54 protein-coding genes (2 of these 54 cut by a window edge) are annotated in these 57671 nt (G+C 64.9%); 32 read left to right on the top strand and 22 right to left on the bottom strand.

Features of this window, described 5'->3' with window-relative positions:
* Positions 1–137, top strand: the 3' portion of a protein-coding gene (locus VFA60_10625; protein ID HZQ92236.1) for a hypothetical protein. Its footprint begins 97 nt before the window's first position; the window shows 137 of its 234 coding nt (coding positions 98–234); its start codon lies off the left edge, out of view; it ends in the stop codon at positions 135–137.
* A 39-nt stretch (positions 138–176) separates the two neighbouring features.
* On the opposite strand, the gene VFA60_10620 is transcribed toward VFA60_10625, so the two are convergent.
* The 5 genes from VFA60_10620 to VFA60_10600 form a co-directional block, all read right to left on the bottom strand.
* Positions 177–1007, bottom strand: coding sequence for an SAM-dependent chlorinase/fluorinase (locus tag VFA60_10620; GenBank protein HZQ92235.1), 831 nt, complete (start codon positions 1005–1007; stop codon positions 177–179).
* Between the two features lie 249 nt (positions 1008–1256).
* On the bottom strand, positions 1257–1397 hold the full coding sequence (locus VFA60_10615) for a hypothetical protein (GenBank protein ID HZQ92234.1): 141 nt from the start codon (positions 1395–1397) through the stop codon (positions 1257–1259).
* Between the two features lie 187 nt (positions 1398–1584).
* Complete coding sequence (locus tag VFA60_10610; protein ID HZQ92233.1) at positions 1585–2562, bottom strand: DUF4097 family beta strand repeat-containing protein; 978 nt, start codon at positions 2560–2562, stop codon at positions 1585–1587.
* 193 nt (positions 2563–2755) lie between these two features.
* Positions 2756–3631: a hypothetical protein gene (locus VFA60_10605; protein ID HZQ92232.1), complete on the bottom strand. Its 876-nt coding sequence runs from the start codon at positions 3629–3631 to the stop codon at positions 2756–2758.
* A gap of 212 nt (positions 3632–3843) precedes the next feature.
* A complete protein-coding gene (locus VFA60_10600) occupies positions 3844–5052 on the bottom strand; it encodes an efflux RND transporter periplasmic adaptor subunit (protein HZQ92231.1) in 1209 nt (402 codons plus the stop codon).
* Positions 5053–5519: 467 nt separating this feature from the next.
* Here VFA60_10600 and VFA60_10595 point away from each other — a divergent pair, with 467 nt between their 5' ends.
* The 4 genes from VFA60_10595 to VFA60_10580 all read left to right on the top strand — a co-directional run bounded on the left by VFA60_10595 (position 5520) and on the right by VFA60_10580 (position 9991).
* Positions 5520–6893 (top strand): hemolysin family protein, encoded by a 1374-nt coding sequence (locus VFA60_10595; protein ID HZQ92230.1) that lies wholly within the window; start codon positions 5520–5522, stop codon positions 6891–6893.
* A gap of 183 nt (positions 6894–7076) precedes the next feature.
* Positions 7077–7994: a nickel ABC transporter permease gene (gene nikB / locus VFA60_10590; protein HZQ92229.1), complete on the top strand. Its 918-nt coding sequence runs from the start codon at positions 7077–7079 to the stop codon at positions 7992–7994.
* Between the two features lie 282 nt (positions 7995–8276).
* Positions 8277–9122: an ABC transporter permease gene (locus VFA60_10585; protein HZQ92228.1), complete on the top strand. Its 846-nt coding sequence runs from the start codon at positions 8277–8279 to the stop codon at positions 9120–9122.
* A gap of 2 nt (positions 9123–9124) precedes the next feature.
* The gene (locus tag VFA60_10580; protein HZQ92227.1) at positions 9125–9991 is read left to right on the top strand and encodes an ADP-polyphosphate phosphotransferase; all 867 of its coding nucleotides are present in this window, start codon (positions 9125–9127) and stop codon (positions 9989–9991) included.
* 77 nt (positions 9992–10068) lie between these two features.
* On the opposite strand, the gene VFA60_10575 is transcribed toward VFA60_10580, so the two are convergent.
* Both VFA60_10575 and VFA60_10570 read right to left on the bottom strand, forming a co-directional pair.
* Positions 10069–10566 carry an SRPBCC family protein gene (locus tag VFA60_10575; protein ID HZQ92226.1) on the bottom strand — a complete coding sequence of 166 codons (498 nt, stop codon included), beginning with the start codon at positions 10564–10566 and terminating at the stop codon, positions 10069–10071.
* Positions 10563–10967: a metalloregulator ArsR/SmtB family transcription factor gene (locus VFA60_10570; protein ID HZQ92225.1), complete on the bottom strand. Its 405-nt coding sequence runs from the start codon at positions 10965–10967 to the stop codon at positions 10563–10565. The genes VFA60_10575 and VFA60_10570 overlap by 4 nt, the downstream gene beginning before the upstream one ends.
* Positions 10968–11207: 240 nt before the next feature.
* Between VFA60_10570 and VFA60_10565 the strand changes: the two genes are divergently transcribed.
* From VFA60_10565 to VFA60_10520, 10 genes are all read left to right on the top strand, one after another.
* Positions 11208–11711: a helix-turn-helix transcriptional regulator gene (locus VFA60_10565; protein ID HZQ92224.1), complete on the top strand. Its 504-nt coding sequence runs from the start codon at positions 11208–11210 to the stop codon at positions 11709–11711.
* The gene (locus VFA60_10560; protein HZQ92223.1) at positions 11708–12370 is read left to right on the top strand and encodes a hypothetical protein; all 663 of its coding nucleotides are present in this window, start codon (positions 11708–11710) and stop codon (positions 12368–12370) included. Before VFA60_10565 ends, VFA60_10560 begins: the two co-directional genes overlap by 4 nt.
* Positions 12371–12568: 198 nt before the next feature.
* Positions 12569–14011: an SPFH domain-containing protein gene (locus VFA60_10555; GenBank protein ID HZQ92222.1), complete on the top strand. Its 1443-nt coding sequence runs from the start codon at positions 12569–12571 to the stop codon at positions 14009–14011.
* 189 nt (positions 14012–14200) lie between these two features.
* A complete protein-coding gene (locus VFA60_10550; protein ID HZQ92221.1) occupies positions 14201–14371 on the top strand; it encodes a hypothetical protein in 171 nt (56 codons plus the stop codon).
* The gene (locus tag VFA60_10545; GenBank protein HZQ92220.1) at positions 14368–15021 is read left to right on the top strand and encodes a DUF1648 domain-containing protein; all 654 of its coding nucleotides are present in this window, start codon (positions 14368–14370) and stop codon (positions 15019–15021) included. Before VFA60_10550 ends, VFA60_10545 begins: the two co-directional genes overlap by 4 nt.
* Positions 15022–15144: 123 nt before the next feature.
* Positions 15145–15804, top strand: coding sequence for a PspA/IM30 family protein (locus VFA60_10540; GenBank protein ID HZQ92219.1), 660 nt, complete (start codon positions 15145–15147; stop codon positions 15802–15804).
* 199 nt (positions 15805–16003) lie between these two features.
* A complete protein-coding gene (locus VFA60_10535; GenBank protein ID HZQ92218.1) occupies positions 16004–16840 on the top strand; it encodes a CAP domain-containing protein in 837 nt (278 codons plus the stop codon).
* A gap of 69 nt (positions 16841–16909) precedes the next feature.
* Entirely contained in the window at positions 16910–17833 is a 924-nt protein-coding gene (locus VFA60_10530) for a DUF72 domain-containing protein (GenBank protein HZQ92217.1), read from the top strand.
* A 262-nt stretch (positions 17834–18095) separates the two neighbouring features.
* Positions 18096–19091, top strand: coding sequence for an NAD-dependent epimerase/dehydratase family protein (locus tag VFA60_10525; GenBank protein ID HZQ92216.1), 996 nt, complete (start codon positions 18096–18098; stop codon positions 19089–19091).
* A gap of 125 nt (positions 19092–19216) precedes the next feature.
* On the top strand, positions 19217–19855 hold the full coding sequence (locus tag VFA60_10520) for a hypothetical protein (protein HZQ92215.1): 639 nt from the start codon (positions 19217–19219) through the stop codon (positions 19853–19855).
* 253 nt (positions 19856–20108) lie between these two features.
* Here the strand turns inward: VFA60_10520 and VFA60_10515 are convergent, their stop codons facing one another.
* A complete protein-coding gene (locus VFA60_10515) occupies positions 20109–20465 on the bottom strand; it encodes a hypothetical protein (GenBank protein ID HZQ92214.1) in 357 nt (118 codons plus the stop codon).
* A gap of 312 nt (positions 20466–20777) precedes the next feature.
* Here VFA60_10515 and VFA60_10510 point away from each other — a divergent pair, with 312 nt between their 5' ends.
* The 3 genes from VFA60_10510 to VFA60_10500 all read left to right on the top strand — a co-directional run bounded on the left by VFA60_10510 (position 20778) and on the right by VFA60_10500 (position 23494).
* Positions 20778–21656, top strand: coding sequence for a mechanosensitive ion channel family protein (locus VFA60_10510; protein ID HZQ92213.1), 879 nt, complete (start codon positions 20778–20780; stop codon positions 21654–21656).
* 239 nt (positions 21657–21895) lie between these two features.
* On the top strand, positions 21896–22684 hold the full coding sequence (locus VFA60_10505) for an SDR family oxidoreductase (protein ID HZQ92212.1): 789 nt from the start codon (positions 21896–21898) through the stop codon (positions 22682–22684).
* 135 nt (positions 22685–22819) lie between these two features.
* The gene (locus VFA60_10500; GenBank protein ID HZQ92211.1) at positions 22820–23494 is read left to right on the top strand and encodes a hypothetical protein; all 675 of its coding nucleotides are present in this window, start codon (positions 22820–22822) and stop codon (positions 23492–23494) included.
* A 93-nt stretch (positions 23495–23587) separates the two neighbouring features.
* Here VFA60_10500 and VFA60_10495 read toward each other — a convergent pair whose 3' ends face one another.
* The 5 genes from VFA60_10495 to VFA60_10475 form a co-directional block, all read right to left on the bottom strand.
* Entirely contained in the window at positions 23588–25849 is a 2262-nt protein-coding gene (locus tag VFA60_10495) for a sodium-translocating pyrophosphatase (protein ID HZQ92210.1), read from the bottom strand.
* Positions 25850–26901: 1052 nt separating this feature from the next.
* Positions 26902–27144, bottom strand: coding sequence for a hypothetical protein (locus tag VFA60_10490; protein HZQ92209.1), 243 nt, complete (start codon positions 27142–27144; stop codon positions 26902–26904).
* Between the two features lie 544 nt (positions 27145–27688).
* A complete protein-coding gene (locus tag VFA60_10485; protein ID HZQ92208.1) occupies positions 27689–30010 on the bottom strand; it encodes a hypothetical protein in 2322 nt (773 codons plus the stop codon).
* 201 nt (positions 30011–30211) lie between these two features.
* Entirely contained in the window at positions 30212–32350 is a 2139-nt protein-coding gene (locus VFA60_10480) for a prolyl oligopeptidase family serine peptidase (protein HZQ92207.1), read from the bottom strand.
* 24 nt (positions 32351–32374) lie between these two features.
* Positions 32375–33364 (bottom strand): polysaccharide biosynthesis/export family protein, encoded by a 990-nt coding sequence (locus tag VFA60_10475; GenBank protein ID HZQ92206.1) that lies wholly within the window; start codon positions 33362–33364, stop codon positions 32375–32377.
* A 150-nt stretch (positions 33365–33514) separates the two neighbouring features.
* On the opposite strand from VFA60_10475, the gene VFA60_10470 reads away from it, so the two are divergent.
* The 3 genes from VFA60_10470 to VFA60_10460 are packed head-to-tail and all read left to right on the top strand — an operon-like array spanning position 33515 to position 35786.
* Complete coding sequence (locus VFA60_10470; GenBank protein HZQ92205.1) at positions 33515–34174, top strand: sigma-70 family RNA polymerase sigma factor; 660 nt, start codon at positions 33515–33517, stop codon at positions 34172–34174.
* A gap of 45 nt (positions 34175–34219) precedes the next feature.
* A complete protein-coding gene (locus tag VFA60_10465; protein HZQ92204.1) occupies positions 34220–35008 on the top strand; it encodes an anti-sigma factor in 789 nt (262 codons plus the stop codon).
* Between the two features lie 25 nt (positions 35009–35033).
* On the top strand, positions 35034–35786 hold the full coding sequence (locus VFA60_10460; protein ID HZQ92203.1) for an HAD family hydrolase: 753 nt from the start codon (positions 35034–35036) through the stop codon (positions 35784–35786).
* 163 nt (positions 35787–35949) lie between these two features.
* Here VFA60_10460 and VFA60_10455 read toward each other — a convergent pair whose 3' ends face one another.
* On the bottom strand, positions 35950–36501 hold the full coding sequence (locus VFA60_10455; GenBank protein ID HZQ92202.1) for a YbhB/YbcL family Raf kinase inhibitor-like protein: 552 nt from the start codon (positions 36499–36501) through the stop codon (positions 35950–35952).
* Between the two features lie 120 nt (positions 36502–36621).
* Between VFA60_10455 and VFA60_10450 the strand changes: the two genes are divergently transcribed.
* Entirely contained in the window at positions 36622–37722 is a 1101-nt protein-coding gene (locus VFA60_10450) for an aromatic ring-hydroxylating dioxygenase subunit alpha (GenBank protein ID HZQ92201.1), read from the top strand.
* A 155-nt stretch (positions 37723–37877) separates the two neighbouring features.
* Here VFA60_10450 and VFA60_10445 read toward each other — a convergent pair whose 3' ends face one another.
* A complete protein-coding gene (locus tag VFA60_10445; protein HZQ92200.1) occupies positions 37878–39071 on the bottom strand; it encodes a radical SAM protein in 1194 nt (397 codons plus the stop codon).
* A gap of 22 nt (positions 39072–39093) precedes the next feature.
* On the opposite strand from VFA60_10445, the gene VFA60_10440 reads away from it, so the two are divergent.
* The 3 genes from VFA60_10440 to VFA60_10430 all read left to right on the top strand — a co-directional run bounded on the left by VFA60_10440 (position 39094) and on the right by VFA60_10430 (position 41560).
* On the top strand, positions 39094–40002 hold the full coding sequence (locus VFA60_10440) for an IS1595 family transposase (protein ID HZQ92199.1): 909 nt from the start codon (positions 39094–39096) through the stop codon (positions 40000–40002).
* A 120-nt stretch (positions 40003–40122) separates the two neighbouring features.
* Positions 40123–40920 carry a hypothetical protein gene (locus VFA60_10435; GenBank protein ID HZQ92198.1) on the top strand — a complete coding sequence of 266 codons (798 nt, stop codon included), beginning with the start codon at positions 40123–40125 and terminating at the stop codon, positions 40918–40920.
* The gene (locus VFA60_10430; protein ID HZQ92197.1) at positions 40913–41560 is read left to right on the top strand and encodes a PIN domain-containing protein; all 648 of its coding nucleotides are present in this window, start codon (positions 40913–40915) and stop codon (positions 41558–41560) included. The genes VFA60_10435 and VFA60_10430 overlap by 8 nt, the downstream gene beginning before the upstream one ends.
* 238 nt (positions 41561–41798) lie before the next feature.
* Here VFA60_10430 and VFA60_10425 read toward each other — a convergent pair whose 3' ends face one another.
* The 5 genes from VFA60_10425 to VFA60_10405 all read right to left on the bottom strand — a co-directional run bounded on the left by VFA60_10425 (position 41799) and on the right by VFA60_10405 (position 47864).
* Positions 41799–44042, bottom strand: a complete 2244-nt coding sequence (locus tag VFA60_10425; GenBank protein ID HZQ92196.1) for an insulinase family protein — start codon at positions 44040–44042, stop codon at positions 41799–41801.
* Positions 44042–45574 carry a pitrilysin family protein gene (locus VFA60_10420; protein HZQ92195.1) on the bottom strand — a complete coding sequence of 511 codons (1533 nt, stop codon included), beginning with the start codon at positions 45572–45574 and terminating at the stop codon, positions 44042–44044. Before VFA60_10420 ends, VFA60_10425 begins: the two co-directional genes overlap by 1 nt.
* A 273-nt stretch (positions 45575–45847) precedes the next feature.
* Positions 45848–46252: a hypothetical protein gene (locus VFA60_10415; GenBank protein HZQ92194.1), complete on the bottom strand. Its 405-nt coding sequence runs from the start codon at positions 46250–46252 to the stop codon at positions 45848–45850.
* A gap of 66 nt (positions 46253–46318) precedes the next feature.
* The gene (locus VFA60_10410) at positions 46319–47026 is read right to left on the bottom strand and encodes a metallophosphoesterase (GenBank protein ID HZQ92193.1); all 708 of its coding nucleotides are present in this window, start codon (positions 47024–47026) and stop codon (positions 46319–46321) included.
* A 4-nt stretch (positions 47027–47030) separates the two neighbouring features.
* Positions 47031–47864, bottom strand: coding sequence for a nucleotidyltransferase (locus tag VFA60_10405; protein HZQ92192.1), 834 nt, complete (start codon positions 47862–47864; stop codon positions 47031–47033).
* 291 nt (positions 47865–48155) lie between these two features.
* Between VFA60_10405 and ligD the strand changes: the two genes are divergently transcribed.
* On the top strand, positions 48156–49205 hold the full coding sequence (gene ligD / locus VFA60_10400) for a non-homologous end-joining DNA ligase (protein ID HZQ92191.1): 1050 nt from the start codon (positions 48156–48158) through the stop codon (positions 49203–49205).
* 9 nt (positions 49206–49214) lie between these two features.
* On the opposite strand, the gene VFA60_10395 is transcribed toward ligD, so the two are convergent.
* Positions 49215–49589: a VOC family protein gene (locus tag VFA60_10395; GenBank protein ID HZQ92190.1), complete on the bottom strand. Its 375-nt coding sequence runs from the start codon at positions 49587–49589 to the stop codon at positions 49215–49217.
* Positions 49590–49815: 226 nt separating this feature from the next.
* Between VFA60_10395 and VFA60_10390 the strand changes: the two genes are divergently transcribed.
* The 4 genes from VFA60_10390 (at position 49816) to VFA60_10375 (ending at position 53420) form a co-directional block, all read left to right on the top strand.
* A complete protein-coding gene (locus tag VFA60_10390; GenBank protein ID HZQ92189.1) occupies positions 49816–50523 on the top strand; it encodes a DUF72 domain-containing protein in 708 nt (235 codons plus the stop codon).
* 41 nt (positions 50524–50564) lie between these two features.
* The gene (locus VFA60_10385) at positions 50565–51413 is read left to right on the top strand and encodes a phytanoyl-CoA dioxygenase family protein (GenBank protein HZQ92188.1); all 849 of its coding nucleotides are present in this window, start codon (positions 50565–50567) and stop codon (positions 51411–51413) included.
* Positions 51414–51473: 60 nt separating this feature from the next.
* Entirely contained in the window at positions 51474–52418 is a 945-nt protein-coding gene (locus tag VFA60_10380; protein ID HZQ92187.1) for a site-specific tyrosine recombinase, read from the top strand.
* Positions 52419–52511: 93 nt separating this feature from the next.
* Entirely contained in the window at positions 52512–53420 is a 909-nt protein-coding gene (locus VFA60_10375; GenBank protein ID HZQ92186.1) for a tyrosine recombinase XerC, read from the top strand.
* A 195-nt stretch (positions 53421–53615) separates the two neighbouring features.
* Here VFA60_10375 and VFA60_10370 read toward each other — a convergent pair whose 3' ends face one another.
* Positions 53616–56498 carry an AMP-binding protein gene (locus VFA60_10370; protein ID HZQ92185.1) on the bottom strand — a complete coding sequence of 961 codons (2883 nt, stop codon included), beginning with the start codon at positions 56496–56498 and terminating at the stop codon, positions 53616–53618.
* Positions 56499–56680: 182 nt separating this feature from the next.
* On the opposite strand from VFA60_10370, the gene VFA60_10365 reads away from it, so the two are divergent.
* Positions 56681–57238: a DUF892 family protein gene (locus tag VFA60_10365; protein HZQ92184.1), complete on the top strand. Its 558-nt coding sequence runs from the start codon at positions 56681–56683 to the stop codon at positions 57236–57238.
* 290 nt (positions 57239–57528) lie between these two features.
* Positions 57529–57671: the beginning of a site-specific DNA-methyltransferase gene (locus tag VFA60_10360; GenBank protein ID HZQ92183.1), read on the top strand. The gene runs 628 nt beyond the window's last position; 143 of the gene's 771 nt are visible here — the first part of the coding sequence; it begins with the start codon at positions 57529–57531; its stop codon lies off the right edge, out of view.

Raw genomic sequence — 57671 nt, 5'->3', positions numbered from 1 at the left:
GCGGCCTCAAGATGGACAAAATCGGTTTCCTGGAATTTTGGGGGTTCATGTGGCGCGAGCGCCGCGAACTGGCCCGCTTCCTGAAGTGGACCGCCGAAATGGACCGCTATGCGCGCCCGAAGCCGCGCAACCCGTAACGGCCTTCGGGGCGCGGAACGCGAAACGTGAAACTGGTTTTACGAAGCCGCGGGAGTGGCCACCGCATCTTCCCCAATCCAAATTCCGACTTCGCTGCCCTTGTCCGCCAGGATCGTGCGCGACGCCGACCCCCGGTTGGTCGCAATCTCCAAAAAACCCATGCTGCCCTGGATCGCGAAGACCTCGCCGGGCGTGCCCTGCGCGTAGGCCGTCTTCATCTTCGTGATCTCGCCCTTGCCGACGACAATCCGAAATGGCGGCGGCTCCGCCTGAAACAGCTGCGGCAAATCGTCAGGACGAATGTTCGTAATCAGGTTCCCGAACTTGTCCGTCTTGAGCACCAGTCCCTTCATGGCCTTGTCGCTCAGCGCCTTCGGCTTCGGCGCCGCGAAGCGGACGAAGTCGGTGATCTCGTCGCCGAACTTCGCCGCCTCAACCCCCTTGCTCATCCATCCCGCGACGGCGGCAAACACGTCGCGTCCGTGGAACGTCTGGCTCACCGGCTGGAGAAAATAGTGCTCGCTGGTGATGTGCCGCACCGACAGCCGCTCTTCGCGCTCGAAGACGAACGACAGCACGCCGTTGTCGGGCGCCAGGAACATGTGCCGCTCGGTCGTGACCAGCAGCGGCCGCCGCGACGACCCCACGCCGGGATCGACGATCACCACGTGAATCGTGCCCGCCGGGTAGTAGCTGTACGCCTGCGCGATGGTGATCGCGCCGTCCAGCACGTCGTAGGACTGCACCGAGTTGGAAATGTCCACCAGCTTCGCATCCGGATTGATGCTGTAGATCACGCCCTTCATCGCTCCGACGTAGTGGTCCGTCGTGCCGAAGTCGGTGGTGAAGGTCACCATGCGCTGCGCCAAAGGAATCTCCCGCCAGAACGGAATCAGAAAGTCGTCGGGACGTTATCGCGCGCGCCGCGCGCAAGTCAAGAATTCAGGGAAGAATGGCACGAGAAAGGCCCGAGGAGCACTGCTTCGGCGCGCGGCTTCAGCGCGCTGCGCGTCTTTTTTCGCGTTCGGCGCGATCGCGCGACTGCCAGTACTTTCCGACCAGGAACACCACGGCGAAAAATCCGAAGGTGGCGAGCCAGACACCATAGATGTCCATTGCTAATCCCTGCCTTCCATGATGATACCCCACCATAGCAGGATGCCGGCGAGTGTCTCGGCAAGAACGATCTCCCAAACACCAACATGGTGTCCAGGTTCGGTTACGTAGCGCTCCAGCGGCCACAAGACCGCGATCAGCACTGCCCCTTCTCGCAGCGCATCGCCAACCAGTTGTGTTCTCTCTCTGTGCTCAGCCAAGCCTCGCATGATGGCGCTGCGAACACCGCTTGCAAAGCGACAATAATCGTCAGCAGAACAAAAAACGGCCCGCGTCCCGCCGGAGCAGAGTCAGTCGGCGAAAGCGCGGGCCGTCGCGCTGGTGCGTGCCCTACCGCACCTCGATGTTGCCCGACGCGGTGTGCACGTTCAGCAGCGCGCCGCCGCCGCGCACCGAACCGCGAACTTCGTGCCGGTTGATCGTGCCTCGCACGGTCATCGGATGGTCCACCGTGATCCGTCCCGAGCTGCTGCGCGCGTAGACGTCGAACGCCGCTTGCTGCGGCACGTGTAGCTCCACGCTGCCCGAGCCCGTGTCCACTTTCCACTCGCTGGTCGGTTCGCCCTGCGCCTGGATGTCGCCGCTGCCCGTGCTGACCGTCAGCGCACCCTTCACGCCGCGCAGCCGGATGCTGCCCGATCCCGTGCTCACCCGGGCATTGCCGCCTGCAGTCTGCTCCGACTCAATCTCGCCCGATCCCGAGCTGGCGTCGAAGCTGCCCGCCACGCGCAGCGCGCTCACGCGCCCGCTGCCGGTTGACGCGCGCACCGCGCCGTTGATGTTCTCCAGCCCAATGTCGCCCGATCCCGAACTCGCGCGCACCTCGCTCCCGATATCGTTCGCGCGAAGGCGGCCTGATCCGGTTGCGATTTCCACCGGCCCGCGAAGTCCCGCCACCGTCTGATCGCCCGAGCCCGTCTTCGCCACCAGCCGCGTCTCCGCCGGCGTAACGATCTCATAGCTGATGCTCACGTTGCGCCGCAGCTCCGGATCGTCAACCCGCCCGATCTTGATCACGTTTCCGCTCTGTTCCACCGGCGGATTGCCCAGGATGCGCTGCAACTTCGCCTTGGCGTCGCTAGTGCCCATCCAGCTGTCGCTCACCCGGACTGTGCCTTTGATCGTCACCGCCCCCGCCGCCCCGCTGTGCACCATGATCTGCCCCGAGCCGGTCGCAACTTCCATCTCTACCGGGCCCGTCACCTTGAGCGCGCGATCAAACGTGCCCTCTTCCGCCGCGAACGCGGCCGTGGCAAACGCCAGCATCACCGCCAGAATCGCGATCCCCCGCCATCTTTGATTTTTCATCTTGTTCCTCCATCGGGAGCAGCAACCGCCGCCACCCGCCCGAACTTTCTCGCTCTTCAGACGCGCCAGCCGGCGCGAGGAGAGCACTCACAAAAGCTCTTTGCCACGCATGCACACGGACCATCACGGATCAGCTCGAAAAAGAATTCAAGATCCGTAAGAATCCGCGTTCATCCGCGGCAAGGGAAGTTCTCTACATCCTGCCCGGGCTCACGTACCGCAGCAGCCGCACCGGCCCGCGAGTGCTCTCCAGGCGAAGCAGCGGCCCGCCGCCGTTCACAGTGCCGCGCAGCTTTTCGCTGTTGTAAGAAGTCGTGGTGGCGATGGGGAAGTCGCTGCGGAAGCTCGACCGCCGGTCGGTGTTCACTTCAACATTCAGCGCCACGTTTTCCGGCAGACGCAGCACCACGTCGCCGCGCTCGCTCTGCACGCGCCCGCCGCGCGGCAGCCCCGAGCCCTGGAACTCGAACTCGGCGCGCTCCACGCTCACGTCGAAATCACCGCGCACGTTCACATCGCGCAGGCGCACCGGCCCGCGCTCGCTCTCAATGCGCACGCCGCCGGTCAGCCGCTCCACCTGCACGCTCGACCGTTCATTCCGCAGCCTCAGGTCGCCCTCGATATCTGTGACCTGCAAATCCGCGCGCGACTCATGAATGTCGAGCTGCACCTTGCGTGGCGCATGGATCGTCAGGTCAACCGTGCCCCGGCCCGAGTAGCAGATACCAATGCAGAACCGGTTGGCGCGCTCCACTTCGATCTCCAGCCGCCCGCTTTCGCTGGTGAAATTGACTTTCGTATCGCGCAGCCACTCGTCGCGCTCGGCGGTGCTGCCGCCCTCGTAGCGCTTCACCACGTCGACGACTACCTGGTCCTTGTCCCAGCCCTGCACGGAAACGCGTCCGCGCTCGTGCTTGAGCACCAGCGTTCCACCCGAGCGCAGCGCAAACGTCTTCTGCTCCCGCTGTTCGTCCGTACCGGTGTCGGCCAGTGAGGAAACAGCCAGCAAAGATGTGATCGTGAATGCAAGCAGGGCAGGGAAGGCAAAACGGCGGGCCAGGTGAGTCATCGCGCTCTCCTCAATTCGTAGGTTGCTGGCCTAAATGTCCCAAACCGCGATCTTTAGATTTTCTATTCCAGAGCTACACGGCCAAATGCCAATTGCTAAGTGCCAACTGCCGGTGTCTTCCAAAATGCCACAGCCCGCAGCCGGCGGAGGGTGTGCCGGTCATGCGGGCCGTGGTCCGGGGTCCGGACGCATTTGCGCGCCCGGAAGCTCGTTTACTGCAGAATGACCTTGTCCCCTTCCTTCAGGCCCTTCAGCAGTTCGGTCTTCGCGCCGTTGGAAATTCCCACCTCGACCGGCACTCTCCGCTTGCCGTCTTTCGCGCTCGGGTCGGGCACTTCCACCGATGCCTTCTTGTCCTTGTCGTAGATCAGCGAACCTTCCGGGATCTGCAGCACGTTCTTGTGTTCTTCCAGGATGATCTCGGCGTTCGCCGTCATCGCGGCCTTCAATTCGCCGCCGGGATTGTTGATCGAGACCCGCACTTCGAACGTGGTGACGTTGTCCTTCTCCACGCCCATCGGCGAAATCTTCGTCACCTTGCCGGTGAACGTCTTGTCCTTGAACGACTCGACTTTGATCCTCGCCGTCTGGCCCAGGTAGACCTTGCCGATATCGCTCTCGTCCACCTTGCCCTTCACGTAGACCTCGTGAGTGTCGCCCATGGTCATCACCAGCGTCGCCGTCGAGCCCATCACCAGAATGGAGCTCACCGCGTCACCCAGTTCCACTGGCCGCGACAGGATCACGCCGTCCATGGGCGCCACGATCGTCGTGTAGCTGAGCTGCTCTTCCAGTTGCTTGAGCGTCGCGCGGCTGCGCGCCACTTCGGCGGCGGCCTGCATCGCCTTCGCCTTGCTCACCTGGAGCTGCGCCCGCGCCACGTTCTGCTTGTTCACCGCCAGTTCGTAGGCCTTCTGCGCGTCTTCCATCTGCGACGTCGAAACCACGCCGTCCTTGCTCATGGAAACCGCGCGCTCGTAGGCGCGCTTCAGCAGCGGAACGTCGGGACCTTCAGCGTCTACTTTGGCGCGCTCATACTCGGCTTCCGAGGCGCGCATGTTGGCTTCCGAGCTGGCAAGCATGGCGCGCGCCGAATTCACCTGCGCCTCGATCTCGTCGCGGTCCAGCTCGGCCACCACCTGCCCGGCCTTCACCGTCTGGCCTTCTTCCACCAGCAGCCGCTTGATGATTCCGCTGGCCTTCGACTTCACATCCACCTGGATGATCGGCTGGATCTTGCCGGTCGCGACCACGCTCTTGGCCAGGTCGCCCCTCTCCACTTTGCCGAGCTTCGAGGGATCGATCTTGGTGCCGCCGCGCGTCGCCGCCATCACCACAACCGCGATCAGCAATACCAGTCCGACGCCGATGCCTCCGTAGAGCAGCCGGCGCTTCTTTTTCTTGCCATTGCCGTTCGCCACTGGGTCCTCCTGCCTCCGCGAGCCACCCTCCTGTTTCAGTGGCGCGCCCTGCTCGGCTCTTTTTGAACTCGTACGTCGCGCCGATCGGCGCGGGGGCCTTTCTCGCTGCCTGACTCTGTTACGCAGCCGGTGCTGGCTTGGTTCCACTGCCCCGGGAAAACTTGAACATCGCCCGATGATCAATGCTTAGACCCCGCTCCGCCCGAAATGGAAGCAGCGCAAGCGTTCCGAAAGCAGGTTTTCCAGCCTCCGCCCCGGACGGAACAATCCACTGGAATGGGCCTGCGAAGGAAGGGAGTTACCGCCAGGTTCCGGCTCAGGATAGCCGTTTTCCCGCCCTCACACCAGCCTGCGCAGGCGGCCCGCTGGCGTTGCAAAACTGCGCGCCATTCATAGCAAAGCCATGTGTTGTCATACAGATGCAAGCAGGGATGCGGCTGCCTTTGCCAGTGCTAGAATTTTCACGAATGGTCAGCCTGGCGCTGCTGCGGGTGATTGCTCTTTTCCTGCTGGTGGCGGCGAACGCCTTCTTCGTGGCCGCCGAGTTTGCCCTGGTCAGCGTCCGCGACACGCGCATCCAGCAGCTCATTGAAGCCCGCCGCCTCGGCGCGCGCACCGTCCGCCGGCTCCAGCAGAACCTCGACCAGCTGCTCAGCGCCGTGCAGTTCGGCGTCACCCTTACCAGCCTGGGACTCGGCTGGGTTGGCGAAGCCACGCTCGCCGGGCTCTTGGAACCCCTCTTCCGCGGCGTCCCTTACGCCGGCCTTTATGCGCACGGCATCGCCATCACGCTGGCCTTCGCCGGCATCACTTTCCTCCACGTCACCCTCGGCGAGCTGGTACCCAAGTCGGTTGCGCTGGAGCGCGCCGAGCGCGTGGCCCTCGCTGTCTCCGGCCCGATGGAAGTCTTCATGACCATCTCCAAGCCGGCGCTCTACCTGTTCAGCCGGTCCGCTCGCCTGGTGCTGCGCATCTTCGGGCTGCGCCACCTCCGCGAGGGCGGCGTGCACTCGCCCGAGGAACTCAAGCTCATCGTCACCGCCTCACGCCGCGTGGGCCTGCTGCCGCCGCTGCAGGAAGAAACCATTCATCGCACGCTCGAGCTGGGCGACGTGACCGTCCGCGAGGTCATGATCCCGCGCACCAACATCTTCCCTCTCCCGGCTGACATGCCGCTCGACGATGCCCTCGACCGCGTCGTCCAAGACCAGCACTCCCGCATCCCGGTCTACGACCCGCAGCGCGGCCCCGAACACATCGTCGGCGTCCTCTACGCCAAGGAGCTCATGCGCTGGATGCAGATCCGCCTGGCGCACGTGCGCCAGAACGCGCCCGCCGACCTGCTGCCGCGCCTCGAGGTCCGCAACATCATGCGCAGCGTGCTCGTCGTGCCGGAAACCAAGGTCCTTCCCGACCTGCTCATAGACTTCAAGACCCACCGCCGCCACCTCGCCGTCGTCGTGGACGAATACGGCTCTGTTTCCGGCGTGGTCACCGTGGAAGACGTGCTCGAGCAAATCGTCGGCGAATTGGAAGACGAATACGACGTGGCGCCCAAGCCGCCGCTGGTCACCGCCGGCAGCATGGTGCTCGATGGCTCCGCCACCCTGCGCGACCTGGAAACCCATCACCACCTGCCGCTCCCTCGCGACCTGGGCTTTGAGACCCTCGGCGGCTTCGTCATGGCCTCGCTGCAAAAGGTCCCCAAACCCGGCGACGCCTTCGTCCACGACGGCCACCGCTTCGTCGTCCTCGAAATGGACGGCCTCCGCATCCAGCGCGTCAAGGTCGAAACGGTGGCGCCGCCGCTGCAACAGCGCGTGGAGAAGGCGGGCGACTGAACAGTGGCGTCGGTCCGCCGTTCGTCGTTGGCCGCGACGAGCGCGATTTCCTTCGTGCCCTTCGTGCGTCCTGCGTGTCCTTTGTGTGAACGCTCCTGATTTTTTCTTTTGACTCTTGGCCAACGACCGAAGGCCAGCGACCGGCGACCGCCGACCCCTTCCAACGCGTTACACTGTCCAGCCATGCTTCGCTACATCCTGGCCCGCCTGCTCTACATGGTCCCGGTGGTGTGGCTCGTCGTCTCCGTCGTCTTTCTCCTGATTCATATCGTCCCCGGCGACCCCATCGCCCAGATGATGGGCGAGGGCGGCACGCCCGCCGACATTGAAGCTGCCCGCCACGCCTTCGGACTCGACGCTCCCCTCGGCCAGCAGTACCTCAACTACTGGAAAGGCGTTCTCCACGGCGACCTCGGCAAGTCCATCCGCTTCAACCAGGGCGTGACCTCGCTCATCGCGCAGCGCTATCCCTACACGCTGAAGCTGACGCTCGCCGCGCTCGCTGTCGCCCTGCTGCTCTCCATTCCCGCCGGCGTCCGCTCCGCCCGACGCCGCAATCAGTGGGACGACCGCGTCATCAGCTTCGTCTCGCTGCTCGGACTCTCATTTCCCAACTTCGCCCTCGGTCCCATCCTTATACTGTTCTTCGCCATCTATCTCGGCCTTCTGCCCGTCTCCGGCGCCACTGGTTGGACCAGCTTTGTTCTCCCGGCCATCACGCTGGGCGGTGCCCTCGCCGCCATCCTCACCCGCATGGTGCGCACATCCATGCTCGAAGAACTCGGCCAGGACTACATCCGCACCGCGCGCGCCAAGGGCGTGCCCGAGCGCGACGTCGTCTATCGCCACGCGCTCCGCAACGCGCTCATCCCCGTGCTGACCGTCGTTGGACTGCAATTCGGCGCGCTGCTCGCCGGCGCCATCGTGACGGAAACGATCTTTTCCTGGCCCGGACTCGGCCGCCTCACCATCACCGCCATCAGCAACCGCGACTACTATGTCGTCCAGGGCTGCATCCTGACCATTGGCCTCACGTATGTCGCCGTAAACTTTCTCACGGACGTGCTCTACTCCGCCGTCAACCCTCGCATTCGACAATGACCAGTGAGCGCGAACTGCCCGGCTTCGCGCGCTGTAGCGTCTGGGAACTGAAATGCGCAAGGCCCTCCTGATCGCCGCCGTGCTCCTCCTCAACAAGGGAGCAGGGAGGTGACGGTGGGAGCGCCGCGCTTTGGGCCCGGTGGCAGCCGAACTCAATCGGGTCGGGCCTTGGCCCCGGCCTGTATCGGCCCGAAGGCCGGCTGAATGTGGCCCAGCACCCGGTGCTGGGCACGTTGTAAGTAGATAATGGAGTCCCGCAGGGACGACTGAGCCTTCGCGAACGTGACCACGAGCTTCCAACTCGCCCGCGCCCACCCGCTCGCCGCCGCCGGCGTCGTGATGGTCGCGATCTTCATCGCCGGCGCGCTGTTCGCGCCGCTGCTCGCGGGCCACGATCCCGCCGCCATCAGCCTGCCCGACCGCCTTCAGCGCCCATCCGCCGCGCACTGGTTCGGCACCGACGAACTCGGGCGCGACATCTACGCCCGCATCCTCTACGGCGCGCGCGTCTCCATGCTGGTCGGCGCGAGCGTCGTCACCGCCTCGCTCCTGCTCGGCCTGGTCATCGGCTCCATCGCCGGATACTACGGCGGACGCGTCGACCGCTTCGTCAACGTCATCGTGATGAACGCCTTCCTCTCCTTCCCCGGCATCCTGCTCGCCATCGCCTTCGTCGCCTTTCTCGGACCCGGCCTGCTGAACCTCATCCTCGCGCTCGCGCTTGGCGGATGGGTGGGCTACGCGCGCCTGGTCCGCGCGCAGGTGCTGGCCACGCGCGAACGCGAATTCGTCGAAGCCGCCCGCGCCCTCGGCGCCTCCGACGCGCGCGTCATCATCCGCCACATCCTTCCCAACATGATCCAGCCGGTCATCGTGCAGGCCGCCATCGGCATGGCCGGCGCCGTCCTCGCCGAAGCCACCATGAGCTTCCTCGGACTCGGGGTCACGCCCCCCACCGCCAGCTGGGGCTCCATGCTCAACGACGGCCGCTCCCACCTGTTCGACGCCCCGCACCTGGTCCTCTTTCCCGCCGTCACCGTCATGCTCGCCGTGCTCAGCTTCAACTTCGTCGGCGACGCCCTGCGCGACTACCTCGACCCGCGCGCCCGCCTCGAGGCCGGACTGTAGGGATGAAGATCAAGCTCAAAGACTTCCGCGCGCGCGACGCCAGGATCGACCTGGCCGAATGGCCCACGCGCGTCGGGCCTCACTACAAATCCAAACAGGACTACGAGCGCATCCTCGATGACCATCGTTCGCGGCTCACCGAGGCGCAGGCGCGCCTCTACGCGCACGGCCGCTACGCCGTGCTCGTCATCTTCCAGGGCATGGACGCCGCCGGCAAAGACGGCGCCATCAAGCACGTCATGTCGGGATTGAATCCGCTCGGCTGCCGCGCCTACGCCTTCAAGCAGCCCAACGACGAAGAGCTCCAGCACGACTTTCTCTGGCGCACTACCCGCCGCCTGCCGCAGCGCGGGCACATCGGCATCTTCAACCGCTCGTATTACGAAGAAGTGCTCGTCGTCCGCGTGCATCCTGAAGTTCTGCGCGCCGAGCCGTTGCCGCAAGACGTGCTCAGCGACGGGAAAATCTGGCGCCACCGCTTCACCTCCATCAACCACCACGAAAAGCACCTCCACCGCAACGGCACCCGCATCGTCAAGATCTTCCTCCACATCTCCCGCGACGAGCAGGCCCGCCGCCTGCTCCAGCGCATGGACGACCCGCAGCGCAACTGGAAGTTCAGCATGGCCGACGTTCAGGAGCGGACGTACTGGAGCGACTACCAGCGCGCCTATGCAGACTGCATTGCCCAGACCAGCACCAAATTCGCGCCCTGGTACATCGTCCCGGCCGACGACAAGAAAAATGCCCGGCTCATCGTCTCCCAGGTGCTGCTGGAAACCTTGGCCGGGCTCGACATCACCTATCCCAAGCTCGACGCCGCCCGCCGCCGCGAGCTGCAATCCATCCGCAAGGAACTCACGAAATGAAAAAAGGGCAGAGCACTGTTTCGCCCTGCCCTGATGAATTGGATCTGCGTTCATCCGCGTAAATCCGCGGTAAGTTCTTACTTCTTCCCGGCCAGCTGCTCGGCCACGATCGCATCCAGTCGCTGGTAGCTGGTCTCCATGCCGGTCTCCATACCCGACTTCAGCACGCCATCGCGCCCCTCCTTCGACTCCAGCCACATGACCATCGTCATCGTGGTCTTGCCGCCCTGCTCCTCGAACAACGTCGTGACCACCGCCTCGCCCGGATACCACGGCTGGTCGAACTTTTCTGTGTGCACGATGCGGTGCGGCCGCGCGATCTCGCGAAACGTGCCCCCCAGCCCCATCTCGCCCTTCTTCGGGTGCCGCCACACATACCGGTATGTTCCGCCCACCCGCAGATCGATCTCGCACACCGGCATCGTCCAGCCTTCCGGCCCCAGCATCCACCGCTTTACCAGCTCCGGCTTGGTGTGAGCGTCAAACACCAGGGCGGCGGGCGCGTCGAACGTTCGCGTGAACACCACCTCGTGGTCCCCGCGTGCTTCCACCTTCAGGTTTCCCGTGTTGCTCATTGCTTCTCTCCTTTGTCAGCGCCTCCGCGCCCGGTTTTTTGTTTCAATGTCCGTTTCGGCCCCTTGTTTACCGGCTTCATTTCGTCCAGCAGCGCGTCCAGTTTCTCGAAGCGCGCCTCCCACAGCTCCCGATAGTTCTCCAGCCACTGGTTCGCCTCCGCCAGCGGCCGGGCCTCGATCCGCCGCGGCCGCCGCTGCGCCTCCCGCCCCGCTGAAATCAGCCCCGCTCTCTCCAGCACCTTCAGGTGCCTGGAGATTGCCGGCTGGCTCATCTCGAACGGCCTCGCCAGGTCCTGGACCGACGCCGCGCCCGACGCCAGCCGCGCCAGGATCGCCCGCCGCGTCGGATCGGCCAGCGCCGCAAACGTCGCGTCCAGTTGCTCCGATTGGGTCATGTGCATAACTCCTAGATTATATAACGTAACGGTTATATACGCTGCGGCCGGTTCTGTCAAGCACCTCGCGCGCGCCGGGTCTTTTTCCAAAGGTCGTCGGTAACCGCTAGCAGGGAAGGGAAATCCAGGTCTTGACGTGATTCACAAATTGCAATATTAATATTGCAATTAGTAATTGCGACACCGGGGCCAACGTGCCACCGGGGCCAACGTGCCACCGGGGCCAACGGCCACCGGCCGATTCTCATGAACCTCGGCGAAAAAATCCGCTACCTCCGCCACGTCGAGGGCACGCTCCGCGGCATGGACCGCGAGATGACCCAGCAGGAGGTCGTGCGCGCCATCAAGCGCGACCTCGGCGAGGGCCTCAGCCAGTCCTATCTCTCGCAAATCGAGAGCGGCGCGCGCCCGCACCTCACCAACAAGTCGCGCACGCTGCTGGCGCGTTTTTTCAACGTGCACCCCGGCTACCTGGTGAGCGACCCCGAGGGCTACCACACCGAGCTCATCTCCGACCTGCGCGCCATCGAAGACAAGCTCGACATGTGGCTCATCAACGGCGCCGAGCGCTTCCGCAAAGACGCCGAAGTCTGCCAGGCGCTCCTCGCCGTCGCCCGCCACCAAGATTCGCGCAAGTGCATCGTCCTGCTCGGCGCCATCCTGGAAAACCCCGAGCTCGTCGACCGCTTGTTGCACGTATTACGTCCGGAGCGCCGCGCGAAACCACAAAAGGAAGGTGACTCGCAATGAATTTCGCCTCCTTCTATCTCGTCTGTTTCATCGTCGGCTTCGCGCTGGTCATGCTGTCGTTCCTGCTCGGCGCCATGCAGTTCCACCTGCACCTTCCCGCCGGCTGGCGCCTGCCGCATTTCGGTAACGGCCATGCGCACGTCGGCGGCGTGCATGCGCACGCCACGGGTGTCCACGCCCACGGCGCGCACGCCGAAACCGAGGTTCCGTTCCTGAATTTTTCGACGATCGTCGCCTTCCTCGCCTGGTTCGGCGGCGCCGGATACCTGCTTACCCACTACGGACACGTGCAGGTCGTCTTCGGCTTCATCGCCGCCGTTCTCGGCGGATTGGTAGGCGCCTCGATCATCTTCTGGTTCCTGGTTAAGCTGCTCTCCTGCGAGCGCTCCTTGGACGCCGCCGACTACGACCGCATCGGCGTGCTCGGCACCGTCAACGTGCCCATCCGCGAAGGCGGAGGCACCGGCGAGATCATCTTCTCCCAGGCCGGCACGCGCCGCGTCTCCGGCGCCCGCAGCGACGACGGCGCCGCCATCCCCAAGGGAACTGAAGTCGTGATTACCCGCTACGAGCGCGGCCTGGCCTACGTCCGCCGCTGGGAAGAACTGGCCGGCGAACACGCCTTCGACCGCGCCGCGCCAGAGAAGAAGGATCTATGAGCCGCCAAACTTTTTGCCGTGTAACGACCGGCGCCCTCGCCCGTCGGCAAGCAACGATGAATCGGCTGCCCCAACCGTTCGCGCTCTTTGTGGCGAAAGGTGCAAGCGAACAGCCCGCACAAACGGTTTCTTACCGAGAACTGAGAACTGAGGACCCGAGGACCGAGAACTGAGGACCGGGAACTCAACGGAGGACTTATGGAACTCACAACTGGAGCATGGACCGTCATCGCGCTGCTGATCTTCGGCACGTTCACGCTGATGATCGTGCTCACGCAGCTCTACCGCAAAGCCGGCCCGCACCAGGCGCTGGTCGTCTACGGATTTCGCGGCACGCGCATCGTGTCGGGTGGCGGCACGGTCATCTTCCCCATGGTTGAGACCTGCCGCGACCTCTCGCTCGAACTGATGTCGTTCGACGTCGCGCCGCAGCAGGACCTGTACACCCGCCAGGGCGTGGCCGTCACCGTCGAGGCCGTCGCTCAAATAAAAGTCAAGTCCGACAAGGAATCCATCCTCACCGCGGCCGAGCAGTTCCTCACCAAGCCGCCGCAGGAGCGCGAAGGCCTCATCCGCCTGGTGATGGAAGGCCACCTGCGCGGCATCATCGGCCAGCTCACGGTGGAAGAAATCGTGAAGCAACCCGAGATGGTCGCCGAGCGCATGCGCTCCACCTGCGCCGACGACATGAACAAGATGGGCCTCGAGGTCGTTTCCTTCACCATTAAGGAGGTCCGCGACAAGAACGAGTACATCACCAACATGGGACGCCCCGACGTCGCCCGCATCAAGCGCGACGCCGACGTCGCCGCCGCCGAAGCCGAGCGCGACACCGCCATCAGGCGCGCTCTCGCCCAGCGCGAAGCCGCCATCGCCAAGGCGCAAGCCGACCAGGAGCGCGTCCTCGCCGAAACCATTTCCATGTCCAAGCAGGCCCAGGCGCAGCGCGATTTGGAGATCAATCGCGCCGAATACCAGGAAGCCACCAGGAAAAAGCAGGCCACGGCCGACAAGGCCTACGAGATCCAGGCCAACATCATGCAGCAGCAGGTCACCGCCGAAGCCGTCCGCGTGCAGCAGGTGGAGAAAGAGCAGCAGATCAAGGTGCAGGAAGCGGAAATCCTGCGCCACGAAAAGGAGCTGATCGCCAGCGTCCTCAAGGCCGCCGAGGTCGAGCGCGCGCGCATCGAGCAGCTCGCCGCCGCTGAAAAGCAGCGCCTCATGATCGAAGCCGAAGGCCGCGCCAGCGCCACCCGCGCCACCGGCGAGGCCGAAGCCGAAATCATCTTCAAGAAGGGCGAAGCCGAAGCCAGGGCGATGAACGTCAAGGCCGAGGCCTACCAGGAGTACAACCAGGCCGCCGTCGTGGACAAGCTCATCACCGGCTTGCCCGAGGTCGTGCGCGCCATGTCGTCGCCGCTCGCCAACGTGGACAAGATCACCATCGTCTCCACCGGCGAAAACGGCGCCGCCGGCGCTCACAAGATCACCGGCGACATGGCCAGGATCGCCGCGCAGGTCCCGGCCCTGTTCGAGGCCCTTTCCGGCATGCAGATGTCCGAACTCCTCGGCAAAGTCCGCCAGATCGGCGACAAGGGTCCGCGCCCCGGCGACAGCGGCGGCGCGAAGGCAGGCGCGTGATGAGACCACTCGACCGTGTAGCGGCGGGCGACCTCGCCCGCCGGCGCCAGACCACGGACCTCGACGGTGCCCCACATCTGGCCCGCAGTTGGCCAGATGGGGGAACGGGTGGCAGCACCCGGCTCCAACCCGGTGAATAAAGGAGGAAACAACCCGGGGCTTCAGCCCCGCCCGCAAAGCGAGAACGCAATGACCACCAAACTCACAATCCGAATCCTCATCCTGGCCGTCGCCGTCGCCGCCGCGGTGGGCATGTTCGCCGGCAAGGTCCCGGCGCTGGCCGCCATCGCCGCCATGCTCATCACCAACGCCGCCGGCGTGCTCTACCTGAAGTGGTTCGTGGAAGGACGTCAATCATGAAAACGCGTTACTACGTCTTCGCCGCCGTTTTCGTCCTCGTCGCCCTCGCCTCCAGCGTCGTGCTCTATTCCTCGCTGCCCGAGCGGGTGCCCATGCATTGGAACGCGCAGGGTCAAGTCAACGGATACGGCAGCCGGCTCTTCGCCGCGCTCTTCGTGCCCGCCATCATGGCCGCCATGACGCTGCTCTTCGCTGCGCTGCCCTGGCTCTCGCCGCGCAAGTTCGAAGTCAACGGACGCGCCAACGGCGCCGTTTACCTCCAGGTGCTGCTCGTCGTCCTCGGCTTTCTCGCGGCGATTCACGCGCTCATCCTCACCGCTGCCACCGGCCGTCACCTCAACATGAACATGGCAATCACCGGGGCCGTTTGCGGACTCTTCGCCGTGCTCGGCGCCTTCCTGCCGCGCCTGCGCCGCAACTTCTACGTCGGCATTCGCACACCCTGGACTCTGGCCAGCGAGGAGGTGTGGCACGCCACCCATGTCTTCGCCGCCAAATGGTTCATCGCCGGCGGCATCGTGGGCCTGCTGCTCACGCTCATCATCCGCAACTTCTGGGCGCCGCTCGTCGTGCTCATGCTTGCCGGCGGCGTTCCCATCGTCCATTCGCTCGTTTATTACAAACGCCTCGAACACCGCGGCCAGCTATGAACGGTTTTAATTTTGACTTTCTCCGGAAACGCGCAACGCGCAACGCTTTTGACTTCTTCGGAACAGGAAACGAACAACAGGAAACAAGAACTCGAAACTAGAAACCGGAAACTGAGGTGTCCCATGGCACTCCTTGAACGCGTATCAACTCTTGTCCGCGCCAATCTCAACGACCTGATCGACAAGGCCGAAGACCCCGAGAAGATGATCAAGCAGGTCATCCTCGACATGCAGAACCAGCTCCTCCAGGTCAAGACGCAGGTTGCCATCGCCATCGCCGACCAGCACCTGCTGGAGAAAAAAGCCAAAGAAAACGAGGAGCGAGCCGCCGACTGGATGCGCCGCGCCGAGCTCGCCGTCGACAAAAAACAGGACGACCTCGCCCGCGCCGCCCTCCAGCGCTCCATGAGCTACCAGCAGATGCAGGAGAGCTTCCGCGAGCAGATCGCCGACCAGAAGGCCCAGGTCGAGGGCCTGAAGTCGGCGCTCTCCAAGCTCGAGCAGAAACTCGCCGAAGCCCGCGGCAAGAGCGAGCTGCTCATCGCGCAGCACCGGCGCTCGCGCGTGGCCACGCGCGCCAACCAGGCGCAGCAGGCCGCCACCGAGGACAAAGGCTCAACCTTTGACCGCATGAAGCACAAGGTCCTGAAGCAGGAAGCGGTCGCGCAGGCCCACGCCGAACTGCTGGGCGACAACATTGACGACAAGTTCGCCCGCCTCGAGCGCGAGCAGGAAATCGACCGCCTCCTCGCCGACCTCAAGGCCCGCCGCGCCCCGCAGTAGGCCGCGAGACCCGATGGAAGCGGGCCGCCCACGGCCGGGTCTTGGACCACCCGGCCCCGCACAATGTAGCGGCGGGCGCCCCACGCTTTCGCCTTCCTTTGCGCGAAGGGTGGGCGGCCCCAGACGTGCGCACCACCGTGCCCTTCGCGCTGCCGCGACACTAACGTGCGCAACCCGCGCTCTCCTATACTGGTTTACGGTGTCTGACCACCCGATGCTCCGCGCCGTTCAACGCCAGGCCCTAACCCTCTGCCTCATCTCCGCGCTCACGCCCCTGCTGCCCGCATCATCCGGGCCCTCCGGCGAAGAATCTCGCGTTGTCGCCGACCTGGTGCGCCTGGTCAATCAGGAGCGCACCAGGCGCGGCTTGCCCGCCGTTCGCGCCAACGACGACCTGGCCCGCGCCGCTCGCGATCACAGCACCGCCATGGCCGACGCGAAACAGCTCACCCATCGCGTCAGCGGCGAGCCGGAGCTCGGCGCCCGCGTCGCGCGGACCGGCCTGCGCTTCGACTCGCTCGGCGAAAACGTTTCCCGCAGCTCCGAAGGCGGCGATCCCGCCGACAACGCCCACCAGTCGCTCATGGCGTCGCCTCCGCATCGCGCCAACATCCTCGACGCGCGCTACAACGCCGTCGGCATCGGCGTCGTCCGCCGCGGCAACTACGTCTATGTCACGGAGGATTTCGCCCGCATATACGACGACATGACGCCCGCCCAGGCCGAGCAGGCCGTCCTGCGCACGTTTCAGCGCGCCCGCGCCGCCGCCAAACGCGGCCCCGCGCGCGTCGTCACCCTCGACCGCCTCAACGAAATGGCGTGCGCTCCCGACGTCACGCCGCAGCTGCTCATCACCCGCTTCGCCACCAGCCAGACCGCCGTCGTCTTCACCATCTGGAACACCGACGACCTCCCCGAGCCCATGCTCACCGACGCCCGCCGTCGCGACCTCGACGCCGTCGCCCTCCGCGCCTGCCCGCTCCAGCCCACGCCCGGCGGCAACGGCGGCTTCCGCGTCGTCGCGGTATTCTTCTGACGTGGTTTCCTTCGTGCCCCTCGTGCGACCTTCGTGTCCCTGGCGGGCTGCTTTTGACTTTGACTTGTGATGGCGCCGCCCGAGCCAATCCGCATCGGTCCCGCTGGCTGGTCCTACCAAGACTGGGAAGGGACCGTCTACCCAAAGGGACTGAAGCGCCGCCAGCATCCCGTCGCTTTTCTCGCGCAATACTTCGACCTGATCGAGATCAACACATCGTTCTACGGACACATCAAGCCCGGCCTTGGCCGCCAGTGGTCCCGCGCCGCCGAAGTGAATCCGGAATTCCTCTTCACCGCCAAGCTCAACCGCGCCTTCACCCACTCGCCGGTCGCGGTCGTCGAATCCACTTCCGCCGCCACCATCAAGCCCAATCCCGAAGACGAATCGCTCGCCAAGGCCGGCCTCGACTCCATCGCCGCCGAAAATAAACTCGGCGCTCTGCTCATCCAGTTTCCCGTTTCGTTCAAGAACACCGAGGAAAACCGCGCCTACCTCGCGTCCCTCCTGGAGCGCTTTCGCGAATACCCGCGAGTGGTCGAAATCCGCCACGCCACCTGGAACGACCAGCAGACGCTGCGCGCCTTCGCCGAACAGGGCGTCGGCTTCTGCAACATCGATCAGCCCATCCTCGGCCGCTCGTTGCGCCCCACCGCGCACGTCACTTCACCCGTGGGATACGTGCGCCTCCACGGACGCCGCTACGACCAGTGGTTCACCGCCGAGCGCCCCCACGACCGCTACGACTACCTCTACACCGCTGACGAACTACAATGGTGGAAAGGGCGAATCGATCAGGTCGCCGAAAAAGCCGAGAAGACCTTTGTCGTCACCAACAACCACTACAAGGGCAAAGCCGCCGCCAACGCCGTCGAGCTCAAACGCATGCTCGGCCAGCGCCCCGTCAAAGCTCCCGCCACGCTCATCGAGACCTACCCCCGCCTGCGCGAGGTGGTTGACTCGGAAACATCCTTCCTCTCCGAGTCATCCTGAGGCCGCGTTTTTTGCGGCCGGCGGGTCCCAGCGCCGCCGGCGCCGTTCCTGCGACGCAAGGTCGCCTGCCTGGCGCCCGATTTCAAAAAAATGCTGCGACGAAGCCGCGCGCCTCAACTCGCTACTCGCCACTCGGTACTCGGTGCCGATTTCGCGGCCCGCCACCTTAGCTGGTTACTCGGTGCTTTCCACCCGGCACGCGCGATTGTGTTCCACGCTATAATGCACGAGCATCAACTCTGAAAAATTCGGGAGAAACGTGTTGTCGCAGAAAAAGGTCCTGGTCACCGGCGCGGGCGGGTTCATCGGACATCACCTCGTTACCTTCCTTCGCCGCCAGGGATACTGGGTCCGCGGCGTTGATCGGAAGCTGCCCGAATTCAGCGCCTCCGACGCGCACGAATTCCTCCTGCTCGACCTGCGTCGCTGGGAGAACTGCCGGCGCGCCGTCGCCGGCATGCACCAGGTTTACGCCCTCGCCGCCGACATGGGTGGCATGGGCTTCATCTCCTGCCATCACTCCGAGATCCTGCACAACAACACGCTCATCAACTTCCACACGCTAGAGGCCGCGCGCGAAGCTCAGGTCGAGCGCTACCTGTACACATCGTCGGCCTGCATTTATCCCGAGTACCGCCAGCGCGAGGCCAACGTCGTCCCGCTCAAGGAAGACGACGCCTATCCCGCCGATCCGCAGGACGCCTACGGCTGGGAAAAGCTCCTCACCGAGCGCCTCTGCATGCACTATCGCGACGACTACGGCATGGAGGTTCGCGTCGTTCGCTTCCACAACATCTTCGGACCGCTCGGTACCTGGGAGGGCGGACGCGAAAAGGCCCCGGCCGCGCTCTGCCGCAAGGTGGCCGAGGCCAAGCTCACCGGCAACCCCGAAATCGAGCTTTGGGGCGACGGCGAGCAGACCCGCTCCTTCTGCTACATCGACGACTGCGTCACCGGGCTTTACAAGCTCATGGGCTCCGGCTACAGCGATCCGCTGAACCTCGGCCAGGACCGCATGGTCACCATCAACCAGCTCGCCGACATGGTCGCCTCCATCGCCGGTGTCCGCATCGTCAAAAAGCACGTCCCCGGTCCCCAGGGCGTACGCGGCCGCAACTCCGATAACACCCGCTTGCGCCAGGTGCTGGGATGGGAGCCGGAAATCACGTTGGAAGAAGGATTGGCCCGGACCTATCGCTGGATCGAAGATCAGGTCCGCGCCCGGGTTCCGCTAAGTGCCGTAGCGGCAGGGAAGTAGCCGCCGCCTCCACCCCGGCCCGCGGTACCAAGGTAACTAATCCGGTTACTAAACGAATATTTGCAATCCAATAAAACCGGGTTAATGTGGTACTAACGTGGTGGGTTCTCCCCGGCGAGGGATTCGTGCGAAAGAAATTCTTTCAAGTCGTCAGCCTGGGACTGGCGCTGGCGGTTCCACATACTGGTTTCGCCACCGGCAATGCGGCAATGCTGTTCCCGCAAGGCAAGGTGACCGTCAACGGCACTCCCCTGATGCGCTCCACCGCGCTTTTTGCCGGCGACAAAGTGAGCACTGGCGAGCAGGGTACTGTCACGCTCTCCATGCCGGGCAGCGCCGTGCAGATCAATTCGCAGTCGGAAGTGCAGTACGACGCCGGGCAGCTCCGTGTTTCTACCGGCAGCGTCCTGGTCAACACCCAGCGCGGCTTGAAGGCGCAGCTTTTGAACCTTACCGTCACGCCCGACAATCCCAAGGCGCGTTTTAACCTTGGCCAGCGCAATGACAAGGTTGTGATCGCGGCCTTGGAAGGCGCCGTCCGCGTCAGCGACGGAAAGAGCGAAATGCTGCTCCAGCCCGGCAAGGCCATCATGTTCGCGGCGCCTAAACCCGCGGGCGCTCAGGCAGGAGCTGGCGCAGGAGCTCTGTTCCTGAGCAACGCTGCCGCCATCGGCATCTCCGGCGCCGCCTTCGCTCTCGGTGCGACCTTGGCTTTTACGACCAACGAAACAATAACGCCCGCCCCGGCCAGCCCGATTCAATAGTCGCGATAACGTTTCCACAGTGCGCGGGTTCGCCCGCGCATTTTTCTTTGCCGAGATTTTCGTTAGCCGGCACGGACCGTGTGGACACGGGCGGCCCCGCCCGCGCCCCTACGCCACCGCAGCCCTCCACGTTGCCGCGGCGGGCGTCCCCCCGTCGGCGCGTGCCCACGGCGCGGTGGGAAGCAAGGACCGTTTACTGTTCACGGTAAAAAGCCGGTCGCGCCGCCCTAACGGTGAACGGTGAACTGTAAACTCAAAGACCGCTCTTCATCTTGTCCTTCACCGAGTGCGCCAGCTTCTCGATTTCTTCCGCCTTGCGCACTACGTCGATGGAAAGCAGGTGCTCGTTGCTCTTGTCCACATACTGCTTGAGCTGCGTGGCCAGCTCCAGCAGCTTGTCCGTGTCTTTCTGAAGTTCTTCCTGGCGCTGCTTATTGCGCCTCTTCTCCTGCTCGCGCTCCAGGCGCTCGATCTGCTCGTCCTGCGCGCGGTCCCGCGGGCGCCCAACCCGTCCCTGCGACGCATCCGGCGCCGGCGGCAACTGCCACGCGGGCACGGGGATGCTCCACCCCAACAGCACAAACAGAAACACGGCGGCTGCTCGTTTCATGATGACCTAATCACCTCGGGAGTCTTGCCAGCGATTATAGCCAGAGCTCCCGCCTCACCACCGACCGTGTAAACGCGGGCGGCCCCGCCCGCGAGCAGTTGTGCGCCGGACGTCGTGCGGGGGCGCCCCGCGTTCCGCGCCGCGTTCTGCGCGGCGCTGACGCGGGTCAAGACCGCCGCGCCGCGGCCCTTACTCGAAACCTGAAACTCCAAACTTGAAACTTGAAACTTGAAACTGGAGCTGCATCGCCGCTTCCCAACCCGCTTGTTATAATCGCGCGCTGGTTGCGCGCAACACGAGCTCACAAGAGACGTGCAGGACCTGCTCGAATACTGGACCTCCGACTTCGCCTCATGGCTGCGTCATCAGGCCGTCCCCGACCTGCTGCGCATCATTGCCATTCTCGTGGTTGCCATGGTGCTGCTGCGCATGCTGCGCGGCGCCACCGGCCGCCTCGCCGAGTACAGCCGCCGCCAGCCCGCGCTGCCCACGGGCATCCGCGTGCAGCAGCTCCGCACCCTCTCCGGCGTCATCAACAGCGTCGGCGCCGCCGTCATCGTCTTCTTCGCCGTCATTGAAGTCCTCAACACCATGCGCATCGCCGTCGGCCCGCTGCTGGCCAGCGCCGGCATCGTCGGACTCGCCGTCGGCTTCGGCGCGCAAACCCTGGTGCGCGACGTCATCAACGGTTTCTTCATCCTCATGGAGAACCAGTACGACCTCGGCGACATCGTGCGCATCGCCGGCGTCAAGGGCACGGTCGAGAACATGACCCTGCGCAAGACCGTCCTCCGCGACCAGGACGGCTCGCTGCACTTCGTCCCCAACAGCGAAATCAAGATCGTCAGCAACCTCACGCGCGACTGGTCGCAGCTCGCCCTGCACATCAACGTCGCCTACGACGAGAACAGCGATCGCGTCCTCGCCGTCCTCCGCCAGGTCGCTGATGAAGTGCGCCACGATCCCGATTTTGCCGACGCCATGGTCGGCGATCCGGACGTTCCCGGCATCGAGCGCGTCACCGGCGGCGAAGTTGACTACCTCATGCTGGTGAAGACGCGCCCCGCCGACCAGTTGCGTGTCGGCCGCGAGCTGCGCCGCCGCATCAAGGAGTGCCTGGAAAAAAATAACATCCGCCCGGCGCGCCCCGCGCAGGTCGTCGTCGCCGAGCCCGCCCGGCCCCCGCAATAGAAGGGAGATCGCGCGCTGTAGCGGCGGGCGTCCTCGCCCGCCGGCCCCGCGCCCCCGGGCGCCAGGACGGCCCAAATGTTCCGCAGGCTTTGCTTGAAGGGCGGCTGAATGTAGCCAGCACGACGTGCTGGGATAGGAGAGGGAACGGAACCGGTCCCGCGGGGACGCCTGAGTTTTGCTGAATCGCGCTGCAACGGTCTTTACTCGAAACTTAAAACCTGAAACTCGAAACTTGCCTTATGGACCTCGGACTCAAAGACAAAGTCGCCCTCGTCGCCGCCTCCAGCACCGGCATCGGACGCGCCACCGCCGAGCGCTTCGCCGCCGAAGGCGCGCGCGTTGCCATGTGCGCCCGCGGCGAAGCCAAACTCAACGCCGCCGCCGCCGAAATCCGTTCTCGCCATCGTGCCGACGTCTTCGCGCAGGCCCTCGACGTGACCAATCCCTCCGCCGTCCGCGACTTCGTCAGCGCCGTCGCTGCCCGCTTCGGCGGCGTCGATGTCTGCGTGACCAACGCCGGCGGACCTCCCGCCAAGAACTTCCTCTCCGTCACCAGCGACGAGTGGCAGCGCGCCGTCGAGGTGAACTTCCTCAGCGTCGTCTATCTCGCCCGCGAGGTCATTCCCCACATGCAGCGCAAGCGCTGGGGACGCATCGTCACGCTCACGTCCGTGTCGGTAAAGCAGCCCATTGCCGAACTGATCATGTCCAACGCGGTGCGCGCCGCCGTCGTCGGCCTGGTCAAGAGCCTCTCCAACGACTTCGGCCAAGACGGCATCACCGTGAACAACGTCGCTCCCGGATACACCGAAACCGGCCGCCTCAAAGAGCTCGCCGGCACGCGCGCGCTTGCCCTGGGCGTCACGCCCGACCACATCCGCCAGACCTGGTCTGCTGAAATTCCGCTCCGCCGCCTCGCCCGCCCCGAAGAAGTCGCCGACACCATCGTCTGGCTCGCTTCCGAGCGCGCCTCCTACATCACCGGCCAAACGCTGCTCGTCGACGGCGGCATCTACAAGGGCCTGTAGGAGCATCCGGGTACCGCCTTCACTCGCTACTCGCGACTCGCCACCCGGTACTGGTATCATTCTGGCCTCGTTTTCCGCCGCTTCGTCCGGGGTAGCAGCGGTCGGGTTCCCTGCCTGACATCGTTCACCGGCGCGGTGGCATCTACCAATCAGATGTTGCTGTGGCTGCTCACTTCCGTTGTTGCCGCGATGCTCGCGCTGGCGTTGTGGTACGTCGTCCTGCGCAGCGCCAACCGGAAGCGCTCATGTCGCGCGCTGCGCCTCATCGAGGGAGCTCTCGCCGGACACGGCGCCGTCGTCGGCGTGCACTGGACCTCCGCCTCGCGCTTCCACGCCCAGCTCCGCATCTTCACCGCTCCCTTCCAGCATGCCTCGGTTGACGTGCAACTCACCCCGCGCGAGTTCCCGCTGCTCTGGCTGATGTCGGCGGTCCGCAATCAGCCCGAGATGGTCACCTTCGAAGCCGACCTCGGCCTCGCTCCCGACTTCGACCTCGACGTGCAGAACCACCGTTGGATCGGACGCACGCGCCGCCTCAATCCGCGCCGCCCCGTGCAATGGCAGGTGGAGCACACGCAGCCGTTCCTCATCACCACGCGCGAAGAGTGGCGGGGCGAACTCTCGCCCATGATGGACGCGCTGCTCGCCGCGCGCCAGCGCGAGTTTCACGCCGTGCGCTATCGCCGCCGCTCGCCGCAATTCTCCGCCACCATCCCGCTCGACGCCATTCCGCCCAGCGCCGATCCGCGCAGTGGCCTCTTCGAAGCTCTGCGCGAACTCGCCGGCGGAGCTTCCGCCCGCCGCTCGTAATTCATCAGAGATTGTTTCGGGGAAAAAAGACCGGGCCGCGCTGCGTCTGCGGCGCGGCCCGATTCACTGTCCGCCAGCCACGATCCACTGCCGTCAGACAAACAGCGGCGCCATCACCAGCGTGATCGTGCTCAGCAGCTTGATCAGTACGTGCAGCGACGGCCCGGCCGTGTCCTTGAACGGATCGCCCACCGTGTCGCCCACCACCGCGGCCTTGTGGGCCTCCGAGCGCTTGCCGCCGTACTGGCCGGTCTCGATGAATTTCTTGGCGTTGTCCCAGGCGCCGCCGCCGTTGTTCATCATCGTGGCCAGCAGGATGCCGGAGATTGTGCCCACCATCAGCAGCGCCGCCACCGACTCGGCGCCAATCAGGTTCTGCGCCGGCACGCGCACCCCCGCCACCACGATGTCGGTCATCTCGCCCACGCGGAAGCCGGTGAAGTAGCGGAACACCAGGCCCACGGCTATCGGCATGCCGACGGCCAGAATTCCGGGCAGCACCATCTGCCTGAGCGCCGCTCCGGTCACAATGTCCACGCAGCGTCCGTAGTCCGGCTTCGACGTGCCCTGCATGATGCCCGGGTTCTCGCGGAACTGCCGGCGCACTTCTTCGATCACGTACTGCGCCGCCTTGCCCACCGCCTTGATCGCCAGCGACGAAAACAGGAACACCAGCATCGCCCCCAGCAGCGCGCCCACGAACACCGGCACGTTCGCCAGGTTGATGTTCTCGAACGAGTAGCGGAAGTCGGTCACGCCCAGCGGCGCGCCCACCCGCTTGCCCACGATCGCGGAAATCTCATCCAGATACGCCGAAAACAGCAGGAACGCCGCCAGCGCCGCGCTGCCGATCGCGTATCCCTTGGTCAGCGCCTTGGTCGTGTTGCCGACCGCGTCCAGGCGGTCGGTCTTGACGCGAATCTCCTCCGGCTGGTGCGACATTTCGATAATTCCGCCCGCGTTGTCCGTGATCGGACCGAACGTGTCCATCGCCAGAATGTACGCCGCCGTCGAGAGCATGCCCATGGTGGCGATCGCCGTGCCGTAAATTCCCTTGGCGTAATCGCTCATGCCGGCCACGCCTTCCAGGCCCTTCAGCCCGAACCAGTACGCCAGCAGCAGAGCAATGCCAATCACGATCACCGGCAGCGCCGGCGTTTCCAGGCCAACCGCCAGTCCGCTGATGATGTTCGTCGCCGGGCCCGTCGTCGACGCCTTGGCAATCTCCGCCACCGGTCGGTAGCGATACTCGGTGTAGTACTGCGTGATCCACACGAACAGGAACGACGTGATGATCCCCACCACGCCCGACCCCAGGAACCACCAGTTGCCCTGCAGCAGGTAGAAGACCGCCACCGCGAAGCCGGCGATGGCCAGCACCGTCGTCAGGTAGTAGCCGCGGTTCAGGGCCGCCATCGGGTCTTCGGTTTCTTTCGTCTTTACGATCAGGATGCCGAACGTCGACGCGATCAAGCCAAACGCGCGCGCCACCAGCGGGAAGAGAATTCCCTTGATGCCGAAGTGCGGATACAGCGCCGCGCCCAGGATCATCGCGCCCACGTTTTCCGCAGCCGTGGACTCGAACAGGTCGGCGCCGCGGCCGGCACAGTCGCCCACGTTGTCGCCGACCAGGTCAGCGATCACCGCCGGATTGCGCGGATCGTCTTCCGGAATGCCCGCCTCGACCTTGCCCACCAGGTCAGCGCCCACGTCCGCGGCCTTGGTGTAAATTCCGCCGCCCAGCTGCGCGAACAGCGCCACGAAACTTGCGCCGAACCCGAACCCGACAATCTCGTACGGCACCGAGCGCGGGTTGTCCAGGCCATGGAAGAAGAAGAACAGCAAACCCACGCCCAGCAGCGAGAGCGCCACCACCACCAGCCCGGTCACCGCGCCGCCCCTCAGCGCGATCTGCAGCGCGCGGTTCAGCGAAGTGCGCGCCGCGCTCGCCGTCCGGATGTTTGCCCGGATGGAGACGTACATGCCGGTGAATCCGGCCGCGCCCGAGCACGCCGCGCCAATCAGGAACGAGATCACCGTCGGCCACATCACCGCGCGGTTGCGCTCGCTGAGGGAGTAACCCACGGCAAGCACGATCGCCAGCACCACGCTCAGAATGCCGATCGTCTTGTACTGGCGGCGCAGGAACGCCTCGGCGCCTTCCTTGATGGCGTTGCTGATCGCCTGCATCTCGGCCGTTCCCGTGTCGGCCGCCAAAACCTGTCGGGCGAAAACGAACGCCATCAGCAGCGCGGCCACGCTGATTCCCAGCGCCAGCCACAGCCAGTTCGAGCCCTCTCCGGTCGTTGCGCTCCCCTGAAAGTACGCGAGGCTCGCCACCAGCGAAGCAAACATAATGGTTCCTCCGAACGTGCATCACCCGCGCCGCATTCGTGTGCAGGCGCGGGCTTTTGTGATTTCGAGGGACGCGGCTTCAGCGATTTGTTGGGCTCGACTGGGTAGTTCCGGGCTTTAGCCCGGAACGCGAGCCCAGCGAGCGCAGTGCCGTCTGGCGCCCCAAATACATCCCGCGTTCGCTTGCCTCAAACGCGCCTGCGCCACGGACCGCGCGGCTGACGTCGGGAAACGTGAAACGGGAAACTTGAAACGTGCATTTGGAGCGCGCTTCCACCACAAAGAAAGGACTTGAGATTTGGCCGCGCTCTCACCTGTCTTCCATCGATGCTCCGACAGGGCCCGGGAGGCCGGGGTTCCGCCGGCCCAGGCTCATCACCCCAGCCGACACGAAACTATGTCTTATAGCATGCTGCTGCCGGAGGGTCAATTCGCCATGCGGGACGCGAACCCGAACCCTTACCGCGGATGAACGCGGATGAACACGGATTCTCTGCCGCCCGACTGTCCACGATGTAGCGACGGGCGCCCTCGCCCGTCGGCGCGCCACCACGGTCCATCCGTTGGGTGACCACGAACCGCGCGTGACGCGGACGCCCCGGGGCCCCCAACGCGCCCGATTTTGGCGCGATGGCGTGGCGGCCTCGTCCGCGTGCTCGCGCCATCACGACTCATCAGTCCGAGTCATCCTGAGCGAAGCGAAGGACCCCAACACCGCCGCTATCATTCGTGCCGCACCAAGCTTCTCGGCCACGGATGTTGTAGCGGGCACGCCCTCGTCCGGGTGCCTGCACAATTAACGCACATCAGTTGACCTCAATCGCACAATCAAAGATCGGGTCATCCTGAGCCCGCGCTCTTTGCGGGCTCAGGCCGGGGCCCCCGACGCGCCCTCCTTTGGCGCGTTGGGGTGGAGGATTGATGTATTTCGCCCGCACCACCAACACCGCGGATGCCCCACCCTTTCGCCCTCCTTTGGCGAAGGGTGGGGAATTCGCCGCCTTAGGGGTTTTGCTTGAAACTCGAAACTTGAAACTTGAAACTCAGGCCGTTCACGCCGTCTTCCCCTTGCCGTTCTTCCTGGCCCGCTCCGCCGTCTTGTGCGCCTCTTCGCGCCGCCGCCGCTGGTCCGCCAGCAGACGCCGCATCACCTCGCGCTGCTCATGATTCTGCCGCACCAGCGCCTTGGCCCGGTCATAGACGGGAATTTCAGGCGGATGCAGCATCTTGTCGGCCAGCTTGCAGTACTTGTCGGCCAGGGAAATCCTCTCGCCCCTCCGCCTCTCCCTTTCCACGGACACTCCCCCCGCTCAGACGGTCAATGCGATGCCGCTCCGGCCAGAGTCGTTGTCCTATGCCGGACTTCCCCCCGCAGGGGACGCAGAGGACGCGGAGGCTCGCCGAGAGTGCGTAGGCCCGGACGTCACGTCCGGGCGCTTCCGACGGTGCTTGATTTTTCGGTGGAAGCACCGGGCTTCAGCCCGGTGAAAAGGTCGCGCGCTCTCATGGGCTTCAGCCCTGGGCCCTTCTTGTTTTCGGAGGGGCACGGCTTGGTAGGCCCGGGCTTCAGCCCGGGACGCGAGCGGTTGCCAGCGCCGTGCCGTACCAGCCGCCAACGCGAGCGGCTTCAGCCGCTGAGGTCTTCGCTCCTGCCGCGCGAAAGAAATACCTCAGGCGCTCAAGCGCAATCTCAATGCGCCCGGAACGGCGCGGCTGAAGCCACGCCCCTCCGAAAGAAAAAATCCTGCAAGCTTTATGGTTTGGGTTTTGGTCCGTGCTAATCCGCGTTCATCCGCGGTAAGGAAGTTTCCTCTGCGATCTCTGCGGTGAAGACTCGCCCTACCGCAGCACCGAGTAGATATTGCTGAAGTCGTCGGTCCACAGCGGCCCTTCCGGCCCGAGGTCGGTGACCTTCACGCCGGGATCGAGCGGCGGCGCTTTCAGCACCACCGGCGCGCGCTTGAGCAGCACGTAGTTGGTTTCCAGGATGTAGGCGCCGCGTGCGGGCGCGCTGATCTGGATCGCCTCGAGCTTCATCACGCGCGCCAGGTGAGCGAGCACCGGCAGCAGGTTCACCACGCGGTTGGTCACGTGGATGGCGATCAGGCTCTGGTCGTCGCGCAGATGCCGGAAGTAAAGCTCAAAGGCCTGGCGCGTGAGCAGGTGGACGGGGATGGCGTCGCCGCTGAAGGCGTCGAGCACCAGCACGTCGAACTTCTGCAACTGGCCGGAGTCAGCTTCGCGCTGCATGGAGATGCGCGCGTCGCCCAGCACGATCTCGCAGGCGCCGCGGCAGTCGCGCACCGACGTGAAATACGGCTCGGCGCCCTGGCTGAAGGCGGCGACCTGCGGGTTCAGCTCGTAGATGCGGAAGTAGTCGCCCGGCACGGCGTAGTTGGCCAGCGTGCCGGCGCCGAGTCCGACCACGCCGACGCGCAGCGTGGCCTGCTGCGGGTCGGTGCTCCAGCGGCGCGTCTGGTACTTCAGCGCCAGGCCCGCGCCGCTCTGGTTGCCGTAGTACGACGTGGCGCGGTGCCGCATGCCGGGCGCGCGCATCTGTATGCCGTGCAGGATGCGTCCGTGGTAGAGCTCGTAGGCGTGGCGCACCGGGTCATTGGGATCGAGCTCGACGACGCGCGCCACGCCGTAAAAATTGCGCACGCGCGCGATCGGCAGTCCTTCGATTTGCGTGGTGTGCAGGTAGAGCGTGAGCCCGAGCACAATCGCGGCGCCGGCCGCAATCGCCTGCGAGACGCGGCGCCGGCCGCCCGAATCTTCGAGCACGCGGAAGACGATGGCGCCAAGCGCGCACACCGCGAGCGCGATCCAGTAGGCCGCGCGCAGGCCCTGCGAGAGCACCGAGCGGAATTCCATCGCCGCGACGATGGGCAGGACCGCGGCGAGGGTGACGGCCGCCAGCGACTTCCACGCTTCGGCGCGGCGCAGCCAGGAATCGGGATCGCGCAGCTGCGCCAGCACCGCCAGCAGCGCGGCGGCGAACACAGAGATGTGGAACTCCCAGACGTCGGGGAGAAGATGCGGCGCCAGCAGCGCGACGAACGTGCTGCCCACGGCGCCGCCCAGCGCGATGGCGACGTAGAAGCGCGTGAGCTGGCGCTTGTCGTCACCGGCCGCCGCCGGCTTCAGCCGCGCCAGTTCGCCGTGCAGCACGATGCATCCGGCGAGCAGCAGCAAGTTATAGAGCCAGATTTCGATCCGCACCTTGATGAAGCCGCTGCGGAACAGCGCGTAGAGCATGGCCGCGATCGCGACGCCCAGCGCCGGCAGGAAGATGCCGCGGCGATAGAAGCGGTCGTTGTTGAACGTGACGATGAACGAGATCAGGTAGAGCGAGAGCGGCACCACCCACAGCAGCGGGACCGCGGCCACGTCCTGCGAGAGAAAGTTCGTGGTGGCCAGCATCAGGCTGGAGCCGCCGGCGGAGAGCAGGATCCAGGACGCGGCGATGACCTGAGGCCGCGTTCCCCAGGTTGTCGTGGCGGCGCGTGGTGCTTTCGCGCGCTGCTTCTTCGGTCCACTCTCGGCAGCGGCCGGCACTGGTTCAATGCGGCTGGCGCCGAGCCCGCAGACGATGACGCCGCCGACGAACGCCGCGTAGCCGATGGCCCAGAGCCATCCCTGTGTGATCAGCGTCGTTCCGGGCTCGACCACGAAGGGATAGGTGAGCAGTCCGGCGAGCGAGCCCAGGTTCGACAGCGCGTAGAGCCGATACGGCGCGACGCCCTGCGAGCGCGCGTACCAGTCCTGCAGCAGCGGCGACGTGGTGGAGAGCAGCAGGAACGGCAGGCCGACGCTGGTGACGAGCAGCAGCAGCAGTCCGAGCGTGGGCCTGGCGCCGGTGATCGCGGGCGCGGCGACCGGCGTGATGGGCGAGCGCCAGGCAACGGCGTGCACCGCGAGCAGGGCCAGCGACACGATCATCAGCGCGGCCTGAAGGCGGAAGCGCGCGCGGGGCGCGAGCTTGCCGGTCGCGTGGGTGAAGGCGTATCCGGCGAGCAGCAGCGCCTGGAAAAAGAACACGCTGGTGGTCCACACGCCCGCCGTCCCGCCGAACCACGGCAGGATGCACTTGGCGATGATGAGCTGCACCTGGAACAGCAGGAAAGCGCTCAGCGCGGTGACGGCGGCATAAAGCGCCATCGGCGACGCAGACCTGGATTGCTGCAACGCGGGCCGGGACGAGGCTTCCATTGGGCGAAGGACGATGTTATCGCAAGGTGAGCAGATGAAATCAGCAGCAGGCACTTAGTACCGATCGTGGAGGCCGCTGCACGGACGCTTTCGTTCGCGAAAATCGAGCGCGGCGGTGACCTTGGCGCGGCCAGAAATGGCGCCAGGCCGCTACGGCTTGACGCCGAGCTGCCAGAACAAGAACGACCAGATGTCGGCGCCTTCCTCGATCTGCTTGGTGACGGGCTTGCCGGCGCCGTGTCCGGCCTTGGGCTCGATGCGCAGCAGGATCGGGTTGGGTCCGGCGTTGGCGGCTTGCAGGCGCGCGGCCATCTTTTTGGCGTGCATGGGATCGACGCGGCTGTCGCTGTCGGCGGTGGTGAGCAGCACGGCCGGGTACTTCACGCCGTCCTTGACGTGGTGATACGGCGAGTAGGCGTAGAGGAAGTCGAACTGCCTGGCGTCTTCGGCCGAGCCGTATTCGGGAACCCAGAGCTTGGCGATCTTGAAGTTCTGGTAGCGCAGCATATCGAGCAGCGGCACCTGGCAGATGACGGCGCGGTAGAGATCGGGGCGCTGGGTGAGCGCGGCGCCCACGAGCAGCCCGCCGTTGGAGCCGCCCTGGATGGCGAGGTGCTCGCGCGAGGTGTACTTCTCGGCGATCAGGTATTCGGCGGCGGCGATGAAATCGTCGAAGACGTTCTGCTTCTTGTCGAGCATGCCGGCGCGGTGCCAGTCTTCGCCGAACTCGGAGCCGCCGCGCAGGTTGGCGAGCGCATAAATGCCGCCGTGCTCGAGCCAGACGTAGAGCGAGCGGTTGAACGCGGGGCGCTCGCTCACGTTGAAGCCGCCGTAGCCGGTGAGCAGCGTGGGGTTCGAGCCGTCCTGCTTCAGGCCCTTGCGCGCCACGATGAACATGGGCACGCGCGTGCCGTCTTTCGACGTGTACCAGACCTGGCGAACGTCGTAGGGCGAAGCGTCAACCGGCGCGGCGACGCGCGCCCACTCCGACGACCGCCGCGTGCGCATGTCGTAGTGGAAGACGGCGGGCGGCACGACGAACGAGTTGAAGCTGAAGAAGGCGTCGTTGCTGTCGTAAGTGCCGCCGAACGCGGGCACGGTGCCGAGGCCCGGCAGCTTCGGTTCGGCTTCGAGCTTGCCGTCGAGCGAGTAGACCTTCAGCAGCGAGGTGGCGTTCTTCTCGCCGGTGGCGAAGATCTTTCCGCCGACGATGCCGGCCGTTTCGATCACCGCGTCAGACTGGGGAACGATTTCACGCCAGTTGGCGCGCGCCGGGTTCGCGGCCGCAACCTTGAAGATGCGGTAGCGCGGCGCGTCTTCGTTGCTGTGGATGTAGAGCTCGCCGCGGAAAAAGTCGGCGGTGTAGAGAAATTCTTTGCCCTGGGTGATCTCGACGAAGGGCGCGCTGGAGGCGCGTTCCTTCAGGAAGAGCTGCGTTTTCGTCCAGCCAGTGGAGAGGCCCACCAGCAGCCACTTGCCGTCCTCCGACACCTGGACGCTGGTCCACTGGTCGGGCTTCACGTCTTCTTTCAGAGGAAAGACGAGCGCGTCGGCGCCCCCGTCAGGGCTGGAGCCGAGCTGGTGGAAGAAGACCCTGCGGTGGTAGAACTCTTCGCCCGCGGGCACTTCGCCGGCGCGGGGATAGCGCGTGTAGTAGAAGCCGGAGTTGTCGGGCAGCCAGGCGACGCTGGCGGCGCGCGTGCGGTCGATGGCTTCCGCGAGTTTGCGGCCGGTCGAGATTTCCATCACGTAGAGCGTGCTCATCTCCGAGCCGGAGGAGGAGAGGCCGTAGGCAACGTACTTGCCGTCGTGCGTCGGGTACCACCAGTCGAGGGCGACGGTTCCGTCGGCGGCGAGCTGGTTGGCGTCAACCAGCACGCGGTCTTTGCCGGCGAGGCCTTCGCGGACGTAGAGGATGGGCTGGTTCTGCCCGCTGTCGCGGCGCGTGTAAAGGAAATACTTGCCGGCGACGGAGGGCGCGGTCACCGTGCCGATGTTGAGCAGCTCGGTGAGGCGCGCGTGGATGCGGTCGCGCCCGGGGAGCGGATCGAGCCGGCTGCGCGTATAGGCCAGCTGATCGGCGACGTAGCGCTGCGTCTCAGGGCTGTCGGCGTTTTCCATCCAGCGGTAGGGATCGACGATCCGGTGGCCGTGGATGACGTCTTCGACGGGCTCGGGTTTGGCGCGGGGCGGAGCCTTGGGCGCGGCGGCGTCGGCGGAGCTGTCGCCCGCCTGGGCGAAGGCGAGGGCGGCGATGAGCATGAGGGCGAAAAAGCAGAAGGCGCGCATGTCGGTACAGCGTAACAGAACGCGCTAGCGGCGGTAGATGGCGAGCCCGGTGGTTATCGAGACGATGGATTCCAGGCTCCGGCGGGCGGCGCTCTTGGCGGCGCTGGAGGGGATGAACAGGATGTCGTCGCCCTGAAGCGGGACGTCGGGCGCCTTGTCGGAGATGATTTTGGCCAGCTCGAGCGGAACTTCCTGGCGTCCCTGCTGGGTTTTGCGAATCAGCTTGGCGGAATTCAGCTTGGCGACGTGGCTGGGGCCACCGGCGAGGGCAAGGGCCTGGAGCACGGTGAGCGAGCCGTTGTTGTCCATCACGTAGCCGCCGGGACGGCCGACTTCGCCGGTGACGTAGACGACGCCGGCGCGTGAGACCAGGACGGTGTCGCCGGGGAAGACCTCGACGTTACTGGTGAGGGCCTGCACCGGGTCCTGGGAGAAGTTCACGGTGATGGGATCGCCGGGCCTGTCGCGGCGTGTGATGGTCACGGCCGAGCCGGCGCCCTTGGTGAGGCCGCTGGCGGCGGAGATCACGTCGAAGAGACGGCGCGGGCCGAGAATCGGGTAAATGCCCGGCTTGTTCACCTCGCCGAGCACGGTCACGCCCTGCGTGGCGTACTCCTTAATGATGATGGAAATGTGCGGGTTCTTCAGGTAGCCGTCGGCGACGTAGCGCTTTTCCAGCGCGCTCTGCGCTTCTTCCGGGGTGAGGCCGCTGAGCTTGAATGGCCCGATCAGCGGGAGCATGGCTTCGCCGCCGCCGGCGATGCGCGTTTCCGTCTTCATGTCGGGGACGCCGTAGACGTCGAACAGCAGCAGGTCGCCGGGTCCAAGGCGCAACTTGCCCTCGCCGGAGTCGCCGGCGCGTGGCGCAGCGGTCGCATCCGGAGACACGGGGGCGACAATGGGCGTGGGACCGGCCGGCTCCTGCGATTGCACGGGCGTCTGCGCGGCGGCCGGGGCCAGCGCGATGCAGATCAGCAGCGCCGTCGAAGCGGTGGCGAAGCGACGCGTTTTCACGGGAGTTCTGAACGGGAGTTTAGCACGGAAAAAACCGGTGCCGGGCGCCGAGTGGCGAGTACCGAGTTGGCGAGGTGGCTTCGTCTCCCTCCCGCTGGGATAGGGCGCGCCAGCAGATGTGGGTCGCCCGCCACCAGGCCGTCCGGTATCATGCTGCGGCGGCAATCCGGCGGGCGGGCGGCCCGCGTACTTCAGAAGGAGTGGAACATCCCGGAAGCGTCCCATCCACGTTCCGGCCGTAATCCAGCGCAAAGCGGCGTCCAGAGCGGCGCGCCGGCGGCAGGCCCACGCGAGGCCGGCGAGCTGGTGTCGCGGATTCGCGCCGGCGACGAGAGCGCCATCGGGGAGCTGTACGACCGCTACTCGTGCGTGGTGTACGGCGCTGCGCTGCGCGTGCTGGGCGACACCGGCGCGGCCGAAGATGTGCTCCAGGACGTCTTCATGCAGTTGTGGCGGAACCCCTCAGCCTTCAACGCCAACCGCGGGAGCCTCGCGGCATGGCTCTCGGTGATCGCGCGCAACCGGGCCATCGACCGTCTGCGGCGGCGCAAGCCGGAAACCGACTTCGAGGACGTGGCGCTCAGCGTGGACGCCGGCCTGGACGATGCGGCCGAGCGCGCACGCGCCATCGAAAAAGTGCGCGGAGTGCTGGCGGGCATTCCCGGCGAGCAGCGCGCGGCGGTGGAGATGGCGTTTTTCGAGGGCATGACGCACAGCGAGATCGCGCAAAAAACCGGGCAGCCGCTGGGCACGGTGAAGACGCGCATCCGGACGGCCCTGCTCACCCTGCGCAGGGCGCTGGGGCGATGACGCGGACCGGACGATGACGCGAAATAGACGATGAACGCAAAATAGATGACGACGCACGAACAATTCGCGGCCGATTTCCTGCCGTATCTGCTGGGCGAGCTTTCGCCGGCGGAGCAGGCGGAGCTGGAGCGGCATCTGGGCTCGTGCGGCGAGTGCCGCGCCGAGCTGGAGCGCTCGCGCACCGACCTGGCCATGCTGTCGCTGAGTTCGGCAGACGCGGCGGCGCCGCCGGCGGCGCGTGCGCGGCTGATGGCGGCGGTGGCGCGCGAGCCGCGCATGGCGCCGCGCCGGGCCGCGATTGGCGCGTCGCACCTTGGCTGGCGCTGGCGCGCCGGCAGTTGGGCGCCGGCGCTGGCGGCCGTCGTGCTGGCGGTGTTCGGACTGATCCAACTGAAGGAGCGGCGCGAGCTGCGGCAGGAACTGGCCGACACGAACGCGCGGCTGGCCGAGACCGATGCCAGGTATGCGAAGGCGCGGGAGCTGCTGGAAGGGCTGACGTCGCCGGATGCGATGCGCGTGACGCTGGTAGCGGCGGGCGCCAGGCCGCAGCCCACCGCGCGCGCCATGTACATGCCGCATAAGGGCACGATCGTTTTCATGGCCAGCAACCTGGCGCCGCTGCCGGCGAACAAGGTGTATCAGCTTTGGGTGGTGCCGAAGACGGGCGCGCCGATTCCCGCCGGGACGTTCAAGCCGGATGCCTCCGGCGGGGCGATGATGATGCACGACGCCGGAGCTGACCTCTCGCCCAAGATGTTCGCGGTGACCATTGAAGCTGATCCCGGGGCCTCCACGCCAACCATGCCGATGGTGCTGGCGGGGGAGGCGGGGTAGAGCCGAGTACGCTTCGTTTTGAAAATTGTTATCCCACGTCAGCGCCGCCAAGGGTACGGCGCGAACGCAGGGCGCCCTCACGCGTTATCATCGCGGGTTGAAACTCAAGGCCATCTTCTTCGACGCGGGGAACACGCTGGTGTTTCCCGATTTGCGGCGCACGCTGGCGCCGCTGCTCGACCGCGGCGTGGAGCCTTCGCCCGAGCAGCTGCGTGCGGCTGAACGCGAGGCGCGGCGGCGTCGCGATGCGGCGGCAGCTGACGGCCACAAACTCGGCGATCAACACTACTGGGAAGTTTTTTGTTCCGGGCTGCTGCGGCAGCTCGCGATCGACGATCGTGACGCCTCTCAACGGCTCCTTCCCGCCCTGGTCGCTGAGGCACGCAATTCGCAGAACTGGGACCGCGTGCTGCCGGGAACGCGCGAGGCGTTGGCGACGCTGCGCTCGCGGTACGGGCTGGGCGTGATCAGCAATTCGGACGGAAGTGTGGAGAAGCTGCTGGAGCGAATTGGTCTGGGCGGGTGTTTCGATTCCGTCACCGACTCTGGCGTGATTGGCCATGAGAAGCCTGACCGGCGGATTTTCGAGGCCGCGCTCACGACAATGAAGGCGAGCGCCGATGAGTCGCTGTATGTCGGTGATATCTACTCGGTCGACTACCTGGGCGCGATGAACGCGGGAATGCGGGCAATGCTGTTCGATGTGAGCGGGACGTATTGCGGGACGGATTTGCCGCGGGTGGAGTCGATGGAAGAGTTGGTGGCGAAGTTGATGTGAGTACTGAGTACCTGGCGCCGAGTTGATCCACGCTGGCGCAGATCTTCACCACCGATTCTGCTACTGCACGGCGATGAAGGAAGCGGCGAGGTGATCGCGCAGCGGCCGGTGGCCAACGAGGCGGAGGCTCTGCGGCGCTTTCTGCCCTCGCTGCCGGCCCTGATCAGCGGGCTCGCGCGTAGGTTCCGGTCAGTTCCGCAGTCGCCAGCGGATGTGCGCCGATGGCGCGCAGTACGGCTGCTTTCGTTTGGCCGGCGGGAAGGCCGAGCGTGCCGGAGAGCGCGTAGAGTTTGAAGCGGTAGTGATGCGGCTTGCCGGGCGGCGGACACGGTCCACCGTAGCCCACTCTCCCGAAGCCGGTGCGGCCCTGGCGCCCGCCTGCGGGCAAGGCATCGGCTTTCGGCACGCCCTCGGGAAGCGCGTGCACGCCGGCCGGGAGATCGTAGGCGACCCAGTGGACAAAGTCGCCGCCGGGAGCGTCCGGATCGTCGACGATCAGCGCGAATGCCTTTGTGCCGCTCGGCGGATCGGACCAGGCCAGGGCCGGCGAGGCGTCTTCGCCGTCGCACGTGAATTTGCGCGGAATGGGCTGATTGTTCTGGAAACTCGAGCTGGTCAGCGTGAACGCCACGGCGTCGCCTCCTTTGGGTGCGTGTTGCGGCGGAGCGGCGCCGGCGAAGCTGAACAACGCCAGAATGATCAGGACCTCGCGCATAAGGTTCCTCAAGCCGCCGCTCAGAGTGTAATCAGCCGGCGCTTGCGCCGGGCGCGCCGCGCGCCCGTTTTGCCCGCTTGCAGGCGCGCACGGGCCGCAGGGTCAATTATCATCTTGGCCGTGTCTGAACCGCGCCTGATCAAGTCCGATGCCGGCGTGCACGGCGACGTGGCCCGCTCGTGGACGCTGCCTTCCAATCTTTACACCGATCCGGCCGTGCTCGCCGCCGAGAAAGAAAAAATTTTCGCGCGAACCTGGCAACTGGCCGGACGCAGCGAGCAGGTGCGCAATGCGGGCGACTATTTCACCACGGAAGTTGCGGGCGAGCCGCTGCTGGTGGTGCGCGGCTCGGACAAGTATCTGCGCGGCTTCTACAACGTGTGCCGGCATCGCGCCGGTCCGCCGGCGGAAGGCTGCGGCTCAAGGAAGGTCTTTCGCTGCGGCTATCACGGCTGGACGTACGGCCTCGACGGACGCCTGATCACCGCGCCGGAGATGGAAGGCGTGGAGGACTTCGCGCCCGAGAAGTTCGGCCTCACGCCGATCAAGGCGGCCGAGTGGTCGGGCCTGGTGTTCGTAAACCTGGATGGCGGCGCGCCGGATTTGCGGAAGTGGCTGGGCGAGCTGCCGGCGCAGGCGGAGAAGTTTGGCCTGGAGCGCATGAGGCTGCACGAACGGCGTGAATACGTGATGGAGTGCAACTGGAAGACGTATATCGACAATTTTCTCGAGGGGTATCACCTGCCGAGCGTGCATCCCAGTCTGAACCGCGAGCTGGACTACTCGGCGTACCGCGCCGAGACGGCCGCGACATACTCGCGGCAGTGGAGTCCGATTCGTCCGCCAGAGAAGGGAAGCGAGTCGCGGCGCTACGACGCGGCGCAGGCGGGACAGACGGCGGAGTACTTCTGGATCTTTCCCAACTGGATGCTGAACTGCTATCCGGACAACGTCTCGGTGAACATCGTGCTGCCGCTCGGGCCGGAAAAGTGCGTGGCCGTCTTCGAGTGGTATTTTCCCGAGTCCGCGCTGCAGACGGAGACGCCGGCCAAGACGGTCGCCTTCAGCGACGAAATCCAACTGGAAGATGGCGGCATCTGTGAGAAGGTGCAGCGCAATCTGCGATCACGGAGCTATCAGCGCGGGCGGTTCAGCGTGAAGCAGGAGAAGTGCGTGCATCATTTTCATGCTCTCTACCAGAGGGCGATGGAGCGCGGGTAGCTGCTGGCTTCTGGCTTCTGGCTCGGGAACGGGACGCGGCGGGCGCGGCGGCGATGGCGCAGGAATCGGCGGCGAAGGCGGCGGCGCGGCCGCGATGCCGGTGGGCGTGGTGGAAGCCGATCCGGCGAGGACCAAGTTCTTTCGCGTGAGCGGAACTAGACGGCTGGTCGGCGCCGCGACGGCAGGTCTGATGCTGGGGATGTTCGTGGGCTGGCTGCGGCAACGGCAGTGAACAGGTCCAGCTGTTCGCTGCTGCCGGCAGCGGTTCCCACGGTCGCGCCGCCAAGATCTTGGCGCAAACGCGGGGCACCCTGCGCGTCGAGAGCTTCGCGGCGCTGGGCAGGCGCCGAGGCCATCTGCTCGCGATGCAGGCCGTGCTTGCGGCGGAGCTTGGCCATCAGGCCGGAGATGCGGCGGCGGTAGGCGGTGTCCACGAAGGCGCGCTCGCCGTAGCGCGCCTGGTAACTCTTCACCAGCTGCGGGAATTTCTCTTCCAGGAACGGCAGGAACACCTTCGCCGAGCACGGCTTCAGGAACAACGGATTGGCGTAAATGTATTTGCCGCCGGCCTGGGCGACGGCGCGCACGAGCGCGTCGAGGTCGCAAGGCGCGTCGGTGATGCCGGGGATGACGGGCGCGCAGATCACGCCGGCTTCGAGGCCGCCCTCGACGAGCTTGCTGACGGCGTCGAGGCGGAGATCGGGGCGCGGCGCGCGCGGCTCGAGCAGGCGCGCCAGGTCCGCGTTCAGCGTGGTGATGGTGATGTTCACGAACAGCTGGTTGCGGCGCGCCACTTCGCGGAGCACGTCGAGGTCGCGCAGGACCAGGGTGGACTTGGTGACGATGCCGAGCTTCAGGCCGCGGTGGCGGGCGAGTTCTTCCATGATGCCGCGCGTGACCTGATAGCGGCGCTCGGCGGGCTGCCAGGGGTCGGTGGCGGTGCCGATGGCGATTTCCTCGCCGGGCTTCACGCGCCGGAGGTCTCGGCGGAGCTGCTCCGCCGTATGCTGCTTCGCGTAAATCTTGCGCTCGAAGTCGAGCCCGTCGCGCATCTCCATGAACTCGTGCGTGTAGCGGGCGTAGCAGTACTTGCAGGCGAATTCGCAGCCGCGGTAGGGGTTGATGGTCCAGGAGAAGGGCATGCGCGGCACGTTGCAGCGGTTGAGGATCGAGCGCGTGCCGATGGTGAAGTATTCCACGTTGTGTCCGGCGGAGAGAGATGCGCCCTCGGCGGCCAGGCGGGCAATGCCGACCAGGTTGGCGGCGGGCGTGGGGAAGAGGGTAATTATCCCTTGACAACAAGTAGAACAAAAGGCGATACTATGGCCCATGAATCGGAGACAGACCATCCCGAAAGAGCTTCGGTACACGGTGGAGCAGTTCCACGCCGAGTTTCCGAATGACGATGCGTGCCTTGAACATGTCAAAGAGCAGCGTTGGCCCGGTGGCGTCACCTATTGCGCGAAATGCGAGCAAGAGCGCAAACACCACCGGGTACGCGGTCGCACGGCGTATGCGTGCGACCACTGCGGGAACCACATCTACCCGCTCGCTGGCACGATCTTTGAAAAGAGCACCACGTCTTTGCGTCTCTGGTTCTATGCCATGTACCTGATGGGCTCGACTCGCTGTGGCATCTCCGCGAAACAGATTCAGCGCGAGCTTGGCGTCACGTACAAGACCGCGTGGCGCATGTTCAAGCAGATTCGCACGCTGCTGGCCGAAGATGTGAGTTTGGAGGGCTCCTCAGTTGAGGTTGACGAAACTTATGTAGGCGGCGTCCGCAAGTATGGGGCTGGCCGCCCGATGCGTGGCGACAAGAAAAAGACGCCAGTGATGGGCTTAGTGGAACGCGGCGGCAAGGTTGTCGCGCTGGCGCTAGATGATGTGACTGGCGCGACGTTGCTCGGCAACGTTCGCAAGTATGTACTGCCGAAGTCCACCGTGTTCACAGACGAACTGAAGGGCTACGAGGGCATCAAGCACATGCCGCAGATGGGTTACCGGCATCGCCGCATCAAGCACAGCGCGGGTGTGTACGTGAAGGGAAACGTCCACACGAACACGATTGAGGGCTTCTGGTCGCTGGTGAAGCGTGGCATCGGCGGCGTGTATCACGCCGTGAGCAAGAAGCACTTGCAGAGCTATTTGAATGAGTACACGTTCCGGTACAACCGGCGCGAGATGGGCAACCTTATTTTTGGGGAGATTTTGAAGAAGGTTTCTGAGCGGGCGTGTGAATCGCCCGCTCGACGAGTCGCTGGAATTCCTGTCGTGTAAATGGCCGCTGATTATTGCGTGAATCGCCCTTCGGATTCTTGGCGGAAGGCGCAGGGTGATTCTTCATAAAGTGGCCCAATTGACGTGTGCCTACCCAAGCGTATCATGGGAGGCCGCAAAATGCCGCAACCGATATTTTTCCGCGTAGGCAATAGTGACCGCATTACGCTCCCGGCGTTTATTGCGCGCCTGCGGAGCTTCCTCGGCGTCCTCCAGGACTTGGATTCTGCTTTGTCTGACGATCCGCGCGGCAGCGTGAAGTGGGAAGTGTCTGTGCTGCGCAAAGCGAGTCCGCCCGTAGTAGGGGTGACGCCCTTTCCGCGCCGCGTTGACATGCCGGATTGGAGCGAGGCAATCAACGAGCAGGTGCTTACCAATATTCACATGCTGTCTCAATCTGCGGAGCGCACGCCGCGCATGCCCGATTCTGCCCTGGCGAAGATTAAGAATTTGGCTAGGAACGTAAAGCAGCTAGGGCCGTCCGCCATATATGTTGGCGAGAACGGTCATGCGAAGAAAGAAGAATTGATAACCGAAGCAACGTTGAGGAATGTCAAGGAACTGACCGATCCCAAGTATGCCGCTTACGGTTCCGTGATTGGCCGTCTGGAATCGTTGTCGGTTCACAGAGCCCACGAATTTCGCGTGTGGGATAAGAACACCGGCAAGCCGGTGCGCTGCCAGTTTTCGCCTGAGCGCATAGCGCAAGTGAAGGACATGCTCCCCGCGACCGTGATTGTGTCCGGCATTGTTCATGCGAACAGTGCAGGCATACCCATTAGCGTTGACCTCGAAGACCTGGGGTTATACGCAGAGACAGAATCCCTGCCCACTATCGAAGAAATGGCCGGCCTCGTTGATGATTTCACTGGCGGACGAACGCTCAAGGAATATTTAGAGGATATGGCTGATGAGTAAGCTGCGCAAACTGTACTGGGACACAACCTGCTTCATCTGCTTTCTTAACCGAAAAGAGGATGATCGCAGATTGATCTGTCAGGATGTTCTACTGCATGCGCAGCGCAAAGAAATAGAAATCTGGACTTCCATGTTCACGATTGCTGAGGTAATCAGGCCGCGACGGATGCAGCCAGTCATTCCAAATCTCCCTGATTGGGCAACCAGGCCGCTTACATCCAAAGACCCAGAACTGCAAAAACTCTTCAAAGGCGAGGAGAACCAAATCAAGGAGGTGTGGGAGTACTACCACAGGAACACCGCTCCTTATGAGCGATTGACGAAGGATCAAATCAACAACATAGCCGGAATGTTCGAGTGGAAGTTCATTCAGAAGGTGCTTGTAGACGAGCGAACGGCTAAAAAAGCGGTCGAACTGTCTAGGGATTACGACCTGAAGCCTGCTGACGCCATTCATGCTGCGTCTGCAATTCTGAAGAGAGTGGATGCGCTTCAGCGCTGGGACAAAGACTTCGACAAGGTGAAGTCACTTATCGCCGTCGAGGAACCGGTGCGGCTGTCCGCCCAAAATGAGCTCATTCCTGATTTTCGGAGGCTCGGGCCCCATCCAGAGGACTTTGAGCCCAAGGCTCCGGGGTAACTTGTTCTGAGGGAATATTTACCGGGAAGAGCGACATTCGCTTTTTATTCGCTTCATCAGACTAGCAATAGCCGGGAGCGTCGTCAAGCGGCGTAAGCGCCCTGCTGGCTGCTGGTTAAAAGGCAAAGGCAACAGCGGAACCCAAACGACACGGGGGACCACAAAGGGCACGAAGGCCCCCGGTGCGCTGCCGGCAACCTGGGGGCTGGCAGCTGGCAGCCAGGAGCCAGCTGCGGACTTACTGCGGTTTCTGGAATGTTTTCTCGTCCACCTGCGGGTTCACTTCGATCTGGCTGACTTTCACGTTCGCGCTGACCTCGTTGTTCTGGTACTGCGTTGAAGTAAAGGGGAACAGGATGCCGTCCACGGCTTTGTAGTCGGCGAAGTCGGTGGCGGCGTCGACGGGGCTGCCGTCGCGTCCAGTGCCCTGGTGTTCTTCGCGCAGGACGAGGCCGGTGGCGGGGTCGACGAACCAGCGAGCGCGCGAGTCGGCCGATTCCAGGTCGAGGACCTGCGCTTCGACGTTGCCGATTTTCTTCGTGCCGTCAAGCCGCACGGCGAACCCCGGCTCGTCCGAGTGTCCGGCGACCCAGTGCATGCTGCGATGCAGGTCGCGGAGGAAGTCGGTGCGCGCCGAGGGCGGCAGGTCCTGTGCGCCCTGCGGCGTCATGGCAAACGCCGCCTGCGGCGTGATGACCAGCTGCATCTCGCCCATCGGTGATTGCATGCTGAGCGCGGCGCGGTCGGGATGGGCAACCGTAACTTTGCGGTTCATGGTGATGTCGCCCATCGGGGTCTTCTGGGTGACCTCGGCGGTGGTGCGCAGCGACTTGATGCCGCGCAGTTTTTCTTCGCCGCCGAGGGCGCTGACGACCTTTGCCAGCAGCGCTTTGGCTTCGGGCGTGTTGGCGGGCGCTTCCCTTGCGCCGCCGGCCTTGCCCTTGCTGCCGCCGGGCGGCGGGATGGTGAGATCGATGGTCTCGACCGGCTTGCCCAGCGAGGAAAGCGGCTTATCGAAGTCAGACGCCTTGCCGACGACGAGCACGGCCATCTGCTCAGGGTGGATGTACTTGTCGTAAACGCGCTTGACGTCTTCCAGGGTGGTTTTTTCCACGCCCGCTTTGTAGCGCTCCAGGTAGTCGGCGGGGAAGTGGAACAGTTCGTAGGTCATGCGCTCGCTGAGGATCTTGTCCTTCGAATCCACGGTGAAGATGAACGAGTTGAGGATGGCGTCTTTGCCGCGCTTGAGTTCGTCGGGCGTGGCGGGATTTTTTGCCATGTCCTTGATCTCGTCGAAGCTGGCCGTGATGGTCTCGACCGTGGTCTGGCTCTTGGTGTCGGCGCCGGCGTCGAAGGTGCCGGGGTGGTCGTAGGGCGCGCTGAAGCCGCCGCCGGCCGAGTAGGCCAGGCCGCGCTTGGTGCGGATGGCGTCAACGAAGCGCGCGGAGAAGCCGCCGGCGAAAAAGATCTGGTCCATGACCGCGATGTTGAAGAAATCAGGATTGCGGCGGTCGGTGCCGAGCTGGATCAGGCGCACGGACGACTGGTTCACGTCGTCCTTGGGCGCGAAGAAGATGGTGTTCGCCTTCGGTCCGCGGAATTCGAAACTGGGCGGCGTGGCCTGCGGGCCCTTCGGCCAGGAATCGAACGCCTGGCGCAGGCGCGCTTCCATCTGGGCAGGATCGAAGTCGCCGACGATGCCCACGATGATGTTGTTCGGGTGCACGTGCTGCTTGTGAAAGGCGGCCAGGTCTTCGCGGGTGACGGCGTCAACCGTGTCGTATTCCGGCTCGCGGCCGTAAGGATTGTCGGCGCCGTAAGCGATGCGCGACGAAAGCCGGTTCACGATGGCGCCCACCTGGTCGTTGCGGCGCGAAATGCCGCTCTTCACGCGCGTTTTGGCCAGGTCGATCTTGTCCTGGCGGAAGGCGGGATCGCGCAGCAGCTCGACGGCGAGCTGGAAGACGTTTTCGAAATCCTGCTTCAGGCAGGAAAACGAAACCGTGGTGGAGACCGAGCCGGTGGTGGTCTCGACGCGCGCGGCGCGCGCTTCGAGCTGGTCGTCCATCTGGTCGCCGGTCAGGCGCGAGGTGCCGCCCTGCCGCCACGCCGCGCCGTAGATGTTCATCATGCCGGTCTTCGCGTTGGGGACCTCGGTGTCGCCGCCGCGGATGCGGATGGTGCCGTCAATCAACGGCAGCTCGTGGTCTTCCTGAAGCAGCAGCACCATGCCGTTGGCCAGCTCGATGCGCTTGGGTTCCTGCGCCTTGAACGGATGCAGCGGCGGGATGGGGACCTGCTTCCACGACTGCGGGATGGGACCGGTTGCCTTGGGAACGGCGGAAGGTCGCGCCGGTGTGGCTTGGGGCGCGGCTTTGGGCGCCTGTTTGGGCGCGGTGGTCTGCGCAATCGCGAGGCCGGATGCGGCCACCAGCAGCAGGGCGAGCATGAGGGTGAGTGAAGTCCGGCGACGGCTGTTCATTACTCGCCTCCTTTCCTGGGCGCCGCTTCAGGTTTGGGCGGATTCTCGATGAAGGCCAGCGTGCGGTTCTCGGGCACGAAAATCTTGTTGGCCAGGCGGCGGATATCGGCCTTGGTGACCTTGTCGATGCGGTCCACGTGGCGGAACAGTTCGCGCCAGTCGCCGAAGCGGAGCTGCGCTTCGGCCAGGCCTTCGGCGAGATTGTCGTTTTCCTTGAGGCCGCGGACAATGTCGGCCTTGGCGCGCGTCTTGACCGAGGCGAGTTCCTCGTCGCTCACATCTTCGTTGCGCAGCCGGTCCAGTTCCTTGCGCGCGGCGGCGATGATTTCTTCCGGCGTGTGCCCGGCGTTGGGCACCAGCAGGAAGGCGAACAGCTCGGCGTACTTCACGCCGGGGAAGTTGGTGAAGCCCTGCGCCTGGAGCGCGATCTTCTGGTCGCGCACGAGCGAGCGGTAGAGGCGCGACGTGCGTCCGCGGCTCAGCAGGTCGGCCAGCACGTCGTAGCCGGCGTCGTCAGGATCGCGATAGTTGGGCCGGTGGTAGCCCTCGATGACGATGGGCTGCGTGGCTTCGCGCAGCACCACGCGGCGCTCGGAACTCTGCGGCGGCTCGCTGGTGGCGTACTCCGGCGGCTTGGGGCCCGAGGGAATGCGGCCGAAATACTTTTCCAGAATGGCGATCGTCGGTGCGGCCTTCACATCGCCCACCACGCCGACCACCATGTTCGAGGGAATGTAATACTTCTTGAAAAAGTTCATCGCGTCGGTGGCTGAAAAGTTCTTCAAATCGCCGGGCCAGCCGACGGGCGGATTGCGATACGAGTGCGCGGTGAAGGCCGCGGCGAGGAACTGTTCGACCAGGCGCCCGATGGGGCTGCTGTCGGTGCGCATGCGGCGCTCTTCATAGACCACGTCGCGCTCGGTGTAGAACTCGCGCATCACCGGATGCAGGAAGCGCTCCGACTCCAGGTACGCCCACAGCTCCAGCCGGTTCGACGGGAAGGAATAGAAGTAGCCGGTCTCGTCGTTGGCGGTGAAGGCGTTCACGCCCACGGCGCCGTTGGAATCGAGGATCTTGCTGAACTCGTTCTTGACCACGAACTTGTCGGCCGCGGCGCGGGCGTCATTGAAGGCCTTTTCGAGCTGCGCGAGTTTCTTTTCGTCGCGGCCGGTGGTCTTGTCGAGTTCGGCGCGATAGGCGGCGTAGGCGACTTCCAACCTGGCGAGGGCGGCCTTTTCGGCGGGCCAGTTGGTGGTGCCGATCTTGTCGGTGCCCTTGAAGGCCTCGTGCTCCATCATGTGCGCCAGGCCGGTCATGCCCTTGGGGTCCTGGACGGAGCCGGCGTCCACCACGGTGAAGAAGCTGAACACCGGCGCCTCGGGGCGCTCGTAGATGACGGCGGTCAGGCCATTCTTCATCTTGTGGACGGTGACGCGCTTCTCGATGGAGGCCAGGTCCTGCGCGGCCAGGGGCAGCGTTGCCAGCAGCGCCAGGCACAGCATCGCCAACGTGGGCTTGACGGCGGTTTTCACAAGAACAACCTCCGGAAACGGATCTGGGTGCAATGCCCTCCTCGCGCAGGAGGGGGGTGGGCCGGGATGGAGAAAGCTAATTGGGGCGGGAGGAAAGTGTCAAACGGGGGGTGACGTCCGTGGAGGGTGCCCCACGTCCCGCGCCGCGTTGTGTGCGGCGCGAATGTCGAGTTCGGTCTTACGGTCGTATCAAGGCCAGCAATCCCGCGTCCCTTGCTTCCGACGCTGCCCAGAAGCCATTCAGGTCACGCTTGAAACTGCGCGACGGAGGAACTACGGATGCCGATGGCTGTTCCGAAACGAGGAACACGTCGTACGCCCAACGCCCAGCGTCAGACTGACCGCTTCCATTGAGCTTCGCACGGTAACGAAAGATGTTTCCATAGCGGTCACGCCTACGGTCTTCTCGATATTCAATGAGATCGAGGCGATACCCAGCTGAGGCAGGGTGAACAATTCCCCGGGCTCGGATATGCCGTTGTGGTTTGAATCTCGCCACAAACGCAAGCTAAAGAAGATCAGGTCGCGGCTGTCAATCACGCCATCGCCGTTGCCACCATTCTCCGGTTCGTCGAACACAGCCAGTGCCTGAAGGGGGCTGGGGCGTGAAGTTGCCGAACAGTTCTGTGCCGTTATCAATGCGGCCATTCCCATTGCGATCGAGTACAAGCCAGGCATTCGCGGCGCCTGTCCTTCGGGCTCGATTTCTTGTCAAGCCCCCAAAATCGCATCTTCTCCGCAACCTCAAACGTCGAACACCCGGTACACCGCGCCCGGCCGGGCTGACTGGATCAGCGGCAGGGCGACGTTATACACCGGGATGCCGGCGGTGGTTTTGCCGTCGGCCGAACCGTGGTGGGCGTGGCCGTGGATGACGGCCTGGGCGCCGTGGCGGTCTATGACTTCCGACAGTCGGGCGGTGCCGAGGAAGGGAAAAATCTCGGGCGGCTCGCCGCGCACGGTGTCCACCACCGGCGCGTAGTGCAGCACCACCACGTGCTTTTGCGCGCGCAGCTGGGAGAGCGCGCGTTCGAGCTTGAGGGCCTCGTCGAGCGCGGCCTGCACGAAGGCCTTCACCTCGGGCTCGCCGAAGGCGGTGAGGACGCCGCGTCCGAAACCGCCGGGGAAACCTTTGGTCCCGGCAAAGGCGACGCCATCGCGCTCGTAGCCGGAGCCGTCAAGGACTTTGATTCCCTCGGTGGTCATCATCTTGATCAGTTCCGTCTGCTTGCCGGCCTCGTAGTCGTGGTTGCCGAGCACGGCGACGGTGGGAATGCGCAGGCGGACGAGGGCGTTGAGCAACGACTCCATCTCTTCCGGCTTGCCGTAGTTGGTGAGGTCGCCGGCCAGGACGAGCAGGTCGGCCTCGTCGCGCACGCGCGACATGGGCTCGCGGATGTGGTCATAGCTCTGCGGCGAGTAGTGCAGGTCGGCAGTGGCGGCGATGCGCATGGCGTCACGCGGCGGACTTGCGCGGCGGCAGCTCGCAGCGGATGCCGCCCGACTGCAATCGCCGTTCGCGATTGCGGGAGAGCTGGTCTTCATGGCCCCACTCGGCCACGTCGATGGCGAACATCTTGTCGTCGATGAGGCTGCCGCGGAACGTCTTCATCAGCTCGCCGTGGGCATGCAGCTCGTTGCCGAAGCGCTGCTGCAACATGTCCCAGATCTCCGCCGGGACCGAATCGACGCCGGCAGGATAGATGTAGTGGTAGAGCACCATGACGGAGAAGAGCAGCTCCCAGTGCTCGCCGGCGAGCGAGAGCAGGCGCGGCCAGTCGAGGCGGCCGCGCGCGCCGTGCAGCACGTGGCAGATGTCGGCGGCATCGTAGCGCTCGCGGCGGGTGACGAAGAGCTTGGAGGCGATGAGCTCTTCGGCCGCAAGCACGCGCACCTTCGAGCCGAACACTTCCGCAGGACGCGCGCGCTCGATCCAGGTGTCGTTGACCACGATGGCGGCATTGCTCATGCCGGTGATGATGTCAACGTAGTATTCGCCGCGATGCGCTTTGGCCAGCCACACCGGGTCGCAGATCTCGCACTCGAAGCCGTCTTCCAGCAGATAGGTGAGTGCGAGCGCGGCCCACGGGTCGGTCATGAACAGGTCGAGGTCCTTGGTGTCGCGCCAGATGCCGGTATGCTCGTGCAGGGCGAAGGCGCCGGAAACGGCGTAGGGCACGCCGCGCGAGTTCATGAGCTCCAGGACTTCGTAAAAGAGGCGCCGCTGTTCTTCGGGAAAGGCAGGCTCCGCCGAACTGCTGATGGGAAGCGCCTTTTCGTCGGCAGACACAGACTCTTGGATGTACCCTGTTGCGGCGGATGTTGTTGCTGATAGCAGTGAAAAGTGAATGGTGGAACGTGAACAGTGAACGAGGTGGCGCGGACGTTCGTGGCCGGGAAGCTGTGGCATCGCTTGCGCGGGCATCGCGGGGTCCTTCGCCTCGCCCGCTCGCTTCGTGGCGGCCTGTGGCCTCGCCCGGGATGACTCGGTGACGGATGGCCCGGAGCGCGAGCACAACCCGGGGTGAGTTGCCGGCCCTGACTGTTCACGTCCACTCTTCACTTTGCAACGGAGTTGAACTTGGCGCGTAAGACCACCGAAATCGAGGTCCAGGGCAGGCGATTGCAGCTGTCGAACCTGGAGAAGGTGCTGTATCCCGCGGCGGGGTTCGCCAAGGGGCAGGTGATCGACTACTACGTGCGGATTGCGCCGGTGCTGCTGCCGCACCTGAAAGACCGTCCGCTCACGATGAAGCGGTATCCGGAGGGCGTGACGGGCATGCACTTCTACGAGAAGAATGCGCCGTCGCACCGGCCCGATTGGGTGCAGGTGGCGCCGGTCTGGAGCCCGGGCAACGACCGCATGGTGAATTACATCCTGGCGCAGGACCTGCCCACGCTGGTGTGGCTGGCAAACCTGGCGGACCTGGAGCTCCATACGTCGCTCTCGAAGCATCAGGACATGACGCGGCCCACGATGCTGGTGTTCGATCTCGACCCCGGCGCGCCGGCCAATATCGTGGAGTGCTGCCGCGTGGGCATGTGGGTGCGGGCGATCTTCGAAGAGCTGGGAATGAAGTGCTGGGCCAAGACGTCGGGCTCCAAGGGCCTGCAGGTTTACGTGCCGCTGAATTCCCCGGCGACGTACGAGCAAACCAAGCCGTTTGCGCGCGCCGTGGCGCGACTGCTGGAGAAGCACAGGCCGGACTTTGTCGTGTCGGACATGAAGAAGGCGCTGCGCGTGGGGAAAATCTTCGTGGACTGGAGCCAGAACGACGACTACAAGACCACGATCTGCGTGTATTCGCTGCGCGCGAAGGAGCGGCCTACGGTTTCAACCCCCGTGAAGTGGGAAGAAACCGAAGCGACGCTCAACCAGGGCGACGCGCGCCTACTGGTGTTCGATTCGCAGCAGGTGCTGGCGCGCGCGGAAAAGATGGGCGACCTGTTCGAGCCGGTGCTGAAACTGAAGCAGAGGCTGCCGCCGCTGGAAAAGCTGGAGAAGGCGGTGGAGGCGGTGGCCGCGACCGGCCTGCTGGCGAAAGGCAAGGCGCCGGCAGGCAAGTCGGATGACCCGACGCGGGCGACTCCCAAGGAGATGTCGAAGCAGTACAAGCAGAGGAGAGGCTAGGGCGTCGGCTCAGTTGTGTTGTGAGATGCTGAGCACGTTGCCGTCGGGGTCTTTGAACCAGGCGACCTTGTCACCGTTGGGAGTGGTCCAGATGCCGGTCTTCTGGTCCTGAACGAACGGATACTTTTCTGTCGCGACGCCGCGCGAGGCGAGCCAGCCGGCGACGGCCTCGATGTCGGTGACCTGCCATCCCAAAACGGTGCCCTGGGCGGGCGTGAACTTGGGCATCTTGACGATGCGGATGCAGGTCGAGCCGGCGCGCATGACGAGCGCGAACGGATCGAGCGAGATGAACTCGAAGCCGAGCTGGCCTTCGAAGAAGGCGCGAGCGCGATCGTAATCGGTGGTGAAGAGGAAGCCCATGAGCTTGGCGTTGGCGAGCATAACGGCTCCTGAAAGCGTCGTTGGTCGTTGGCCGCCGGCGAAGTCAAAAAATCAAGAGCAAACACAAACGGCGCCAAGAAAACACCAAGGGCAGCAGGCGGCACCGCGCCCAAGGGCCCCTGGAAGGTAGCACCGGGCGTGCGGGGCAGGAAGTAGAATGTCGCGAGTCCAGGTTCCCGCCCTTGGCCAGGAGCAGGCGAAGAGTGGGGCCCCCAGATCTCTGCTTATGGCAAAGGTGTATGCCGGCACGTCGGGATGGGCGTATCCCGCGTGGAAGCCGGACTTCTATCCGCCGAAGCTCGCCGCTGCGAAGTTTCTCGGCTACTACGCCACCCGGCTGAACACGGTGGAGATCAACTACACCTTCCGGCGGATGGTGACGCCCAAGGTGATCGAGGGCTGGGTGGCGGCGACGCCGGAGACGTTTCGTTTCGCCATCAAGGCGAACCAGGTGATCACGCACGTGAAGCGGCTGCGCGATGCGGAGGAGTTCACGCGACGGTTCCTCGATTCCATCCAGCCGCTGGCGCAGGCCGGACGGCTCGGGCCAGTGCTGTTCCAGTTGCCACCATTCCTGAAAAAAGATGCGGCGCTGCTGGATGCGTTCCTGGCGGAGCTGCCGCACTCAGCGGCGCTGAAGCTGGCGTTCGAGTTCCGGCACGGGTCGTGGTTCGGCGATGCGGTGTACGACGTGCTGCGCAAGTACGGCGCGGCGCTGTGCGTGGCCGGGAGCGAGAAGATCGAGTGTCCGGATGTGACCACGGGGGCGTTTGCCTACTACCGCTTCCGCAAGCCGGAGTATTCGGCGGGTGAGCTGAAGCAGATTGAGGCGAAGATGCGCGAGCACACCCAGGCCGGGCACGACGTGTTTGCCTACTTCAAGCACGAAGACACGCCGGCGGGAGCGCGGTACGCGGAGGAGCTGTTGAAATGAGGCCAGAATGCACATCTGAAGCGCCTTCGTGCCGATCGCCCATGCCGACCGTGGAGGAGCATGGTTTTGCGGTGCTCCGGCGTTTTATCTGCAGGGGAGAGCTTCAGCGCCTGAAAACGCTGGTAGATTCGGCGGCGAGTTCTGCGTCGGGCGTTTGTGAACGTCCCAACAACACTCTGCTGGCGCTACGCTGGAACGATGCTATCGTTGATTTGATTGTGGCCTGCGAAGGCCGCATGCGCCGTCTTCAGGCTGTCCTTTCGGCCGAAGACCTGAAATGGATCTCCGGGTATATCAGCATTAAGAGTTCGCACAGCGGGCCCCTTTGGTGGCATCAGGATTGGTGGTGCTGGGACCACCCGGTCACGTATCGAAAATCGCCGGTTCAAGTTGCAGTCCTGTGCTACCTGTGCGACACCACCCAGGCAAATGGGGCTTTGCGCATCCTGCCAGGGTCGCACCTGCGCAGCTCACCTATTCATGCGCTACTTCCGGAGGCCCAGAGTAGTACACCGGAAGGCCCACTTCACAAGCATCCCGCCATGATCGAACTCGCGGGTGAGGAGACGATTGCAGTGTCGGCCGGGGACGCTGTAGTGATTGACTACAGAGTGCTGCACGCAACCCACGCCAACTCGACCGAAATGCGCCGCGATTGTGTGCTTTTGTCCTTCGCCCCTGCGTGGCGCAGCTTGCCAAACGAGGTCAAAGCCCACCTTGTGCAACATCCGGCGCAGGCATCGCCGGAGGAACTTACCGGGGCCTCGTTGCGGTGTGCAAAATTGCTTCCAACCTACGACGGAGAACGGAAAACCCTCACTTTGAACCGCAATGCGCCGCCTGAGTTCTGGATCACAAGGGATGAAGGGCTCGCGTTCGGATCCGCATAGCGGGTCAGCGTACCGGGTTCGCCATTAGCAGCTGCGTCCGATAACGCGCATACTTCCCCCATGCGGAAGTTTGTCCAGACGCGGCCCGCGTTGCGCAGCGAGGACAAGCAGTTGGCCGCGGCATTCCTTAATTATCTGCAGGTGGAAAAGGGGCTGGCGCGGCTGACGCTGGGCGCCTACGAGCGCGACCTGGAGCAATTCGCCGAGTTCGCCGCGAAGAAGCGGCGGACGCTGGCGACTGCGCGGCGCGAGGATGTGCGCGCCTTCCTGGACCAGCTTTTTTCCCATCAGCTCGACGGGCGGTCGGTGGCGCGAAAGCTCTCGGCGCTGCGGCACTTCTACAAGTACCTGCTGCTGGATAGGCACGTGAAGCACGATCCCACGCTCAATATCGAGACGCCGCGGCAGTGGAAGGTCCTGCCCAAGTCGCTGGCGCTCGCGGAAGTGGAGAAGATGCTGGCGCCGGCGCGGACCAACGGCGGTCCGCTGCCCGCCGCGCTCGCGCTGCGCGATCGCACGATGCTCGAGGTGTTGTACGCGGGCGCGCTGCGAGTTTCGGAGCTCACCTCGGCGCGGATGGAGGACCTGAAGCTCGATCTCGGCTATCTGCTCGTCCGCGGCAAGGGCGACAAGGAGCGGATCGTGCCGCTGGGGGCGTCGGCGATTGCGGCGCTGCGCGACTATGTGGCCGAGGCACGGCCGAAGCTCGCGGGCGCGAAGACGGCGCCGTGGCTGTTTATCGCGCGTGGAGCGCGCAAGCTGACGCGGCAGCGCGTGTGGCAACTGGTGCGGCGCGCGGGAGCGGGCTCGGGACGCGGCGCGAGCCCGCACATGCTGCGGCACTCGGCGGCCACACACATGGTGGAGCGCGGCGCCGATTTGCGCACGGTGCAGACGATCCTGGGGCATGCCGACATTTCGACCACGCAGGTTTACACCCACGTGGCGCTGGACCGGCTGAAGAGCGTGTTCGCGGCGCATCATCCGAGGGCGAGAAAGGGCTGAATGCGCCGCTGGCTGTTCGCTACGGGCTGCTGGCAAAGGCAAGGACCGCATTGGCCAGCAGCTGGCAGCCAGTAACCAGCAGCGCAGTTGTCAATGCCAGCGAAGAAGCAAACATCAACCGAGCGGCACGTCGCGCGCTTCCTGAGCGCGCTGCGGGAGCGGAACGCTTCGCCGAACACGATCCTGGCGTACGGGAAAGACCTGGCGCAGTTTGCGGCATTCGTTGGCGATGCGGACGTGCGCGCGATTGATCATGTGCGCATCCGCGGGTGGCTGGGCGAGCTGTATCAGCGCGGGCTGAGCAAGACCAGCGTGGCCCGGGCGCTGGCGGCGGTGCGCTCGCTGTATCGGTGGCTGGCGCGCGAGGGTGAGGTGGAGCAGAACCCGGCGGCGCTGGTGGCCACGCCGCGCCTGCCGAAGCAGCTGCCGCGCGTCCCGACGATCGAAGAGATGGCGACGATGCTGGACGGCGCGTTGCCGGAGAGCGCCGCGTTTGCCGAGCGCGATCGGGTGATCCTGGAGTTGCTCTACGGGTGCGGAATCCGCAATTCGGAGCTGGTGGGGATCAACCTGGACGATGTGTCGTGGTCGAACGACGCGATCCTCGTCCGGGGCAAGGGCAAGAAGGAGCGCTATGTTCCGTTCGCCGGCGCGGCGCGTGATGCGGTGGAGACGTACTTGCCGCACAGGCAGCGCGTGCTCGGCGAAAAGAAAAAGCAGACGCCGGCGCTGCTCATCAATCTGCGCGGCGAGCGCCTGACCACGCGCAGTGTGGGCCGCATCGTGAAGCACATCGCGGTGCGGCGCGGGCTGTCGCCCGACGTGCATCCGCACACTCTGCGGCACGCCTTTGGCACGCACATGCTGGAAGAGGGCGCCGACCTGCGCGCCATCCAGGAAATGCTCGGGCACGAGCGCCTTTCGACGACGCAGCGTTACACGCAGCTCTCGGTGAAGCACGTGCTGGAGGTGTACGACCGGACGCATCCCAAGGCGAAGTGAGGGCTGCGGGCTCGTGCTCGGCCCGCAATGCCGTAGTGCGGGTAGGGATCCTTCGACTTCGGCCGCGCGGCGCGCGGCCTTCGCTCAGGATGACTTCATAGCCGAGGTGCGGCGATGCCGGGACAACCGGCAGCGGCGGTGTGGGCGGCGTCGGCGGAGTCGGAGCGCGGCGCGCGGCCTTCGCTCAGGATGACTTCATAGCCGAGGTGCGGCGATGCCGGGACAACCGGCAGCGGCGGTGTGGGCGGCATCGGCGGAGTCGGAGCGCGGTGGTGTTGCCGCGCGGTGCACATCGTTCCACATGGCGATCACGCGCTTGCGGACTTCGCCGATCACTTCCTGATACGTCTGCTCGGGGTCGGCAGCGATTTTCTCCGGCGGGTACACGGGCGGGCCGTAGCGAATCGTGAGCGGCGCTAGTTTCTGGAAACCTTTGCCGCGAGGCCAGGCGTCGTAGAAGCCGTCAATCGCGACGGGCACGATGGGCACGTGCAAGTGCGCGCTGAGAATGGCGGCGCCTTTCTTGAAGCGGCGGACGGCGCCGTCTACGGAGCGCTCGCCTTCGGGATAAATCAGCAGCACACCGCCGCGGCGCAGGCCGCAGGCGCCGATGCGCATGGCCGGAACCAGGTTCCGGTCGGGATCGACGGGGAAGAGGCGGAACGTCTGCGCAATCTTGCGGAAGAGTCCGGCGCCGAAAATCTCACTGGTGCCGACGACGAAAATGCGGCGGAAGACCGGCCACGGAATCGTGCTCGCGACCACCGGGGGATCGAGATAGCTCTGATGGTTGGGGCAGATGATGAACGGGCCTTCGCGCGGCAGGTTCTCGAGGCCGGAGACGCGCAGCTTGAACAGGTCGCGCGAGGCGACCTGCACCAGACGTCCGGCCAGATACCAAAACAAGGTTGCGACGGGCCGCGGGCGGAACTCGCGCACGTCTTCCGGCGGCGGATCGGCGGCGAGGAGCGAGTCCCATCCGGCGGCGTCGGCGCGCTTGCGCCCGGCGCCCGCGCGGACGGCTTCCACCAGTTCGCGCACGGTGTAGACGTCGGCGGCGACCGAGTCTTCCACTTTCGCGTCCAGCGCTTCTTCCACGGCGACCAGCAGTTCGACGCGCTCCATCGAATCGAGACCGAGATCGAGTTCGAGCGAATCGTCGGGGTGGATGACCTCGCGCTTGACGTTGCTGGCGGACTTGACGACAGCGAGGGCGCGGGCGGCTTCGGGATCGTCGAGCCAGGCGAGGTCGTCTTCGGTGAACTCCCGGCCGGGAGCGCTGGGCCCGGCCGGCGCCGCGGCGGCTTGCGCCGCTTGTCCGCGCACGACTTCCTGCTGGATAGCGAAGCGCTTGAGTTTGCGGGTTGTCGTCCGAGGCAGGTCCTTCTGCCAGATCTCGTAGCTCAGGATGCGCTTGGTCGAAGGCAACTCGGCGGAGAGCGTTTCGATGTCGTAGCGGATGACCTCTTTCGCGTTGACGATCTTGCGGGCGCGGAGCGCGTCGAAGTCCGGAACGATGACGGCGTGCAGGCGCTCGGAAAACGGCTCGCCGGGGCGGCCCTGCAGGCCCATCACGGTGATTTCCTTGATGAACGGCGAGCGCTGGTAGTGCGCCTCGATTTCTTCGGGATAAATGTTCTTTCCCGAGCTGAGGACGATGACGTCCTTCTGCCGGCCGGTGATGAACAGGTTGCCGCGCGAATCGAGATAGCCGAGATCACCGGTGTGCAGCCATCCGTCGCGGAGTGTTTCGGCGGTAGCGTCAGGACGGTTGTAGTAGCCGCGCATCACGATGCCGCCGCGCATGGCGATTTCGCCCACGGGCGGGCCTTCGGATTGCGGCTTCGGATCAACGATGCGGACCTCCACGCCGCCCGGGAGCGGCTGTCCGACCGAGCCGAGCACGTTGTTGTTCGGCAGCGTGACGGTGGCGCCCCCGGAAGTCTCGGTGAGGCCGTAGGCCTGCAGGATGTCGAAGCCCATGCAGTACAGGTCGCGGGCGACGGCGGGATCGAAGCGGGAGCCCCCGGTGACGAGGAACCGCATGTTGCGCCCGAGCGCGTCATGCACGCGGCGGAACAGGACGCGTCCGGGATTGAGGCCGAGCTTGCGGGCGGCGGCGGTGAACCGTTTGAGCAGGCTGAAGACGATCTTGGCGAAGGCGCCGCGCTCTTCCACCTGGTGCAGCACGCGTTCGTGGATCAGGTAGAAGAACTGCGGGACGCAGGCGAAGATGGTGATGTCGCGCTCGCTCAGCGCCCGCATGAGTTCGCTGGTGTTGAGCGATTCCAGGTAGACGACGCGGGCGCCGGCGACGAGCGGCAGCAGCAGGTTGGCCATTTGCGCCAGCGCGTGGAAGAGCGGGAGCACGCCAAGAAGGGCGTCGGTTGGGTAGACCCGCAGCGCCTTGAAGACGGCTTCGCTCTCGGCCCACAGGTTGCCGTGCGTGAGCATCACGCCCTTGGGGTCGCTGGTGGTGCCGGAGGTGTAGAGCAGCATGGCGAGATCGTCATTGGCGACCTCGGCGACGGAGAAGTTGCGCGCGCCGGCGGCGGCGATCTGATCGAGCGTTGGAACGCCGGCGGCGCTTGGCGAGACGGCGGCGTGCGCGGCGGACTTCAGGTCCTTGAGGCGCGAATCAGCGGCGGTGGCGTGGGGCGCATCGAGCAGCACGATACCGGTGTCGCCGGTCACGGACTTTTGCGCCAAGGCCAGATGGCGGACGTCGGTGAACAGGATGGAGCTGCCGCTGTCCTTGAGGAGCTTGGCGGCCTGCTCGGCCTTGAACGCGGTGTCCAGCGGCACGGCGACGCAGCCGGCGGCGAGCGCGCCCAGATACGCCGCTACCCAGCGCGGGCTGTTGTTGGCCAGCAGAGCGCAGCGTGCGCCCGGCGGCGCGTTCTGGCCGAGCCACGCGCCGACCGCCTCGGCGAGGCGGCGAAGTTCGGCGTAGGTAAGGCGGTCGCCGGGCCCGGCGGGCGCGCCGTGCTGGCGCTGCAATTCCAGTGCGACGTTCTTCGGCCAGCGCTCGGCGGATTCGACGAATCGCCGGTAGTAGTTGGGCATGGCGCGGGCCAACTATACCGAAGTTGAGGGCGGCCGCGCCTCCTTCGCCCAGCTCAGTCGGCGCGGATGGGACGCGCGCCTCTATTCACCGGGCTGAAGCCCGGTGCTTCCACTGGCAGACGCTCGCGATTTCCGCAGCACGCCGGTGCGGGGCGGCATCCTACGAGGCGGAATTCTTTCGCGAGGAGGAGTGCATGCAGACAGCTCACGAATTATTCATCCATGAATTGAACGACATGCTGGACGGCGAACAGAAGGTGCTGGAGGCGCTGGGCGAGATGGCCGGCGAGAGCGCCAGTCCCGAGCTGCGCAAAAACTTTGAGCAGCACCGCCAGCAGACAGAGAACCAGGTGGAGCGGCTGCGCGAGGCACTCGATTCCATCGGCGAGGAGCCGGAGACGACCGAGTGCAGGGGCATCATGGGGCTGAAGGAGGAGCACGACACGTTCAAAGAACAAGACCCGTCTCCGGACCTGATGGATGTATTCAATGTCGGCGCGGGTATCAAGACGGAGCGGTATGAGATCAGCGCGTACGAATCGCTCATCCAGCTTGCGAAGCAGATGAGGCACAAGCAAGCCGAGAAGCTGCTGAATCAGAACCTGAAGGAAGAGCAGCAGGCGCTGCGCAAGCTGGAGCAGTTGAGCAAGAAGCTCAAGCCCGAAGAACCGGGCATGGGCGAGGAGGAGATGGAGGAGGCGCCGCGTCGCGGCGCGCGCGGGGCGGCGAGGCGCGGACGGCGGATCGCGTAGAACATGGGTCGAGCCCGGCCGGTCTCGGCCGGGCTTTTTTTAGATTTGTAAGCAGACGATGGTACAGTTGCACTGAAATGGCCGTTCACAGCATCCATTCCGAGCGTTCTCTGTCGGACTTGGTTCCGCCGGAATTCAGAAACCTGCCTGATCCGCAGACGGATATTCCTCGCATTGCTCGGGATCCCGTGGCGTGTACTCGTGTCGAACAGGCAGTGAGATTGGTCCCGTCGGTCCATCGGCTCTACTTGGGTGACTCAAGAGTGACTCCCGACCTGCAGCCCAAAAGTGTGGAGCTCGTCCTGACTTCGCCTCCCTACTGGACGCTCAAGGAATATAACCTCGGAACGGAACAACTCGGCTACATCACAGACTACGAAAGCTTTCTCGACGAACTGGATAAAGTGTGGGCCCGTCTTTATGACGCCCTGGT

The organism is Terriglobales bacterium, assembly GCA_035651995.1.
Classification (GTDB): domain Bacteria; phylum Acidobacteriota; class Terriglobia; order Terriglobales; family Acidobacteriaceae; genus DASRER01.
The sequence above is the reverse complement of the archived record's forward strand: the minus strand, read 5'-3'. Positions and strand labels throughout refer to the sequence as shown.

What these genes read in the sequence shown, in the direction of transcription:
- VFA60_10415 (HZQ92194.1), bottom strand. Translation starts at nt 46,252, where the DNA reads ATGCCTGGCTTGTACTCGATCGCAATGGGAATGGCCGCATTGATAACG.
- VFA60_10365 (HZQ92184.1), top strand. Translation starts at nt 56,681, where the DNA reads ATGCAGACAGCTCACGAATTATTCATCCATGAATTGAACGACATGCTG.
- VFA60_10495 (HZQ92210.1), bottom strand. Translation starts at nt 25,849, where the DNA reads ATGTTTGCTTCGCTGGTGGCGAGCCTCGCGTACTTTCAGGGGAGCGCA.
- VFA60_10595 (HZQ92230.1), top strand. Translation starts at nt 5,520, where the DNA reads ATGGTCAGCCTGGCGCTGCTGCGGGTGATTGCTCTTTTCCTGCTGGTG.
- VFA60_10575 (HZQ92226.1), bottom strand. Translation starts at nt 10,566, where the DNA reads ATGAGCAACACGGGAAACCTGAAGGTGGAAGCACGCGGGGACCACGAG.
- VFA60_10410 (HZQ92193.1), bottom strand. Translation starts at nt 47,026, where the DNA reads ATGCGCATCGCCGCCACTGCCGACCTGCACTACTCGCCGCAGAGCTAT.
- VFA60_10550 (HZQ92221.1), top strand. Translation starts at nt 14,201, where the DNA reads ATGACCACCAAACTCACAATCCGAATCCTCATCCTGGCCGTCGCCGTC.
- VFA60_10380 (HZQ92187.1), top strand. Translation starts at nt 51,474, where the DNA reads ATGCGGAAGTTTGTCCAGACGCGGCCCGCGTTGCGCAGCGAGGACAAG.
- VFA60_10570 (HZQ92225.1), bottom strand. Translation starts at nt 10,967, where the DNA reads ATGCACATGACCCAATCGGAGCAACTGGACGCGACGTTTGCGGCGCTG.
- VFA60_10610 (HZQ92233.1), bottom strand. Translation starts at nt 2,562, where the DNA reads ATGAAAAATCAAAGATGGCGGGGGATCGCGATTCTGGCGGTGATGCTG.
- VFA60_10480 (HZQ92207.1), bottom strand. Translation starts at nt 32,350, where the DNA reads ATGCGCGCCTTCTGCTTTTTCGCCCTCATGCTCATCGCCGCCCTCGCC.
- VFA60_10555 (HZQ92222.1), top strand. Translation starts at nt 12,569, where the DNA reads ATGGAACTCACAACTGGAGCATGGACCGTCATCGCGCTGCTGATCTTC.
- VFA60_10455 (HZQ92202.1), bottom strand. Translation starts at nt 36,501, where the DNA reads ATGCGCGAGGTCCTGATCATTCTGGCGTTGTTCAGCTTCGCCGGCGCC.
- VFA60_10485 (HZQ92208.1), bottom strand. Translation starts at nt 30,010, where the DNA reads ATGGCGCTTTATGCCGCCGTCACCGCGCTGAGCGCTTTCCTGCTGTTC.
- VFA60_10530 (HZQ92217.1), top strand. Translation starts at nt 16,910, where the DNA reads ATGGCGCCGCCCGAGCCAATCCGCATCGGTCCCGCTGGCTGGTCCTAC.
- VFA60_10425 (HZQ92196.1), bottom strand. Translation starts at nt 44,042, where the DNA reads ATGAACAGCCGTCGCCGGACTTCACTCACCCTCATGCTCGCCCTGCTG.
- VFA60_10565 (HZQ92224.1), top strand. Translation starts at nt 11,208, where the DNA reads ATGAACCTCGGCGAAAAAATCCGCTACCTCCGCCACGTCGAGGGCACG.
- VFA60_10445 (HZQ92200.1), bottom strand. Translation starts at nt 39,071, where the DNA reads ATGGTCTGTCTCCGATTCATGGGCCATAGTATCGCCTTTTGTTCTACT.
- VFA60_10430 (HZQ92197.1), top strand. Translation starts at nt 40,913, where the DNA reads ATGAGTAAGCTGCGCAAACTGTACTGGGACACAACCTGCTTCATCTGC.
- VFA60_10540 (HZQ92219.1), top strand. Translation starts at nt 15,145, where the DNA reads ATGGCACTCCTTGAACGCGTATCAACTCTTGTCCGCGCCAATCTCAAC.
- nikB (HZQ92229.1), top strand. Translation starts at nt 7,077, where the DNA reads ATGCTTCGCTACATCCTGGCCCGCCTGCTCTACATGGTCCCGGTGGTG.
- VFA60_10375 (HZQ92186.1), top strand. Translation starts at nt 52,512, where the DNA reads ATGCCAGCGAAGAAGCAAACATCAACCGAGCGGCACGTCGCGCGCTTC.
- VFA60_10465 (HZQ92204.1), top strand. Translation starts at nt 34,220, where the DNA reads ATGACGACGCACGAACAATTCGCGGCCGATTTCCTGCCGTATCTGCTG.
- VFA60_10390 (HZQ92189.1), top strand. Translation starts at nt 49,816, where the DNA reads ATGGCAAAGGTGTATGCCGGCACGTCGGGATGGGCGTATCCCGCGTGG.
- VFA60_10605 (HZQ92232.1), bottom strand. Translation starts at nt 3,631, where the DNA reads ATGACTCACCTGGCCCGCCGTTTTGCCTTCCCTGCCCTGCTTGCATTC.
- VFA60_10385 (HZQ92188.1), top strand. Translation starts at nt 50,565, where the DNA reads ATGCCGACCGTGGAGGAGCATGGTTTTGCGGTGCTCCGGCGTTTTATC.
- VFA60_10395 (HZQ92190.1), bottom strand. Translation starts at nt 49,589, where the DNA reads ATGCTCGCCAACGCCAAGCTCATGGGCTTCCTCTTCACCACCGATTAC.
- VFA60_10435 (HZQ92198.1), top strand. Translation starts at nt 40,123, where the DNA reads ATGCCGCAACCGATATTTTTCCGCGTAGGCAATAGTGACCGCATTACG.
- VFA60_10470 (HZQ92205.1), top strand. Translation starts at nt 33,515, where the DNA reads ATGCTGCGGCGGCAATCCGGCGGGCGGGCGGCCCGCGTACTTCAGAAG.
- VFA60_10580 (HZQ92227.1), top strand. Translation starts at nt 9,125, where the DNA reads ATGAAGATCAAGCTCAAAGACTTCCGCGCGCGCGACGCCAGGATCGAC.
- VFA60_10505 (HZQ92212.1), top strand. Translation starts at nt 21,896, where the DNA reads ATGGACCTCGGACTCAAAGACAAAGTCGCCCTCGTCGCCGCCTCCAGC.
- VFA60_10560 (HZQ92223.1), top strand. Translation starts at nt 11,708, where the DNA reads ATGAATTTCGCCTCCTTCTATCTCGTCTGTTTCATCGTCGGCTTCGCG.
- VFA60_10545 (HZQ92220.1), top strand. Translation starts at nt 14,368, where the DNA reads ATGAAAACGCGTTACTACGTCTTCGCCGCCGTTTTCGTCCTCGTCGCC.
- VFA60_10515 (HZQ92214.1), bottom strand. Translation starts at nt 20,465, where the DNA reads ATGAAACGAGCAGCCGCCGTGTTTCTGTTTGTGCTGTTGGGGTGGAGC.